Here is a 57671-nt window from a genome sequence, read left to right on the forward strand (position 1 = left end):
TGCCCGCATCGCCCCCTGCCTTGTCGTGCTGATCGTGATCCTGTCGCTGCTCGACCTGACGCGGGTGCCGGATTACGTGATCGTGCATGCCGGCCAGTCCCTGCCGCGCGCCATCCTGTCCGCGCTGGGGATGCATCTGAACTGGTATGAAGGGCGGACGGGGTACCTGCCGGGCGGCTGGGACGTGCTGTGGTCGCTTTCGGTCGAGGAGGCCTTCTATCTCGGCTTTCCCCTGGCCTGCCTGCTGGTCGGGCGGCACGCGGGCGTCAGGGCGGTTTTCTTCGGTGTCCTGGCGCTGTCGCTGCCGCTGGCATTGAATGCGCTATCCGATGCGCCGGAGGTCTGGCGGGAAAAGGCCTATCTGCCGGGCATGGCGGCGATCGCCATGGGCGTGTGCGCGGCCCTGTTCGCCGCGACCGTCCGTGCCCCGCGCAAGGGCCTGACCGCGCTGTCCGGGGCGTGCGGCGCGATACTCCTTTTCTCAATTTTGCTGGACGAGCCATTTTTCCTGCGGCTGATGGGCAACGCCACGATGTTGATCCTGACGGGAAGTGTCGCGCTGCTGCTGCTGGCGTTTCACTGGGGCTGGGGACGACGTCGTGCCGCGCGGGGCACGGCGTGGCTGCGCTCCTGCGGGGTGATGAGCTACGAAATCTATCTGACCCACATGTTCGTGGTCTTCCCGCTGGTCGGTCTGTTTCATTGGAGCGGCAGCGCTCTGCGGTTCGGGTGGCTATGGTTTACCCCCGCCCTTTGCCTGTCCTGGGGCCTGGGATGGGTGGTCGACCGGGTGCTGTCCAGTCCGGCCGACCGGTGGGTCAGGGCGCGCCTGAAGGCGGCCGCGCCTGTCCCTGCCTGACGATGGGTGTCAACGTCCCTCCCATCGGGCGGGGGTGCCGGTTCCGAAGGCTGCGACGCCGCGATGGAAATCTTCGCTGCCGTAGCAGCGCCGGATCAGGTCGGAAATTTCGGGCGTCGCCTCGGCGCCCAACCGGCGCAGCGTTTCGCGCGTGACGTCGATGGTGATCGGCGCATGTTCGCGCGCGCGCCGGCAGAGTTTGGCAATGCTGCCATCCAGGTCCTCGGGGGGGACGATGGCGTGGAAGTAGCCGGTGCCGGCCAGGTCCTCGGCCGTCGGCAGTTCGGCCAGCAGCGTCATGCGCTTGACCCAGCTGACCCCCAGCGTGCGTTCCAGCCGACCGAGGTTTGCGGCCGACAGGCAGTTCCCCAGGGTCCGGGCGATGGGCACGCCGAAGCGCGCGCCCGTCGCCGCGATGCGAAAATCGCAGGTATTGGCGATGGCCAGGCCGCCGCCGACCGCCCAGCCCTCGACCACCGCGAGGGTAGGGACTTTGATCCGATCCAGGCGGGCGATGCACTTGTCGATTCCGTGTTCGTATTCGACCCCGTCCTCGCCCGAATGGAAATCGCGGAACTGCGCGATATCGGTGCCGGCGACGAAGGCCTGGCCTCCGGCGCCGCGCAGGACCGCGATCCGGACGGTCGGGGTGGCGTCGATCCGTTCGATCGCGGCCCCGAGGTCGCGATACATCTGCCAGGTCATGGCGTTGCGGGCCTGTGGCCGGTCGAAGACGATGAAGGCCACGTCACCGTCGATCGCCAGGCGCACCTGTCCGGCGGCGGTATCCTGCTGTGATGACGGGGTGCTCATGACGCGAACGCTCCGTCGGCCGCGAGACCGGCGATCGCATCGTCGGACAGGCCGCGCTCGGCCAGGATCTCGTGGGTGTGTTCGCCCAGCAGCGGCGGCGGGCGGCGCACCGTCTGCGGCGTGCCGCGCAGTTTGACCGGGAAACCGATATTGGGGATCGTGCCTTCGACCGGATGGGGAATATCCATCTTCATCTCGCGGAATTTGCCGTGATCGCTTTCGAACGCCTCGGGGTAGGTGTTCATGCGCCCGGCGGGTATGCCTTTGGCCAGCAGGGTCTCCACCCATTCCTCGGACGGGCGGGTCATGAAAGTCTTTTCCAGTTCCTCGATCAGGACGATCCGGTTGGCCAGCCGGTCGGAAATCGTGGCGAATCGCGGGTCGTTCAGCAGGTCGTGCCGGTCCAGTTCGGTGCAGAGCAGGATCCATAATTTCTGGTTCGTCGCCCCCATCACGAAATAGCCGTCGGACGAGCGGACCGCCTGGTAGGGCGCGCTCATGCGGTTGGCGGTTCCAAGCGGTTCGGGGATTGTGCCCTTTCCCCAATATTCCGAGATGTCCCATATGGAAAACGCCATCGCCGAGTCGAACAGCGACGCGTCGATGAACTGGCCGTGTCCGCTCTTTTCGCAGCCGATATAGGCGGCCAGGATCGCATAGGTCGCGAACAGCGCGCAGCCGATATCCGCCACCGGTACGCCGGCCTTCACCGGCGGGCCGCCGGGATGTCCGGTCACGCTCATCACGCCCGACATGGCCTGCGCCATCAGGTCGAATCCCGGTCGCGCGGCCCACGGTCCGGTCTGGCCGAACCCCGATATGCTGGCATAAACCAGGCGCGGGTTGATCCGCGACAGGGTCTCGTAATCGATGCCCAGCTTGCGCACTACGCCGGGACGGTAATTTTCCACGACGATATCGGCGGTTTTCACAAGGTCGAGAAAGATCTGCCGACCCGCCGGGTTCTTGAGGTTCAGCGCAATGCTTCGCTTGTTCCTGTTCATGTTCAGGAACCCCATGCTGTCATCGCCCTTCATGCGAAAGCCCATGGCTCCGCGCGTCTGGTCGCCGGTGCCTGGCGGTTCGATCTTGATGATGTCGGCGCCAAGATCGCCCAGCAGCATGGTGCAGACCGGACCGGCCATGACCTGCGTGACGTCCAGCACCCGGATACCGGCCAGCGGCAGCGGGCGGGCGGCGGCCGGGGTGGGCCGCGTCCCGTCGTCCTTCACCCGGTCTTTTTTATCGTGAGGAACAGATGTGTTGTCGGACTGGAGCATGCTGTCCATTGTCGCGAACCCTCCGTGTTCATCCCGTCTTCGTGATTGAACGGGTATCGGTATTTTGCATTCATAATTCATAATGCCGGTGTGCTACAAGCATTCCGACAGGGTCGGAGAGAAAGTACTCCGTTCTGTGAGAGGCCAGGAACCGCCGCGTCGGTCATGCTCCCAGTCGGGACCGACGACGGCGAACTCAAAAAAAACAAGAAATGAGGCCGACAATGTTCCAAGGCAAAACGATGACGCCGACCGCCTATCTTCGTCACACCTTTACCACCGCGCCGGGCCGGATCTTCGGCCTGGTCTGCGTGATGTATTTCATCACCTACGTCGATCGCGTGAACATCTCGACTCTGGCGCCGCTGATGGCGCACGATCTTCATTTGTCGAACGTACAATTGGGGCTGGCGCTGTCGGCCTTCGGCTACCCCTACGCGCTGTTGCAGATCGCGGGCGGCAGCCTGGCCGACAGCCTGGGCCCCCGCCGGACGCTGGTGATCAGCGGCATCATCTGGGGGGCGGCCACCATCCTTACCGGCCTGGTGGGGGGCCTGTTCTCGCTGATCGCGATCCGGGTCCTGCTGGGCATCGGCGAGGGCGCGACCTTTCCCGCCGCCACGCGCGCGGTCGCCGCGTGGGTGCCGTCCACCCGGCGCGGCTATGCCCAGGGCATGATGCATTCGTCGTCGCGCCTGGCGAACGCCCTGACGCCGCCCCTGACCGTGATGATCGCCCTGTGGCTGGGCTGGCGGGGGGCCTTCATGGTGCTGGGCTGCGTCAGCCTGGGCTGGACGCTGGCCTGGGCGTTCATGTTCCGCGACCGTCCCGCCGAACACCCGGCCATTACCGCGGGCGAACTGGCCGAGCTTCCGGTCATCGATTCGTCCCGGACAGGCGGGCGGGGGGGCGACATACCGTGGCGTGCGCTGGTGCGTGCAATGATGCCGGCGACGCTGATCTATTTCTGCTACAACTGGACGTTGTGGCTGTATATCACGTGGCTTCCCACCTTCTTCGTGCAGGCGTACGGGCTGAACCTGAAGCATACCGCCGTTTTTTCATTCGGTGTGTTCGCCGCCGGCGTGGTCGGCGACACCTGTGGCGGGTTGTTCACCGACTATCTGTATCGCCGTCACGGCAACCTGCCCCAGGCGCGGCGGCAGGTCATCATCACCAGCATGATCGGTTCCATGTTCTGTCTGCTACCCGCGCTGTTCGTCCATAATCTGACGGCCATCGGCATTGCGCTGGCGTCGGCCTTCTTCTTCCTGGAATTGACTGTGGGGCCGATCTGGGCGATCCCGATGGACATGGCTCCCCGATATGCAGGTACCAGCAGCGGAATCATGAATACGGGCTCGGCGATCGCCGGCATCCTGTCGCCGTTCGCCTTCGGCCTGATCATCGAACTGTCGCATAGCTACAGCCTGCCGTTCTATGGCCCGGTCGTCCTGCTGCTGCTGGGGGCCGCGCTGGCGTTCCATTACCTGCCTTCGGGACCGGACGCGGCCCCCGGGTCGTCGAACCCTGGGTCGCCCCTGCCTGTGCATACGATCGGCAATGCCCATGGTCGCTGATATCCCCGGCGCGGCACGTCCGCGCCGCCCCCTGACCGGCCGGAGGACCTGCACGTCATGACTGCACCGACGATCGTCCCGCGCCTGAATCTTCATGACACGGTCATCACCGCGTTGCGCGGCATGATTCTCGACGGTGTGCTGACGCCGGGCGAAAAGATTGCCGAGCGCGCCCTGTGCGAACGGTTCGGCATTTCGCGGACCCCGTTGCGCGAGGCGCTGAAGGTCCTGGCGTCCGAAGGGCTGATCGAGTTGCTGCCGCGGCGCGGCGCGATCGTCGCGCAGATTACCGAGGCCGATATCCGGGACCTGTTCCCGATCATGGGCGCGCTGGAAGGCCTGGCCGGCGAACTGGCCTGCGCGCGGGTCGATGCGCGCGACATCACGCACCTGCACGAGCTGCACGACCAGATGATGGACAGCTACGCACGGCGTGACGAGCATCGCTACCTGCGCCAGAACAGGAAGATCCACGAGACCATCTTCGCGCTGGCCCGCAATCCGGCCTTGTCCGAGATGTACCAGCAGGTCCTGACGCGCATCCATGCCTGCCGTTTCATCCTGAAGAAGTGCGACCGCGATTGGGCCGCCGCGGTCGCGGAACATGCCGAAATCATGGACGCCCTGACCCGGCGCGACGGGGCGCGCCTGTCACAACTGATGCGCGATCACATCGCCGGGACCAGCGCACGGATCGCGCTGGCCTCGCTGGACGAGAAGGAGGAACGAGATGCTGTTTGAATTCGACGGCCGGACACCCGATCTGTCGGCCGAAACCGGCTATGTGGCGCCGAACGCCACCCTGATCGGCGCGATCACCCTGGGGGCGGAAGCCAGCGTCTGGTTCGGCGCCGTTCTGCGCGGCGATTCCGAACGCATCGCCATCGGCGCCGGCAGCAATGTGCAGGACAATTCCGTCCTGCATACCGACCCGGGATTTCCCCTGGAGGTCGCCGAGAATGTGACCATCGGGCACATGGTGGTCCTGCATGGCTGCCGGATCGGTGCCGGATCGCTGATCGGCATGGGATCGGTCATCATGAACGGCGCACAGATCGGTCGGAATTGCCTGGTCGCCGCGGGCAGCCTGATCCCGGAAGGCAAGATATTTCCGGACGGGTCGGTGATACGCGGCCGCCCGGGCACGATCGTCGGGCCCGTCACCCCGGAGCACGAGGCCATGATGCAGCGCGCCAGCCTGTCCTATCGGGATCGCGCGCGCCGCTATCGGGATGCGCTGCACCCGGCATGAGTCCGGGCGTTGCCTCGTTCCTCAATCGGGAGCGAGGCCGCGGCCGCTGCGGTCGCGATATATTTGAAAGATCATTTCTAATTAATGAAGCTTGCTGAATCAGATCAATCGGCAGGAGAGAACGGCGAAAACGTAATAGATCTTGGCTCGGCGTTCGCATCGGGTAGAGAGAGAAAAAAACCGCAAGAACAGACGCGCATTCTCATTGCGGCGCGTTTTTTCTTCGCCTCGAAATAATAATTTAAAAAACTCTCCAGAATCACCAGAAACATGGTGAATACATCACGGGCATCTATAAGAACAGGAAAACTGTCGTGTCCATTTCATCCCTTCTTTCCCGTATCGGGAAGAGGAAGACGTCCCTCGTCGTCGCGAGTCTCTTCCTTTTTCTATGTCAGAACCCCGGCGTGGCTGCCCCGTCGTCGCCATACACGGGCCTGTCTTCCCCCAGCGGTCCATCCTCTTTTCTGGATAGCCCGGCATCTTATGACAACACGCCTTTCACGCCCAATACCGAACATGCGTTCGGAACCTGGAATGGCCTGCTGCCCGCATTGGCAAAGAAGGGAATAGGTCTGGGGGTGGATTATGTCGGTGAAAGCGGCATCATCCTGAATGGCGGCCGGACCGATGTGACCGGTTCGGCGGGCTATGCGCATCAGGTCGCCGTGCAGGTTAATCTGAACTGGCAAAAACTTATTGGCTGGAAAGGATTTATGACGCACACCGCCTTCGTCAATCGTGCCGGCCACAATCTTTCGACGGATGCCGGTGACCGCTCGGTAACAAATGTCCAGGAAATCTACGGCGGTGGGGGGAATGTCGTCGTTCACCTGGTCTATACGTACGGCACGCAGGATTTCATGAACCAACGCATGCAACTGGCCTTCGGTTACATGCCGGTCAATATCGATTTCTCGACATCTCCCCTGTATTGCACGTTCATGAATAATTCCATGTGCGGAAACCCAAAAACGGAAACCAAGGGCTCCGCAGGCTATTCCAATACCCCCAATGCCGTCTACGCGGCCCGGCTGCGTGTATGGCCTCTTCATGGATTATATCTGCAAAGCGGCGTGTACGGCGTCAATCGCGGCATAGGGCAGCCGAAATATACCCGGACCGGCTTTGAATTCAATACCAATACCTATACCGGCGTCTATATTCCCTTTGAAATCGGCTTGATTCCCGTCTTTGGACCACATGCGCTGATTGGCCATTACAAGATGGCTGCGGCCTACGATTCGTCACCGTACCCCTATTATTACGAGGATATCCACGGCAATCCGCTGCCGCTGACCGGATTGCCCGCGCGAACAGGCCGCGGCAAGATCCAGGTATGGGCCACGATGGACCAGATGATATTTCGGCATGGACGTGGTCTCTATGACGGGCTGTATCTCATGGCGGGATACGTGCATAACACGCCGCACAACTCGCCTTACGAACATCAGTATTATCTGGGCCTGTCCGACCGTGGCATGATTCCCGGCCGGCCGGGTGACGTTTTTGGCGTCGTGGTCAACCATGTCGTCGCCAGTTCGGCGCTCGTCGCGACACAGAAGCTCTATTACCAGCGCGGAAAGAGCCTTCCTGCAAACGCGCTTTCTCCACAAAGTTCCGCGACGGTCGTCGAGGGAACGTATAACTTTCATGTCTATCAGGGCGTATGGATACAGCCGGATTTTCAATACATCATTAATCCGAACCTGGAAAAGAAAGTCAAAAATCTCAGCGTATTTGGACTGCGGCTTCGCGTTATATTTTAAGATGGATCTGCGGCCCTTGAGACGATGCGAAACTCAATCGCAGTCTGCCCGTTTTGCGCCGCCAACAGGCTCTGACGTGTTCCTTGTACCAGGGTGTTGCGGGTCCTGGTCCGAACCCCGATATATCCCCCGATTTCGGAATAGACCATGGAACCTGACGCAGCCGCGTCCCTTACCGTCATGCCCGAGGGAGAGCGCCGATGAGCCCGTCCGACCCTGCTGATGCCCCCAAGTCGCCGCCGGCCGCGCCACCCGTGCCCGATCGGGTGCCGCCCGGCGTCGATCCGCACAAGCCGGCAGGGCCATCACCGCCCCCGCACGAGCACGAACCCCCGCTGGAGCCCGACCCCTACACCCGGACGGAGGTGCGTCCGGAACGGGGCGGATAGGATCAGGCGCCTGTCGATTTTCTCCGCCCGCCCCCTACCAACGGGCCGGATATTCTCCATGTGCCTGAAAGGGGAGGGTGTCATGAGAGCAGGCAAGAAGAAGGATCTGTCGGCCGGGGAGTCCAGGAACATCCATCGGCGGGCGGCGCACAAGACGGGCGGCCATCGCGCCGATGACCATCCCGCCCGGGACCCGAAGGAGCCACCGCTGCCCGACCAGCCGCCGCGCTGGAACGGCGGTCGCACCAAGTAGCGAAGCACTGGCAGGAGCGAGACGCGATGCCGTACGTCCCGGCGTTTCAAGGTGGCCCCCGTCCCGAACCTCCGGTGCCGGTGCCGCCTTGGCCCGTGCCGCCCCCGGGCGACATGCCCAGCCCACGTCCGGACGAGGAGGAGGAGGACGAAGAAGACGAAGAAGACGACGAAGAAGACGAGACCCGGCCCGGGCCGCTGAACCCGTAGCGGCAGGGGCGATTGCAGCAGGAAGGCATGCCTGGGTGGTGGCGTGATCTGACATGCGTGCGACCACTGACCGCCGGTGAACTGACGGTTGATGTTTCCTCGTATGACAGGGCCGTACGCCTTTTCTAAGGATGGATCTGCAAATATCCATCTGGGAGGAGGGCTGCGTCGTGCCGGTGAACTTCATAGGCTATATCGGTTTCAACAATAGGTCGGAAATCCATGCAGGCGTTCGCGGGCGTTCGCTGGACCGCGATTATGTGAACGAGGCGCTTCGGGTCCAGGAAGAGGGCGGGTTCGACCGCGTGCTGATTCCGTTCGGCTCCAATTCGCCGGAGAGCCAGATTGTCGCGGCGTATGGCGCGGCCCGTACAAGCCGGCTCGGCTTTCTGGTGGCGCACCGGCCCGGCTTTACGCAACCCACGCTGGCGGCCCGCCAGTTTGCGACGCTGGACCAGCTTTCGCAGGGGCGTGTCGCGGTGCATATCATCACCGGCGGCGCCGACGAGGAGATGGCGCGTGACGGCGATGTCGGCACGACGAAGGCCGAGCGCTATGCGCGGAGCGACGAATATCTGGGCATTCTTCGCCAGGAATGGTCGGCGACGAAGCCGTTCGATCACGACGGCGCATTCTATCATATCCGCCAGGCCACCAGCGACGTGCGGCCCGACAATTTGCCGGTGTTTTTCGGAGGGACCTCGGCCGAGGCGATCGACGTGGCGGGGCGGCATGCCGATGTCTACGCGACCTGGGGCGAGACGCTGGATGCGACGCGGGAGATCATTTCGCGCGCCCGTGCCTCGGCAGCGCGCCATGGCCGTACCATCGGTTTTTCCCTGTCCCTGCGCCCCGTCATCGCCGACACCGAGGGCGCGGCGTGGAAGCGCGCGGACGAGATCGTGGAGCAGGTTCGGGCCAACCGGGAGAAGGCGGGACTGCCGACGAGCGGGCACCGGCCGCCCAATGACGGGTCGCGACGTCTTCTGGACACCGCCTCGGCCCTGCGGCGGGATGCGCGGCTGTGGACGGGCGTCGCCCAGTTGACCGGGGCGGCGGGCAATTCCACCGGCCTGGTCGGTACCCCCGAGCAGGTCGCAGATGCCCTGGTGGAATATTACAAGCTGGGAATAGGAAATTTCCTCATCCGGGGTTTCGATCCGCTGGCTGACGCCGAAGTGTACGGCCGCGACCTGATCCCGCTGGTGCGCGAACGCGTTGCCGCCCTGGACGCGCAACGGCCGGCGGTGGCCGGGTAAGGCGGCGACGCGTCCGGATATTTCTCGCCCGGCGCAAGCCGGGCGGGGCTGATCAGGCCGGCGCGGCAGGGTCGGGCAGGCCCAGATTCTCGCGGAGGGTCCGCCCGGTATAATCGGTGCGCAGCAGGTCGCGGCGCTGCAGTTCGGGAACCACCAGATCCACGAAATCGCGTATGCCGCCGGGTGACGACGTGAACATGATGTTGAACCCATCGGCCGCCCCGGTGCGAAACCAATCCTCGATGTCGTCGACGATGGCGCGCGGGGTTCCTACCACGATCCTGTGCCCGCCGCGCGTAAACCGGCGCAGCACGTCGCGTACGAACGGCCGTTCGCGGCGGATCCAGTTGACGATGAGCGACTGGCGGCTCTTGTGGCTGTTCGTCTCCGCGATCGGGCCAAGGTCGATCGGACGGTCTTCGGGCCACGCGGACAGATCGACGCCCAGGCTGGCATAGGAGGAAAAGCCGCGCAGGCACTCGTCTTTGTCGAGGTAGCGCTGATAGGTTTCGAACTTCTCGCGGGCCTCGGCCTCGCTGCGCCCCACGAACGGGGCCAGGCCGGGAAGGATGCGCAGATGATCGGCGGTGCGGCCGTACCGGGCCGCGCGCGCCAGCACCTCGGCGCGATAATCCCGGCCCGCCGCCTGGTCGTACTCGGCGGTATAGATCACCTCGCCGATCCGCGCGGCCAGTTCCTTGCCTGCCCCGGATGCGCCGGCCTGGGCCAGAACGGGCCGTGCCTGCACCGTGGGCGGCGCGTTCAGCGGGCCGGCCACCTGGTAGAAGCGGCCCTGATGGTTCAGGGGACGGACTTTCGCGGGGTCGAGCCAGCGGCCGGTTTCGCGGTCGCGCAGGTAGGCGCCGGGGGCGATGCTGTCCCACAGGCCGGTGACCACATCGACGAATTCATGGGCGCGGGCGTACCGCTCGGCATGGTCGGTGTGCGCGGCGAGGTTGAAATTCTCGCCACCCCCGGTCGCCGTGACCACGTTCCATCCCGCGCGGCCGCCGCTGAGGCGGTCCAGCGAGGCGACGCGGCGCGCGATGTTGTAGGGTTCGTTGAACGTGGTGCTGGCGGTGCCGATCAGGCCGATATGGCGCGACGTGACGGCCAGGGCCGCGAGCAGCGTGAACGTATCCCAGCGCGGCAGGGCCGGCGTGTCCGCCACGGCGGCCGGGTCGGGGACGGGCAGCACGTTGTCGTAGAAAAAGACGCTGTCGAAGCGCCCCCGTTCCAGAAGCTGGACGTAGTCGCGATAGCGCCCGAAATCGATATCGGCGTCGATATCCTCGCCCGGCGCGCGCCATGCGTCGCCGTTTGTGGCCGATCCGGTCAGGTAGGCGCCAAGTGCGATATGCTGGCGGCCGGGTGTGCTCATGACGCTGCCCTTCGGGTCAGAACGTGAAACGGGTATCCATCACGGCCGTGGCCGCGAGGCGGCGAGGGATCATGCGGGTGTCGAACATGAAGTCGGAGACAGCCTGCTGCTTGCGCACGACGTCCGGCCCCAGCGGCACGACCGTGCCCTGCGTCGCGCGGACGACGTCCTTCGCGACGGCCAGCGGCAACCCGACATCCGCAGCCCATACGGCGGCGTACTCGTCCAGATGCGTGTGCATCCAGTCGTGGCCGGCGCGCAGCCTGCGCACGTAGTCGGCCACGGCGTCCCTGCGGGTGCGCAGGGCGCTTTCCGTCGCCACCACGTAGCTCAGTCCGCTCATCAACCGGCCGCCGTTGACGATCTCGCGCGCGCCGTCGGCGACCTTCGCATCCGAAATATACGGCCCCCAGGTGGCCCAGGCGTCCACCGCGCCCGTTTGCAGGGCCAGCTTGGCCGAGACCGGGGGAATGAAGACGAAATGGACGTCATCGTCATGCAGCCCGGCCTCGCGCAACGCCGCCAGGGCCAGGTAATGGCCGGTCTGGGCACGCAGGGTGGCGACCGAGCGCCCCTTGAGGTCCCGGACGCTGCGGATGGGGCTGTCGTGCCGCACCACGATGGCGGTCATGGTGCCATCGGTCTGGATGCCCGCCACCGCACGGATCGTATCGGCGCCGTCCTGCGCGAAGACCAGCGGCGCGTCGCCGATGACCCCGGTGTCGATCGCATCGGCCGCCAGCGCCTGGATCAGCATCGGCGCCCCCGCGAACAGGCTCCATTGCAGGGGGTAGTCCGGCACATGGTCCTGTCCCGCCGCCGCCAGAAGCGAGCGCGCGCCGCCTTTCTGGTCGCCCACGCGCAGGGGCACGGGCGCGGCAAGGGCAGGCCCGGCCGCAGCCAGCGTGCCGCCGGCGAGTAGGCCCCGTACCAGCCCGCGCCGGGTCAGCGACGCCGTGTTACCAACTCCAGGCGATCTTGCCATAATAATATCCCCCTTCCGCGCCATAGATGGAGGCGGAACTGTAGTTCGGGTTGACCTGAAGCAGCGACGCGGCGCTTTGGGCCAGCGGGCTGAGCGTCTGCGGCCGATGGTTGAAGATGTTGTTGCCGCCGACCGACAGCCGGATGCGATTGGGGAAGGTGTAGGTCACGTCGAGGTCGAACAGCCATGCGGGCGCGACCGTCTCGTCGTAGGCCGGGCCGCGGTCGTTGAGCAGCTTGGTCTGGGAATAGCGCGACACGCGCAGCGTGGTTGCCCAGGCATCCTTGCGCCATGTGGCGGTCATGCGCAGCGTGTTGCGCGGATAGAGCGTGGTGATGTTGCCGATCTGGCTGCGGAACAGCGCGGTGATGCCGGGGCCGAGATTCACGCTCAGCGGATTGACCCGTGCGATCTGATGCTGCTGCTGGTTCATCATCACGCCCCACGTCACGTTTCCGGCACGGCCGAAATCCGTCAGGTAGTGCGCCTGCACATCAAGGCCCATGGTTCGGGTGTGGGCGGCGTTCCGTTCGTAAGTGAAGCCGTAATACCGCCCGTCGTTCGGCACCACGCCGGCGTCATGGAGCAGTTGCAGCACGCGGGCACCCGCGACGCCGGAGCCCGCGACGGAAATGGGCACGATCTGGTTGAAGATGTCGATGCGGTAGGCATCGACCGAGATATCCAGCCGCCGCAAGGGCGTCAGGACGAAGCCGGCGCTGAAATTATGGGACGTTTCCGGCTTCAGCGGCGTAGCGCCCAGAACCCGGGCGCCCGCGTTGTCGACCGAGGCGTAGTTGGTATAGGACTGCACGAGCTGGTTGGTGCTGGGCAGGATCGAGTAATAGAGCGCCGTGCTCTGGAAATATTCCTGCTGCAGGGTCGGCGCATGAAAGCCGTTGCTGGCCGAACCGCGCAGCGCCAGCCACGGCGTCACCTGGTAACGGACGGACGCCTTGCCGCTGAGCGTATTGCCGAAATCGCTGTACTGCTCATCACGGCCGGACAGGGCGACGGTCAGGTCTTTCGTGATTTTCTGAGTGAGATCGAGATAGAACGCGCCGTTCATGCGCGAATGCAGCCCCGCCTGTGCAGGTGACGTGGCCCCCAGGCCCGATGCGCCGGGCAGGGCGGGGCTTGCCGTGGGAAAGACATAGCTGGGCGGGAAGATGTAGCCCCCATCCTGCCACGAGGCGTCGTCGCCGGCCGCGACGTCATATGCGTTGTAGCGATATTCCACACCGGCCGCGACCTGCAGCGGCTCGCGCAGCAGGCCGGTGTGAACGGCCCTGTGGATATCGAAATCGGCGGTCAGTTCCGAATTGGTCAGGGTCTGAAGATGGAAATTGTGCGGGCTGGACGGGCCAAGCGAGTTGTTGAGTGTGTTCTCGATGCCGACGCTGCTGGAATCCCGCCCGTAGTTGACGCTGGCGTCCCAGAACCAGCCCAGGAAATCGCGCCCCCGAAAACCGCTGGTGAACTGGAAATCGTGATCCTCGGTCGTATCGGTCGGAAGGTAGCCGTCCGGATAGACGCTCATGATGTTCTGCTGGGAATTCGACGGCCGGTACCAGGCCGAGGCGGCGATGGTGCGGTGGCTGTACGTCGCGAAGGAATAGAAGCGGGTACCGCCGGACAGCGGGAGTTCCAGATTATAGGCGATGCTTTGCCGCTCGTTTTCGGGCAGGCCGGAAATCTGCCGATAGCGGTCGCCGTTCTCGCGCGGGTCCTGTTGGCCGTTGGCCAGAAGGGGATAGAGAAGGACGGGCTTGCCGCCCTGGGTACGCGGCGCGTAGCCCGCGTTGTTGGTCGCCTGGTTGCCGGTGAATTCGGCCGTCAGGTTCAGGAAGCCGCCATTGCCGATCCTGAAGCCCTGATTGTAATTCAGGTTTCCGCCCCGCCCGTAATCGCCCAGGGGGCCGACCGTCCAGCCGTACTGGTTATACCCCAGTTCGGCCGTGCCGCCGTGATCGGCCGATTTGAGGATGATGTTGATGACGCCGGCGATGGCGTCGGAGCCATATTGGGCCGCCGCCCCGTCTTTCAGGATTTCGACATGGTCGACGGCCTCGAACGGAATGAGGTCGAGATCGACGGGGGACTGCCCCTGCATGGCGCCGCCGTAGAACACCGACGACATGGTATGGCGGCGTTTGCCATTGACGAGGACAAGCGTTTCGTTGGCCGGCAGGCCGCGCAGCGACATCGTCTTCGTCGTGAAGCCGAGCTGCCCCGGATAGCCCGGCGTGTTGTTGACGGAAGGATCGAGCGCCACCAGCGCGTTGCGCAGGCTGGTCTGCCCGGTGCGCCGCAGGTCCGCGGACGTGAAGATGGCGACAGGCGCCATGCTTTTCGACGCATGGACCGAGGTGCGTGTGCCTGTGACGATGACGGCTTCCGTGCCTGCGGCCGTATCCGCCTTGCCGGCATCCCGAGTGCCCGCGGCAAGGGCGTGCGGCGCGGACGACAGGGCGCAGACGGCCGCGACGGCGCCATGCCATCGGGAGCGAAATCTGGGCGGAGGCTGAAATGCTGTTTTGGGCATGATGTCTTTGTAACGGGATGTTGCGTTCATCGACCGGGATAAAAGGAAAAATAACGTATGGAAAACGAGTTATAAAAAAATGCGTCATGAGAATGTGGAATGTATTGACGCTTGCGGCGGGCTGCCCCTATCGCACGCTCAGGGGCAGCGCGTTCTCCCGTCGCGATCACCAGTCCTCGCTGTGCCCCAGCCGGACCAGGATCTCGCGGCGCAGGGCAAGCAGGCGCGGATCGTCACGATGGCGGTGATAGGGCAGGTCGATCGAAACGTCCGAGATCACGCGGGCGGGGCGCGTGCTGAACGTGACCACGCGGGTGGCGAGCAGCAGCGCTTCCTCGACGTCATGCGTGACCATGATGACGGTAAAGCCACGCTTCTGCCACAGGCGCAGCAGTTCGGTCTGCATCGTCAGCCGCGTCAGGCTGTCCAGCTTGCCCAGTGGCTCGTCCAGGATCAGCAGCCGCGGTTCGTTGACCAGGGCGCGGGCAAGGGCCGCGCGCTGCGCCATGCCGCCCGAAAGCTGGTGCGGCCAGGCGCGTTCGAAACCTTTCAGTCCCACCATGGCAATCGCGGCATCGACGGCCGCGTCGTCGCGCCGGCCCGCGATGTCCCGGCTGAGGGCCACGTTGGCGCGCACGGTGCGCCAGGGATAGAGCGTGGGGTCCTGAAACATCACGATGCGGTCGGGGCCGGGGCCCGAGACCGGCACGCCGCCGGCCAGAACCTGCCCGGCATGCGGCGGCTCCAGCCCCGCGACCAGGCGCAGCAGGGTCGATTTGCCGCAGCCTGACGGGCCGAGCAGCGCCACGAACTCGCCCGGGGCGATATCCAGGCTGACATCTTCGATCACCGGCGTGAAGGTGCCGCCGATCGGGTAACCGTGGTGAATGCCGCGAAGCTGGATATCCATCGGGGCCGGATGCGTCACCATTTCAGCCCGTCCTTCTGCCAGCCGAGAATGCGGTCCCGCACCTTGAACAGGATCGTGATCAGGCCGGTGCACATCAGCGACATGACCAGAAGGGCGGCATACATGTTGGGATAGGCCGCCCATCCCTGCGCCCATTGCATGTAAAAGCCGAGGCCGGATTTCACGCCCAGCATTTCGGCGATCACCAGCATCACGAAGGACATGCCCAGCCCCATGAACAGCCCGACGAAGATCTGCGGCATGGCGGCGGGCAGCGCGACGCGCAGGACGAGGAAACGGTCCCGCGCGCCCATGGTGCGGGCGACGTCATAATAGGCCGGGTCGACCGCGGCGACGCCCGACCAGGTGAGGATGGTGACGGGAAAGCCGGAGCCCAGTGCCATCAGTGCCTCGCTGGCCAGCCAGTTGGAGGGAATGAGCACCATGGCCAGGGGCAGCAGGGACACCGGGGGCAGCGGGCCGATCAGGCGGACGATCGGCAGCGCCCAGTAGCGGAAGCGCTGCGACCGGCCGAGGCCGACGCCGGTTGCGATGCCCAGGATGGACCCGGCCGTGTAGCCCACCACCAGCAGGCCGAGCGAATGCAGCAGGCTGTCGCCCAGCCTTTTCCAGTCGGTCAGGAAAACATCCAGAAGGTCCTGCGGCGTTCCGAAGAACGGGCGCGGCAGCAGCAGCAGCTTGGCCTGCACGAGTTCCCATGCGGCGAAGCCGAGGCCGAGCGCGATCATCCACGGCGCGCGCGCCGACAGCCGGCGCAGCGCCGCCGCCGACAGCAGGGCGACGCCGATACCGGCAAACAGGCCGGCTAGAGTGGTCGTGTCCGGAAAATCGTCGGCGTCCGGCCAGCGCCACGTGACGAGGGCCGCGACGAACCACGCCGGCCCGGCCGCCCAGGGCAGCAGGGCGCGCAGCGGCGGCCGCGACCGCGCGCGCGTCTGCGGCGTCCCGACGGGCGCGATCGCCTGTGTCGTCCCCACGCCGCTCATGCGGTGAACAGGTCCTGCGTGACGCGCGTGGCGTAACGGGCGGTGTCGAACGACGGACGGAACACGCCGATGTCCTTCAAGGCGCGGGCGTAGAGCGCGATCTCGTCGCGGAACGTCCCGCCCCGCGTCTGGTGATGGTGGCCCTGGATACGGATCATGGTGGCGATGTCCTCGGCCGAGGCCTTGGGCGCGTAGGGCTTGAAGATGCGGCCGGCTTCGTCCGGATTGCAGGCCAGCCACGCGCCGGCATCGAGGATGGCGCGCGTGACCGCGATGGCGACCTGCGGCTCGTTGCGGATCAGGCTGCCGCGCAGGCCGATCACGCAACAGGCGATGTGCGCCCAGTCGCCGTGCATGTTGCTGTCGATCTCGACCAGGCCGAACTGGCGTTTCTGCAGATAGCTGAACGGATCGCCATCCGTGATCGCCTGCACGTCGCCGCGCTGCAGCGCGATGGGCAGCAGGTCGGGGGGATATTGCCGCCACTGCACTTCGGTTTCCGGGTCGATGCCGATTTCCTTGAGGCGAATCCCGAAGAAATTGCGGTCGGGACCGCCCATATCGGTGACGCCGACCGTCTTGCCGCGCAGGTCGGACAACTGCGTGATGCTGCTTTTGGGCGGGGCGAGCAGATACATGCAGCCCGCGTGAAGGCCCGCGACCAGCTTCACGTCGAACCCCTGTTGCAGCGGCTTGAGCCAGCGCAGCGCCATGCCGGGGGCGCCGTCGGCCTTGCCGGTCGACAGCGCTTCGAGCAACTGGTCGGTGGCGCCGGCGAAATTCACATAGTCGATGTCGAGATTGTGCCGCGCAAAGAACCCCTTTTCCTTCGCGACCGGTACCGCCGCGGTGCAGACCGCGGTCTCGTTCCATGCGATGGTGAGCTTGCGCGGCGGCCCGGGCAGCGGGGTGACGGCGCCGGCCGCAGTACCCGTGCAACTCGTCTCGCCGCCCATGCCGGCCATGCCGTCGGCCGCGCCGGCGCGCCCCGCGCCGATGAACGGAAGGGCGAGGCCGGCGGTGGCCAGCGCCGCGCGACGGGAAAGACGGCGAGAGTCGGACATGATGCTACCCTGACGGATCTAGCTGCGCCCCGGACCGGCCGGAAGCTGGTGAAAGCGGCGGTCGAACCACGCCAGCCCGGTCCCGCCCGCAGGATGGATGCGGATGGACTGGACCGCGCAGAACAGCACGTCGTGGCTGCCCGCGGCATGGATGGCGCCGATGGTGCAATCGAGCGTGGCCAGCGCGTCGTCGAACAAGGGCGCGCCGGTTACGTCCGTGCGCCATGTGCCGGCCGCGAATTTTTCCTCGGTGCTGCGCCGGCTGCTGGCGAAACCGGTCGCGAAATCTTCATGACCGCCCGACAGAAGGCTGATGCCCAGCACGCCGTTGCCCAGAAAGGCCGCGTGCGAGCGGTTCGTCCGGTTGAGGCAGACCAGAACCGTCGGCGGCGCGTCGCTGACGCTGGTGACGGCGGAGGCCGTCAGCCCGTGACGCCCCGCAGCCCCGTCGGTCGTGACCAGCGTGACGGGCGCGCCCAGCCGGCTCATCGCGTCGCGAAACAGCTCGGCCGCGACCTGCGGCGGCCGTAGGTCCAGCAGGGTATCAGGCGGCATGGTGCCGTTCCTTCGCGGATGCGGCGTGGGAGGCGGAATCGAGCGCGGCCAGGATGGCGGGCGTTTCCGTGCGGTCCATCCAGTCCGGCGAGATATCGGCAAAACGCACGACGCGGCCAGGGCCGATCACGATGACCGACGGCTTGGGCAGTTCCCACGACGCGGTGCCGTTCAGGGCCTCGCTCGTCCCGCCCTTCGCCTCGGCGGCGTCGCGCGAGGGCGCGTCGAAGATATAGGTCAGCCCCAGTGCCCGCGACAGCGCCAGATCTGTGTCGGACAGCACGGGAAACGGCAGGTGGTGCCGCGTCGCGATTTCGCCCAATGCGGCGATGGGTTGCGGTGAAATGGCGACCAGCGGAATTTGCGCATCTTTCAGGGCAGGCCACAAGGTGTCGCGATAGTACGGCAGCGCGATGTTGCAGGCGGGACAGTTCGCGAAGCGGAAGAAGACCAGCACGGCCGGACCGTTGGCGACAAGCGCGTCGAGTGCTGCCGGCTGCCCGTCGGTGCGCGTGAGCGTGGCGGCGGGCAGCACGTCTCCGACGCCGACATGCGGCTGGTTGCCATGCTCGCGCACCAGTTGCGCGCGCTGGTTGGCGTTGATGGCCAGGGCATCCGGCGCCCACGAGCGTCTGCGTTCGTCTTCCAGTGCCTGGAAGCGCGCGCGCAGGGACGGGCCGGTGACGTTCTGTTCTGTACTCATGCTTGGGGGTCCCCGAAAAGGTCGAGGCCTCGATTATGGGAGAGAAGTCCCTGTTTCGACTAAGGAGTTTCGCTCAAGCATGACCTTGGCGTTGCTCATTGACCGTCGGCGGCCTGCGCCAGAAGATCGCCCAGATCCTGCGCGACATCCGACAATCCGTTGCGCCGCACGAGGATTGTTTCGATTTCCGGAACCGTGGGCAGGGCGCCCTGGGCGATGATCGGCAGGCCTTCCGCCACGGCGAAGCGCCGCGTGCGGCAACTGACGCCAAGCCCGCCCCGGACCCCCGCGCGCATGGCGGGCAGGTTCGGGGTTTCCAGCACGATGCGGTATTCGCGCCGGTCCTGGCCCAGCACCCGCAGGGCGGCGTCGCGAAAGCGGCAGGGTGGTTCGAGAAGAACCAGAGGCAGTTCGCTGCGTTCGGTGTTCGCCGGGTCGCCCAGCCAGGCCATCCGATCCGCGCCCACCACCTTCCATGTCGCATCGGCCCTGTCGCCGTGCTGGCCCAGGCAGAGGACCAGGTCGAGGCGCGCGCGGTCGAACATGTCGAGCAGTTCGGCCGAACCGCCGACGCGCACGATCAGCCGCGCACGCGGATGTTCCAGCCTGAAGCGCCCGAGCACATCGGGCAGGATGGTATCGGCGAAGTCCTGGACCATGCCCACGGTGATGGGGTCGTGATCCTGGTCCTGGCCCAGGTTCTGGACGATCCGGTCGTTCAGGGCGAGCAACTGCCGGGCGTAGGCGACCAGTTCCTCGCCCGCCGCGCTGAGCAGAAGCCGCCGGCCGTCGCGGCGGAACAGTTTCTGCTGAAGCACGTCTTCCAGCCGCTTCATCTGCAGGCTGAGGGCCGACTGGGTGAGGAAGATGGTTTCGGTGGCCTGCGCCATGGAGCCGGCCTCGACGATCGCCACGAAGGAACGCAGCAGTTCCGTCGGCACGTTCCGGGCCATTCTCTGCGGGAGGCCGGGGGAGAGCGTTTGTGACACGACGGCAGGGCTCCGGACCAATGAGGACTCCAAAAGTCCATATTAACGAACTTAAATCGTTATATGATTATTTTTGTCTTGTTCTCACGGGATGCGCAAGTGTTAAATTGTCGAATTGACGCTAACGTATCGTTAAATATAGATCGGAGGATAAGGGATGTCCGTGGAATTCATCGGCTTTATCGGCAGCCGCAATCAATCCGAGACCATCCCGCCCTCGGGTCCGGTCATCGACCTCGGCCATATCGAGGCGTCGGCGAAGATCCATGAGAACGGCGGCTTCGACCGGACGTTGATCGCCTTTCATTCCAATTCGCCCGAAAGTATCCTGCTGGCCCAGCACGCAGCGTCCGTGACCCGCGACCTCGGCCTGCTGATCGCCCATCGGCCGGGCTTCAACGCGCCCACCATCGCGGCGCGCCAGCTTGCGACGCTCGATCACCTCACGCGCGGGCGGGTGGCCGTGCACATCATCACCGGCGGCAGCGACGTCGAACTTCAGGCCGACGGCGACCACACCACCAAGGCCGAGCGCTATGCGCGGACGAGCGAGTATCTGGACATCGTGCGGAACGAATGGGCCAGCCCGGCGCCCTTCGATTACACCGGGCGGTTCTATGACGTGCGGGGCGCCCATTCGCTGGTCCATCCCTACCGCGAGGCCGGGATTCCGGTCTATTTCGGCGGGTCGTCGGAGGACGCCATCGCCGTGGCGGGCCGGCATGCCGATGTCTACGCCCTGTGGGGCGAAACCTACGAGCAGGTGAGCGAGACGGTGACGCGGGTGCGCGCGGCCGCCGCGCGGCACGGGCGCACGCCGCGCTTCTCGCTTTCGCTCCGCCCCATCCTGGCCGACACCGAGGAGGCGGCCTGGGCGAAGGCCGACCGCATCCTCGAGACCGCCCGTGCGCTGCAGGACAGGACCGGCTTCGTCCGCCCCGCCACGGTCCCGAACGAGGGATCGCGCCGCCTGCTGGCCGCGGCCGACAAGGGGGCGCGGCTGGACAAGCGGCTGTGGACCGGGATCGCGGCGCTGACCGGCGCGCAGGGCAATTCGACCTCGCTGGTCGGCACGCCCGACCAGGTGGCCGAGGCCCTGCTGGATTATTACCGGCTCGGCATCACCACCTTCCTGATCCGCGGCTTCGACCCGCTGCCCGATGCCTATGGCTACGGCCGTGACCTGATCCCGCGCGTGCGCGCCCTGGTCGCGGCCGAGGAGGCCCGCGCGCGCACCGCGGCGGCCTGAGCGCGGAGGTGGTTGGACATCATGCGCCCGCTTGTCGTCGTCAATCAGCTTGGGGCCGGGCTGAATCCGGTGCTGGCTCCGTTCGGCGATCGCGTCCGCGTCCTTGATGGCGACCGCGAGGGCGACCTGCCCTGGGCTGTGGGCGGGGCCGATATTCTGCTGACCGGCCCGTCGCGCACCTGGAAGGCCGCCCCCGACCGCCCGCCGGCGGAATGGGGCGCGGGGCCGCGCTGGGTGCAGGTCGCCTCGGCCGGGGTGGACGGGTTTCCGGCATGGCTGCTGCAGGGCCGCGCCGTGACGTGCGGGCGCGGCGACGCGGCGGTGCCGATCGCGGAATATGTGCTGGCGGCGCTGCTGCTGCGGGAAAAGCGGCTGGATACGGTGCGCCCCGACGGCCCCGAGGCTTGGCTGCGGGAAGCGGCGGTGCTGAAGGGCGCATCGCCGCTGGGCGGGCTGGCGGGGCGTGTCGTCGGGCTGGCGGGCTATGGCGCGATCGGCCAGGCGGTCGCGGCGCGGGCGCGGGCGTTCGGCATGCGCGTGCTGGCGTGGCGGCGCGGCGCCTGGACCGGGACCGAACAGGATGTCGAGCCGGTCGCCAGCCTGGCGGACCTGATCGAACAGGTCGACCATCTGGTGCTTGCCTTGCCGCTGACGCGCGAGACCGAAGGCTGCGTGAATGCCGGCCTGCTGGCCCGCGCGAAGCCGGGCCTGCATCTGGTCAATGTCGCGCGGGGGCAACTGGTGGACCAGGACGCGCTGGGTGCGGCGCTCGACTCCGGGCGGGTCGGCTTTGCCACGCTGGACGTGACCAGCCCGGAACCGCTGCCGGCGGGGCATCCGTTCTACACCCACCCGGCCATCCGCCTGACCCCGCATGTCTCATGGTCGGGCCCGGGCGTCGGGCAGAACCTGCACCGGCGGATTGCCGCGAATCTCGAGCGTTTTCTGGAAGGACGTCCGCTGCAGGACGTGGTGGATGCCGCGCGCGGCTACTGATTTTTAAAGAAAGGGGACCATCAGCATGAATGCCATTACGCCGCCCGTCGCGCCGGCACAGGTTTCGGCACAGGCGCGCGAGCGCCGGCTGACGCCGCGCCCGCCGGCCGCATCGTTCGAGGGGGAGCGGCTGCATCGCAAGCAGCGCCTCGCCGCGACGTTCCGGCTGTTCGCGCGCTATGGGTTCGACCAGGGGCTGGCCGGGCACGTCACCGTGCGCGATCCGGAATTTCCCGACCGGTACTGGATCAATCCCCTGGCCGTCCATTTCTCGCAGATCAGGGTGTCCGACCTGCAACTGGTCGACCATGGCGGCACGATCCTGATCGGCGATCGGCCGATCAACACGGCGGGCTTCACCATCCATTCGGCCCTGCACCGCGCACGCCCCGATGTCGTGGCCGCGGCCCACACCCATTCGACCTACGGCAAGGCGTTCTCGGCCCTGGGTACCGAACTGCTGCCGATCACACAGGATTCGTGCGCCTTCTACGAGGACCATGTGGTCTTCGACCCGTTCAGCGGCGTCGTGCTGGACGACAGCGAGGGCGAGCGGCTGGCGGCGACGCTGGGCCCGCACAAGGCGGCGATCCTGCAGAATCACGGGCTGCTGACGGTGGGGCCGACGATCGAGGCCGCCGCGTGGTGGTTCATTGCCATGGACAACGCGGCCCACGCCCAGCTTCTGGCGCAGGGGGCCGGCCCGCTGAAACCGATCGCGCCCGACGTCGCGCGCCTGACCGCAAGCCAGATCGGCACCCATCAGGGCGGCTATTTCTCGTTCCAGCCGCTGTGGGACTGGATCGTGGCCCAGGAACCCGATCTTCTGGATTGAATGACATGACATCGATTGCACCGCTTCGGGACTTCGTGGCCCGCTTCACCAGACTGTACGAACGCGGGCTGGCGCCCGACGCCATCCAGCAGGAAGGGGCCGTGCTGCTGCGCGACCTCGTCTCGCGCGATGACTGGCTGCCCGAGCCCTTCACCCGGCCGAATCCGGAACGCTACAGCCAGTATCTGCTGCATTGCGATCCGCTGGAGCGTTTCTCGGTCGTGAGCTTCGTCTGGGGGCCGGGACAGAAGACGCCGTTGCACGACCATCGCGTCTGGGGCCTGATCGGCATGCTGCGCGGGCGCGAGAGCGAAACGCAATTCGTGCGCGGCGCGGACGGAAAATTTCATGCCGGCGAGACCAGCGTTCTGAAGCCCGGCGAAGTGGTGGCCCTGGCCCCCGGCGTGAACGACTATCACCTGGTCGCCAACGCGCTGGCCGACCAGGCCTCGATTTCGATCCATGTCTACGGCGACAATATCGGCGGCGTGTCGCGCGCCACCTACGACCCGGAAACGGGGGCCGAGAAATCGTTCATTTCGGGCTATTCCAGCGAGGACGTGCCGAATCTCTGGGACCGCTCGAAGCGGGTGGAGGCGGCATGAACGCGGTCATGGCACGGCCCGTCGCCGTCACATCCCCGCAGGACGTGCGGCGCCTGCTGCGGGCAGGGGACGAAATCGCGCTGCTGGACCTGCGCGAGGAAGGGCCGTTCGCTGCGGCCCATCCGCTGTTTGCCGTCAACCTGCCCCTCGGGCGGATCGAAGAGCGGATCGGCTTCCTGGTCCCGCGCCGCGACGCGCCGATCGTGCTCTATGACGACGGCGAGGGCCGGGTGGCGTGCGCGCTGCCGGTCTTCGCGGCACTCGGCTACAGCAATGTCAGCGTGCTGGAGGGCGGACTGGCCGGCTGGCGGGCGTCGGGCGGCGAGATCTTCATCGACGTGAACGTGCCGTCGAAGGCGTTCGGCGAACTGGTCGAGCATGTGCGGCATACGCCCTCGCTGCCCGCGGCGGAACTCCAGGCGCGGATCGCGCGCGGCGACGATCTGGTGATTCTCGATGCGCGGCGCTTCAGCGAATATCACGTCATGTCCATTCCCGGCGGCCGGTCCGTGCCGGGTGGAGAACTGGCGTTGCGGGTGCGCGACATCGCGCCCTCGCCCGAGACGGTGGTGGTGGTGAACTGCGCCGGCCGAACCCGTTCGATCATCGGTACGCAATCGCTGGTCAATGCGGGCATCCCCAACCCCGTCTTCGCGCTGCGCAACGGGACCATCGGCTGGACGCTGGCCGGCCTGGAACTGGACCACGGCGCGGCGCGGACGGGGGGCGAACCCACCGGCACGAATGTGGCGCGCGCCCGCGAGGCGGCGGCCGCACTGGCGGAGCGGACCGGAGTGCGGGCGATCGGGCAGGGGACGCTGGCGGTGCTCCAGTCCGACCCGGCCCGGACGGTCTATCGCCTGGATGTGCGGTCGCCCGAGGAATACGCGGCGTCGCATCTGGAAGGGTTCCGCTCGGCGCCGGGCGGCCAGCTTGTGCAGGCGACCGACGAGTGGATCGGGGTGCGTCACGGCACGATCGTGCTGACCGACGATGACGGCGTCCGCGCCCGCATGACCGGCCATTGGCTGCGGCAGCTGGGCTGGCGCGAGGTCTATGTGCTGGACGACTGGGCCGGCCTGTTGCGCGCGACCGGTCCCGAGCCCGTCGTGCCGGCGGCGTCCCTGTCGGAGGTGGAGGGCGTGTCCGTCGCCGGTCTGGTCGCGGAACGCGCGGGGGGCGGCCCGCTGGTGATCGACCTGGCCGCCAGCCCGGCCTTCCGCAAGGGGCATCTGCCGGGTGCGGTGTTCGCCATCCGTCCCGATCTGGCGGGGCATCCGCGCCTGGCGGACGCGCGGGATGTGGTGCTGACTTCGCCCGACGGGGTTGCCGCGCGTCTGGCCGCGCCCGAACTGGCGCGCGCGGGCCTGCGGGTGCGGGTATTGGACGGAGGCACGACCGCATGGCGCGAGGCCGGGCAGCCGCTTGAAACCGGCCTGGACGAGGCGCGCGCGCTCTCGCGTCCGGACGATGTCTACAAGCGCCCTTATGAGGGCACGGACAATGCCGCCGCCGCCATGCAGGCGTATCTGGACTGGGAATTCGGCCTTGTCGCCCAACTGGAGCGCGACGGAACGCACGGCTTTTCCGTTCTGGAATGATGCGAAGACACGGCTGAAAAAAGGAAAAACGGCATCATGCCCATCGAATTCATCGGCTATGTCACCGGCCGTCATCAGAGCGAGACCATCCCACCGGTCGGGCCGGCCGTCGACCCCGGCTATATCGCGACGACCGCCGCGATCCACGAGAATGCCGGGTTCGACCGGGTGCTGGTGGCCTTTCATTCCAATTCGCCCGACAGCCTGCTGATCGCGCATCATGCGGCGGCGGCGACGCGGCGGCTGGGGCTGCTGATCGCCCATCGGCCGGGGTTTGCGGCGCCGACGCTGGCGGCGCGGCAACTGGCCACCCTCGACCAACTGACGCGCGGCCGGGTGGCGGTGCACATCATCGCGGGCGGCAACGACAGCGAACTGGAAGCGGACGGCGACCATACGACCAAGGCGGTGCGCTACGCCCGGGCCAGCGAGTATCTGGACGTGCTGCGCCGCGAATGGTCGGCCGGGGCCGCCTTCGATCACGAAGGGGCGTTCTATCGCGTGGCGGGCGCGCGTTCGGACGTCGGGCCCTATCGGCCGGGCGGAATCCCGATCTATTTCGGCGGTGCCTCGGAGGATGCCGTCCAGGTGGCCGGCCGCCATGCGGACGCCTATGCCCTGTGGGGCGAAACCTATGACGAGGTCGCGGCCATGATCGCGCGGGTCAGCGCCGCCGCCGCGGCCAACGGCCGGCCCGCGCCGCGCTTTTCCCTCTCGTTCCGGCCCATCGTGGCGGACAGCGAGACGCAGGCATGGGAGCGGGCGGATCAGGTCCGCGCGCGGATCGATGCGTTGCAGCATGGGGCCGGCGTGCAGGCGGGGGCCATCGCGCTGGACGTGGCCGGGGCGTCCCCGGCGGCCGGGACACTGTCGACCAATGAGGGGTCGCGCCGCCTGCGTGCCCTTGCAGCGCGTGGCGAGCGCCTGGACAAGCGGCTGTGGACCGGCGTTGCGGCGGCGACCGGTGGCCGATGGAACTCGACCGCGCTGGTGGGCGACCCCGACCAGGTGGCCGAGGCTCTGCTGGATTACTACCGGCTGGGCGTGACGACGTTCCTGATTCGGGGATTCGACCCGCTGGCCGACGCGCTGGTCTATGGCCGCGATCTCATCCCGCGCGTTCGCGCCCTGGTGGCGCAGGAGGACGCCAGGCGGGGCATTGCGGCCGCCTGACGGTCCGGGCCCAAGGCCCTGGAGGTTATCCCGCCAGGGCCGCCTTGCCGGCGAACGCCAGCGCGCTGTCGCCCTGAGGCGTGTGGATGCGCCCGCAGTGCACGTCCCGGTAATGGCGCTCCAGCGGGTTGTCCTGGCTGAGGCCGGGGTTGCCGATCGCCGCGACGGCCTTGCCCACGGCTGTAATCGCGTTCTCGGTGACGATCTGCTTGACCAGGCCCGCGTCCGCGTTGGCATGTTCGCCGGCTTCCTCGCGCCGTAGCGCATGGTCGATCAGCGCGGTGTTGGCCAGCAACAGCGCGTCGATCTTGCCCAGCAGGACGTGGAAGCGCGGCAGCGTGGACAGCGCCGCGCCCAGGTTGGACGGGACGCGGGCATGGAGGAAGCCGACTAGCCAGTTCCGCGCGGCGCGGGCGATGCCGTCATACAGCGCGCCGACCGCGATGGCGTGCCAGTTTGCCAGGGCCACGGCTTCTTCCTGCCTGCCGTCCGGCCGGATCAGATTGACCAGATAGCGTTCGGGGATCGCGACATCCTCGAAAACGATGGTGTGGCTGCCGGTGGCGCGCATGCCCATCTGGTGCCAGCTCTTCTCGATCCGGATCCCCGGCAGGCCGAGCGGTACCAGAACCTGGCCGACGCGCGGCGCGTCCTCGTCCGTACGCGACCAGACCACGCCCCAGTGCAACGCGGTCGAACCGGTCGAGAAGATCTTCCGCCCGTTCAGGCGCCAGATTGCGCCGTCACGCCGCACGCTGGTGGCGGGCAGGCCGCCGCGCGCGGGGGTGCCCAGTTCCGGTTCCACGCGCAGGGCGTTGATCAGTGCGCCGTCGCGGACGATGCTGGAAAACACCTCCGCCTTCACCGCGTCGCTCCAGACCGGGGAACGGGCGATCGCGCCCGACTGGAGGTATTGCATGGCCAGGATCAGCGCCGTGGACGGGTCGCCTTGCGCGATGCGGCTCACGATCTCCACGATGCGCCGCAACCCGAGGCCCTGGCCGCCGAAAACGGGCGGCACGGTCAGGGTCAGTAGCCCGGCCGCGCGCAGGTCGGCGAGGTTATCCAGCGCGATGTCGCCCGAGCGGTCGTAATCCGCCGCCCGGTCCGCGAAGCGCGCGACGAGGCGGTCCAGCGTTTCAGCCGATATATCGACAGGCGCGTGCGCCCCGATCGGTGATCCATCCATGACCGGTGACTCCCCAGTGGTCTTTGTGCGTGTGGTCTTTATGCGCCCCGGGCGCGGCGGAAGACGTCTTCCATGCGCCAGTGCTGGTTGCGCAGCGCCTCGTCTTCGGCCCATTCGTCCCAACCCGACGCCCGCCGATATTCGCCCAGCAGGCCGGACGCCTCGATCGCCGCCGCGTCCTGCGGCTGGGCGCGGCCGGCGTCGGGATGCACATACAGCGCGTCCTCCCGGCAATAGAGTTCGCACAGGAAGCAGGTCTGGCAGTCGGCCTGCCGCGCGATGCGGGGCGGGCCGTCCGGCGCGGGGTCGAACACGTCGCGGGGGCAGGCGGCCACGCAGTCGTTGCAGCCGGTGCAGCGCGCGGCGAGGACGAGTTCGATCATGCCTGTTCTCCCGCCGGGACGATTTCCGTCCAGATCGTCTCCACGCCGCCGGCAATGATGTGTGCAGGCAGCGTGGCGGCGGCGATTGCATCCGCGCGCCGGTGCAGGCCCAGGCTGTCGTGGCGCGCCAGCGCGCTGGCCGTGCTCCAGCGGGCGGTGGCGGTCAGGGCGGCAAGCTCCCTGCGACGGGCTCGGGCGTGTGGGGTCCCGGCAAGGCCGGCGTGGGGCAGGGCACTCCAGCCGCTGTCCAGACGGTCGCGCGCCGCTGACAGCGTCGCTTCCGTCCGGAAATATTGCTTCATGGGCGACAGCATCTCGGCCTGCACCATGCGCTCGATTTCGGCCGCGTCGGCTGTGCCGCGCGTCTGCGCCAGGCCGGCACCGCCCGTGCCCTCGGCGGGCGTGTCGGCGCGCCGGCCCTGGCGGCGCACGCGGGCCAGCGCGGCCTCCGCCGCGATACAGCCCGAGGACAGGGCCCAGGCCGCGTTCACGGCGCCGCCCCCGCTGATGGCCCCGGTGACCGGCTCGCGCGAGGCGACGTCTCCGACCACGAACAGCCCCTCCACCCCCGCGCCGGCATCCGCGTCGGCGACGCGCACGCCGCCCACGCCCCGGATCGTACCCTCGCCCACCAGCGAGACGGGGAAGCGGTCCTGGAAAGGGTCGATTCCCAGACGGCGGAAGGTCAGGGTCACGTTGGGGGAAATCTGCGGCAACTGTCGCCGTACGTCCTCGGGCGTGGCGGAGAGATCGCAGAACACCGGTCCGCGCGCCAGGGCCTCGGCCAGGAACGCGGTGTCGTGCGGGCCTTGCGGACGGTCCAGCAGGCGGCCCTGCCCGTCGTAATAGCGCGCGAAACTGTAGATCATGGTGCGCGCCATGGTGGTGCCGGCCGGTACCACCGTGAAGAAGGCGGAAAATTCCATGCCGGACAGCACGGCCCCGGCCTCGACCGCCATCAGCAGCCCGTCGCCCGTGTTGTTCGCCCCGCCCAGCAGGTGCGAGCGGAAGCCGCAGCCGCCGGTGGCCAGGATCGTAGCCCCGGCGCGGACCACCCAGTCGCCGCCCGCCCCCTGGCGGCTGACGCCGCGCGCGCCGGCGATGCTGCCATCGGCATGGCGCAGCAGTTCCAGCGCGGGGCTGTGGTCCAGGACGATCGCGCCGGCCGCCAGGGCCTTTTCGCGCAGGGCGCGCAGATATTCCGGCCCGCGCAGCGCGTGGTGGCGGATCCTGCCTTCGTCGTCGGGCACATACCGGTAGTGGCTGGCGATGCCGGGCAGCGTGCGGAAGGTGCGGTCGATGATCCGCGCCATCCATGGGGCGTCGCCCAGGCCTTGCGCCGCGGCCATGCGGCGGGCGATCGCGTCCTCGCGCCGGCCGGCCTCGGGGGGCACCCACCAATGGCCGGGCCCGGCCGCCGCCGCCACGCCCGAGGTGCCGCAGCGGCCCTTTTCCGCGACGATCACGCGCGCGCCGCCCTGCGCCGCGGTGATGGCGGCCCAGCACCCCGCCAGGCCGCCGCCGATGACCAGCACGTCGGCGTCATGGTGGACGAGTCGGGTCGTCATGGCAGGGTGAAGCTCCGGTCGAAGGCGGTCTCGAACGGGTCGACCGAGGACAGGAAGCCGGCCGCGCGGTAGGCGTCCAGCGTGACCTGCTCGGCCTTCACGACGCCGTCGCCGACGGCGGCGGGGGTAGCGATGAGCTTCTGCGCGACGGCATCGGCGACGGTCTGCGGCAGGCCGGTCTGGCGCGCCAGCAGGGCGGCATAGTCTCGCTGGTGCAGCGCGCCCCAGGCATAGGCCCTGGCCACGCGGCGATAGAAATCGGCCAGTTGGGCGTGCTTGTGCGCCAGCGCGGCATCGGTTGCGACAAAGAAGCTGTTGTTGGGCATGACCCCGGCGCCGTCGGCCAGGATGGCCCCGTGGTTCTGGATCGTTTCCAGCGAGACGTACGGCTCCCACGTCGACCAGGCGTCGATGCCGCCGCTGTCGAGCGCCGCCTTGGCCTGGGCCGGGGCGAGGAACACGATATGTGGCGCGGGGGCCGGGATCGCGCCGGTCTGGATCAGGCGCAGCAGAAGCAGATGGCCGATGGAGCCACGGCCGGTCGCCACCCGCTTGCCCGAAAGGCCCGACAAGGCGTGGATCGGCGAGCCGGACGGCACGACGACCGCCGTGGCGCGACCGCCCCCGCGCGGTGGAATCAGCAGGGCGGCCCTGACCGGCAGGCCCGCGCCCCAGGCGAACAGAAACGGACCGTCGCCCGCGATCCCGGTATCGACCGCCCCGGCCCCCAGCGCCTGCAGAAGGGGGGCGGCGGCCTCGAACTCGGTCCAGCGAATGCGGTAGGGCAGACCCTGGTCGGCGCCTGCAGCTTCCAGCAGCGCCTTCTGCTGCCCTTTCTGGTCGGCCACCACCAGGTCGTCGTCCGCCCGTGCGCCCGGCGCGGCGTGAAGCAGGCACAGCAGGGCGAGGGCGCCCAGAAGGCGGCAGGGCATGAGGCGGGCGGCACGATGCATGGCGAAGCGATCTTCGGACGGCTGTCAGGGAGCGGCAGCGTGCCCGCGAGGAGCGCGGGATACAATCAAATCACGCTGAATTGTGGTATGAATAATATTTACCTGACAAGCAGGATGAATCAGGCGAAGCTGCGGCGCATACCCATCGAAGTCCCATTGAAGGAAGGAACGGCGGACATGTCAGGAACTCTCATCCGGACCGTATCCCCGGTGGCGGCCCGGGCAGCCCCGCGATCGGCCTGGCGGCCCAGGCTGGGCGTCCTCACGCGCTATGCCTCGCCCTTCTTTCTGGTGCTGCTGTGGCAGGCGGCGTGTTCGACGGGGCTTCTGTCCACGCGGCTGGTGGCGTCTCCGGCCCAGATCGTCGCGACCGGCTGGTCGCTGACGCGGGACGGCAGCTTGCAGACCAATCTGGCGGTGTCGCTGGCGCGCGCCGGCTCGGGCCTGGCGATCGCCTTCGTGGCGGGGGTGAGCCTGGCGCTGATTTCGGGCCTGTCGCGTCTGGGTGAGGACATCGTGGACGCGCCGTTGCAGATTCTGCGCACCCTGCCGGCGCTGGCGCTGGTGCCGCTGTTCATTCTGTGGTTCGGCATCGGCGAGACGCCGAAGATCGCGCTTGTGGCGCTGGGGTCGAGCTTCCCGATCTATCTCAACCTGCACAAGGGCATCCGTTCCATCGACCCGAAGCTGCTGGAAATGGCCCGCACGCTCGGCCTGTCGCGGGCACGCACCATCCGTGACGTGATCCTGCCCGGGGCGCTGCCGGATCTTCTGGTGGGGCTGCGGTTTGCCGTGGGCATCTCGTGGCTGATGCTGGTGGTGGCCGAGCAGGTGAACGCCGACAGCGGAATCGGCCACATGATGATGGATGCCGAGGATTTCCTGCGCACCGACATCATTCTCGTCGGTCTGGTGATCTATGGGCTGCTCGGCCTGGCGTCCGACCAGATCGTGCGTTTTCTGGAGACGACGCTGCTGTCCTGGCGGCCGTCGCATCGTATCGCGAGGTCGGCATGAACGCGGTTGCCCAGGTGACGCAGGGGGCGGGCGTACCATCACGCGATGACGCGGCCGTTCTGGTGCATGGTCTGACACGCCGCTTCGGCGACGGCCCGGCGGTGCTCGATCGTCTCGATCTGGCCATTGCGCCGGGCGAGTTCGTGGCGCTGCTCGGGCACAGCGGGTCGGGGAAATCGACCCTGCTGCGCACGCTTGCGGGCCTCGACCCGGTGACCGAGGGATCGGTCGCGCGCCCGCGCGAGGTCTCCGTCGTCTTTCAGGAAAGCCGCCTGCTGCCGTGGAAACGGGTCTGGCAGAATACCGTGCTGGGCCAGGATGGGGCGGATCGTCGCGATCGCGCCGTGGCCGTGCTGGAGGAGGTCGGGCTTGGTCACCGGATCGACGCCTGGCCGCTGACGCTGTCGGGCGGCGAGGCGCAACGCGCGGCGCTGGCCCGCGCGCTGGTCCGCGAGCCTGCGTTCCTGATGCTGGACGAGCCTTTTGCCGCGCTGGACGCGCTGACGCGCCTGAAAATGCAGCAACTGGTTTCGGATCTGTGGACCCGTCACCGGTGCTCGGTCCTGCTGGTGACGCATGACGTCGACGAGGCGCTGCTGCTGGCGGATCGAGCCGTGGTGCTGGAGCGCGGCCGCATCCGTACGGATGTGCTGATCCCGATGGATCGCCCCCGCCGCCACGCCGATCCGCGGTTCGAGCATCTGCGGGGCGTGTTGCTTGAATCGCTTGGCGTGCACGACGGGTAACGCAAACCCAGCTTTCTGCTGGCTGATTGAGATGCAGGCCTCAGGGCGCTGCCCTGAAACCCGCCCAAGGGCATCGCCCTTTGGAAACCCGGTCGTTGATCCAGGATCGGGGCCCCGGGCTTCAGGCCCGATCTTTCTTGCGGCGTGCGGTGTAGCGGTTGGTCGGATAAGGCAATCTCAGATTCTCGCGGAACGTCGCGTGCTCATAATCACGGTGGAACAGGCCGCGGTCCTGAAGAATTGGGACCACGTGATGGACGAACAGATCGAACTGGCCAGGAAGGGTTTCGAAGATCACGAACCCGTCCGCCCCTTCGTTCTCGAACCAGGTCTGGAGCGCGTCGGCGACCTTTTCCGGCGTGCCCACGAAATCGCCCCGCGGCGTCGCGATCCGTTCCGCGATCTGGCGGAGCGTGAGATGGCCTTGCCGGACCTGCTCCAGGATGCGGAGCGAGGCGCTCTGGTTGCTGTTGTGGCCGATGGCTTCGACGTCCGGGAACGGGCCGTCCAGATCGTACTGGTGAAATCATGGTCATTGAAGGCGCGCGACAGGAATCCCAGCCCGGTATCCAGCGAGCCGAGCGACGCCAGTTCCCGATAGCGCGCTTCGGCGTCGGCCTCGGTCAGGCCGATGACCGGCCCGATGCCGGGCAGGATAAAGGGCGCATCCGCGTCGCGTCCGAAGGCCCGGGCACGGGATTTCACGTCGCGATAATAGCCCTGGGCTTCGGCAAGGTTCTGCGGGCCGCAGAAGACGACTTCCGCGCGTCTGGCGGCGAAATCGCGTCCGCTTTCCGACGCGCCGGCCTGGAAGATGACGGGTTGTCCCTGGGCCGAGCGCCCGATGTTCAGCGGCCCGCGCACCTGGAAGAACTCGCCCTGGTGGTCGAGCCGGTGCAGTTTCTCCCGGTCCACGAAGACGCCGCGCGCCTTGTCGCCAACCAGCGCGTCGTCCTCCCAGCTATCCCATAATCCCTGGACGACATCGAGATATTCAGCGGCGATCCGGTAGCGCTGGTGGTGCTCGGGATGTGACTCCCTGCTGAAATTGGCCGCCGTGTCGCCCAGCCAGGAGGTAACGACATTCCATGCCGCGCGGCCGTTGCTGATATGGTCGAGCGAGGCGAACTGACGGGCGACGTTGAAGGGTTCCGAGTAGCTGACCGTCAGCGTGCCGACCAGGCCGATGCGGCTGGTGGCCCCGGCCAGCGCCGAAAGGATGGTGATCGGCTCGAACCGGTTGAGATAATGCGGGCTGGATTTTTCGTTGATCGAGAGGCTGTCGGCCACGAACACGAAATCGAACTTTCCCTTCTCGGCCAGCCGGGTCTGATGCAGGTAGAAGGGGAAGCTGGTGCTTGCCCGCACATCGCGGTCGGGATGCCGCCAGTCGTCCCACGTGCGGCCGACGCCATGAAGGATGAAGCCGAGTTTGAGTCTGCGCGGAGCGGGCATGGCGGACATCTTTCTGCTGGTTGGGCTGCCGGTTGGGCTATGCGGGAAGAAGGGGTGTCAGGGCCGGGGAAAAGACGGCCCCGATATTCGTGCCGGGCGGCAGGACGCCCGCCGTGACGAAGGTGTCGGCCACGGATTGCGCGCCGGTTATGTCGCCCTGCCGCCAGGCGCGCGGGGCGTAGGGGCGGTTCTGGGTCTGGAGGTAGGCCAGAACCAGGGGTTCGGGCACCTTGATGACCGGGGCGACGGCGCGTGCCCAGCGCGGCTTGTCCGTGCCGAGGGTGGCGTAGGCCTTGCCGAGGCGGCGGATATAATCGGCGGCGGCGGCGCGGAAGTCCGGGTTGTCCAGTCCGCGCGGGTTGGCGCCGACGAAATAATGTCCCGACAGGATATCGGCGGCGCTTTGCAGGATACGCGCGGTGCCGTCCGCCTCCAGCGTCTGGATGGCATAGCCGTAGGTCGCCCAGGCATCGAGGCTGCCCGCCTTCATGGCCGTCAACCCGTCGCTCATGCCCAGTGCGATCGGGTGGATGTCGGCGAAGCTCATGCCATGCTGCGCCAGCATGCGCAGCAGGAAGTAATGCGCGGTCGTGGCCTTGATGTAGCCGACCCGCTTGCCCCGCAGGTCCGTGACCGATCGCGCCGGCGAGCCCGCCGGCACCAGTAGGGCCTGATCGGTCGTGGGGCCTTCCATGGTGGCGACGACGGCGATCCGCGCCCCGGCACTGGCGGCGAAAACCATCGGGATCTCGCTCCACATCCCCAGGTCGACCGCATCGGCGTTGATCGCCTGGGCGATCAGATTGCCGGAATTGAATTCGCTGAACGCCACCCGATAGGGAAAGTCGTCCAGCCCCGTAGCGGCCAGCAGGGTCTGGTCCATGCCGCGAAACGCGGCCACGCGCAGCGTCGCATGCGCCAGGTCCGCGGCCGCGGCGCGACGGAGCGGCGCCGTGGCGGCAGACAGGCCAAGACCCGCCGCAAGGCCGAGGGCATGCCGTCGTGTCACGATCATGGGGGCGTCCCGCATCAGGCGTCGAAGCCGGGCGAGAGGCGCGCTGCCTTGCGCAACGAGGCCTCCCAGATCAGGTCGTGAATGTCCCGGCCACCTTCGACCGGCTTGCGCTTGCGCCCGACCTGGCGGCGCACCGCGTCCTGTGCCTCGGCCGGCGCGATCAGGACGTTTTCGCGGCCGATCGACAGGGTGCGGACCTGTGCGGTGCAGGCGCTTTCCAGCTGATAGATCCGCCCCCAGGCCGTGCCTGCCGTCCTGCCGAGCGCCAGCGTGCCGTGATTGCGCAGCAGCATGAAGTTGGTATCGCCAAGATCGGCGATCAGCCGTTCGCGTTCATCCAGTTCGAGGGCGATACCTTCGTAATCGTGATAGCTGAGCGACGGGATGACCGTCAGCGCACGCTGATTGAGCGGCAGCAGCCCTTCGGCGTGCGCGGAAACCGCCATGCCGTCAGGGGAATGGAAATGGGCGATGAACAGGGCGTCCGGCCGCGCCGCGTGAATGGCGGAGTGGATGACGAAGCCGGCATAGTTGATCCCGTATGCGTTTTCGCCGACGATTTTGCCGTCCAGATCGACCTTGACCAGACTCGACGCCGTGACTTCCTCGAACATCAGCCCGAAGGGATTTATCAGGAAATGGTGCGCGGGCCCCGGCACGCGCGCCGAGATATGGGTCGCGATCAGGTCGTCCCATCCATACAGCGCGGCGAGCCGGTAGAACGCCGCCAGATCGACGCGGACGGCCCATTCCTCGGCGGACATGGCGGGTGACGCCTGGCGAAGTGGCGGATGTGCGAGGACTGTCATGGCAGCGCTCCGGGCGGAGGTGGTCTGGTCGTTCGGCCCGGAGTGTACGGGCGATCCGGCCGGCCCCCGAATGAGAAATGATAAAGCATCGTTCAAAGACGCCTTGATCGTGGGCGCGCCCGGCGCGCCTGCCAGGTCAGGCGTTCACAGATCGAAGCGCATGCTCAGGGTCACGGTGCGGGGCGCGCCGGGAAAGAGCTGCAGCGCGCCCCTGCTGACCCAGTAGCGCTCGTTGCCGATGTTCTCCACCGCCGCCCGGAACGTCAGCCGGTGGCGGTGGACGCGCGTGACATACTGCGCGCCGACAGTGCCGATGATGTACGATTGCAGCCGGAACGTATTGGACGGATTCAGCCACCCGGCGGAAACCCAGTTCAGCCCGCCGTTGACGCTGAGGCCCTTTACCGCCGGGATCACATAATTCGCCGAGAAATTGGCTTCGAAGGGCGAGGTCGATTCGGCCCGTTTGCCTTCATAGGGCGTGCCCGCGCCATAGCGCGCGTCCAGATACGTCAGGCTTCCGGTCAGTTGCAGGTCGCGTGTGGCCTGTACCGCGCCCCCGACCTCGACACCCTGATATCGCACCAGGCCGCCCTGCTGCTGCACATTGTTGGAATCGACATAGGCTGCGATCGTATCGAGCCGGTAGAGCGCCAGCGTGCCGCTCCAGCGGGATTTCTGCACTTTCACGCCCAGTTCGTATTCCTGGCTGCGCATGGGGGCGAAGACCTGATAGGCGTTCTGGGCGGTCGCGGCCGCCTGCGTGCCGGACTGCATGGCTTCGACGTAACTGAAATAGGCGTTGATGTCGGGCGCGGGCTTGTACGAGAGCGAGACGACAGGAGTGACCGGGTTGTTGTGGCGCGCGGCCGTCTGGCGGCCGCTTCCGTTGGTGGCGTAGTCGTCCTCGAAATAATCCGTGTAGCGTGCGCCGGCCAGCAGGGACCATTTGTGCCAGCTTATCGTGTCGCTCCAGAACGGGGCGATCTGCGTGTAATCGATGTAGTTGTAGAGCCTGGGGTTATAGAAATGCGCATTGGTTTCGGTCGGGCGTGAGACGAAAATATTTCCGTACTGGTACGGCTGGTAATATTGCGCGTTCGCGTCGGCATCGAACTTCTGGTACAGCCACATGATGCCGGCCACCACGTTGTGCCGCAGGGGGCCGGTCTGGAAGGTACCCTCGGTCGTTTCCTGCACCTGATGGTAGGTGAAGACGCGGGTCATCTGGAATGGCCGGTTCAGGTAGTCTCCCCGATCGTTGAGAAACGTGATGGCGTTCGAGGGAAATCGCTCGTCGAGATGGGTGTATCCGTAGACGAGTTTCGTATTCCAGTGTGGCGCGAAATCCCAGTCGAAGCCGGTATTGAAATGCTTGAGGTCGTTGGCCTTCCAGGAATCCCTGGCCCCAAGCTCCGCACGGCCGCTGATCGGGGTCAGCGAGGTCAGGCCACTGACCACGGTCACACCATTGACCATGCCTTTCTGCAGCGTATTGAGATAGAAAGAATCGAAATGCCAAGCGAGCGCATCGGTGATTCGCACGCGGGTCGCGGCCGACACCGAGGTCGAACGGATAAAACTGCCGTTGTACTGGTTGCCGACTTCGTTGCCGACGGAAAAACGGTATGTCACGCGGCCGGATTTTCCAATCGGACCGCCGGCGTCGAGACTCTGCCGGAAGGCGGCGTCCGACCGGTAGCCGGCCTCTATGGACAGACGCGGGTCATCGACCGGCTTCTTGAGCTGAAAATCCAGCACCGCCCCAGGCGAGCCGAAGCCATAGAGAAACGCGGATGCTCCTTTCGTCAGCTGGAACTGTCCGAAATTCGCCATCGGCAGGTCGATGAACCAATAGGGAATGGCGAACCCGTCGATCTTGTAGCCGTTGGTCCAGTCCAGATCGAGGCCGCGCACGCGGAAGCTGGCGCCCGAGGCGGTCGAGCCGCCGTTGGAGTTCTCCTGGACGCCGGGCTCGGCACGAAAGATATCATTGATGTCGGCTGCCTGCATCTGCTCGACCTTGGCCGCTGAAACGATGCTGAGCGAGAAGGGGGTGTCGAATTCGGACCGCGATCCCAGGGCGCCCATGGCCGCGTGGGAGGCCAGGCGAGGCCGATGGGCATTGGCGCTGACGGTAATGGCTTCCGGCGACGCGGCTTGTATTGCCGCGGGTGCGGCGGCCGGTTTTGAACGGACGACGGATTTCGTATGTGCCGGGGCCTCGGCATGGGCTGAAACAGGTGCGATCGTCACCAGACCGGAAACGATAATCGTCCTTCTGGTGAAGGATCCAGCCGATTTCATTTTATACCCTTCCGTCCGAAAGAAACCATGCGCCGTTCTGCGCAACATCGCGGATGCAGGGACGTGTCTAGGGTAGGGTTCCGGAGAGTAATATTGAATTGTGTAAAACTTATATATTTCGCTGCGTCATCCGGCGGCCCGATGGCACCTGCTGAATTCGTGTGCAATGTCCGTGCAAGATCTGGCGTGACCCGCCTTGCACACGACGCCTTCGCCCTGTATCCGGCCGGCCCAGGCGTATGGGACAATGTCTGCGGATACCGTCGACCGAGGATTGGGCGGACCGTTCGTGTCACGCTCGATCGGTCGTCGGGCCTGGTCCAGCCTGCATGGCGTTGAGGCAGGCCCGGGAGGGGCAGGCGTATCCGCACGTTTCCGGTGCCGTCGGGTAAAAGCGCGGACTGGAAGAAGCCTGGCGTGGATGGCAGGTCAAGCCCGCCGGAGCGGGATCGAAACTCGGCCGGACGCCGAGTCCGCCATGGATGGAAGGCGCGCGGGCCTTGCGGCAGGCACTGGCCGCCACTGGCGCGGCTGGGAGCGGGCGAGCCGGAGGCCGCCGTCATACGCCGGAGCGCGCGTCAGGCCGGCATGACCTGCAAGCCTGGGCGCGCGTCCGGTGGAAATCAGCTCTGCTCGGGCGCCGGAGCCGAGTTCAGGTGGATGTAGCGTTCAATCCCGACCAGCTTGATCAGGTCGAACTGACGGTCGAGGAAGTCCTCGTGCTCTTCTTCATTCTCGAGGATTTTCAGCAGCAGATCGCGTGACACGTAGTCACGTACGCTCTCGCAATAGGCGATGCCTTCGCGCAGGTCGACCAGCGCCTTTTCTTCGAGCTTGAGATCGCATTCCAGGATCTCCTGAACGTTCTGGCCCACCAGGATGGTGTTCAGCCGCTGCACGTTCGGCAGGCCGCCCAGATACAGGATGCGCTCGATCAGCCAGTCGGCGTGGCGCATCTCCTCGATCGATTCCTCGTATTCCTTCTTGCCCAGCAGGGTCACGCCCCAGTGGTTCAGCGTGCGGGCATGCAGGAAATATTGGTTGATCGCCGTCAGTTCGTTGGTGAGCTGGATGTTCAGGTGCTCGATGACCTGCGGGTCCTTGATCGGCATGGGACTGCTTTCTTCATTTCATGAGGAGGATGTTATCCTGCATGTATCGCACAACCCGACGCCCTGCAAATAAAAAACGTATATATATCAATATGATAATGGATATGATTATCACTCTCAATCCTTGTCCCGGTCGTCCGGCTCATCCACGCCCGACGAAGGAGGGCATGCCCACCGGCAGCACGGTCATGGATTGCACGACCGCTTCCGGCGGCAGGGAGGCCATGCAGCGGATGGCGGAGACGACGCAGGCCAGATCGAGCATCGGCTCGGGGCGGGTGGAGAGGTCGGCCTGCAGGGTGCCCTGCTGCATGGCGGTTGCCATGCTGGTCTGCGCGTTGCCGATATCGATCTGCCCGCAACCGATCCGATATTTGCGCCCGTCGAGCGCGGTCGCCTTGGTCATGCCCGCCACCGCATGCTTGGCGGCGGTGTAGGCGATGGAATTCGGGCGCGGCGTAGTGGCGGAAATCGAGCCGTTGTTGATGATGCGTCCGCCCTGCGGCGCCTGCGCCTTCATGATCCGGAAGGCGGCCTGGGTGCAGTAGAACAGGCCGTTCACGTTGATGTCCAGTACACGCAGCCAGTCGGCAGGCGACATATCCTCCAGCAGGCAGGGCGGCCCGGAGACGCCGGCATTGTTGAACAGCAGGTCCAGCCGTCCGAAATCCCGCGCGACGGTGTCGAACAGCGCGTCGACCTCCTCGGGCTGGGTCAGGTCGCAGGCGAATGGCGTTATCTGCGTGGGGACCTCGGCGGCCACCTCCTGAAGCAATGCAAGGCGGCGTCCCGCGATCACGACCCGGTACCCGTCCTGGGCAAGCCCCAGCGCCACCGCCCGCCCGATGCCCGAGCCGCCACCGGTCACGATTGCGATAGGTCCTGACACGGTCATGCTGCCTCCCCGGGGAATCCACATTCATGCGTGTTGAGAAAGAGGGCGTAGAGCGATGTGTGCGCCGTAATGTAAAGCCGGTTCCGCTTCGGGCCGCCGAACGCCATGTTCGAGACGGTCTCGGGCAGCAGGATGCGCCCCAGCAGTGTGCCGTCGGGCGCGAGCGCGCGCACGGAGTCCGCGCTCGACGTCCAGATATTGCCGTGCCAGTCCACCCGAAATCCATCATACAGCCCGCACGGGGATTCCGACAGCAGCCTGCGCTCGGCAAGCGTGTGCCCGCCGTCATGCACCGGGTAGGCATAAAGCGCGGATCGCATGGAAGGCCGGTGGGTCGCGCCCGTATCGGAGATATACAGCGTGGATTCATCCGGCGAGAAGGCGAGGCCGTTCGGCTGGACCAGGTCGCGCGCGACGATCTGCGTCGTGCCCCGCGCGGGGTCGTGGCGATAGACATAGGACCCGCCGATCTCGGCGCGTGCCATATGTCCTTCGTAATGGCTGTCGATGCCGTAGGTCGGGTCGGAGAACCAGATCGTGCCATCCGATTTTACGATGACATCGTTGGGCGAGTTCAGGCGCGCGCCCTCGAACCGTTCGACGACGGCACGCCAGACGCCATCGTGGTCGAGGCGGGCGATGCGCCGGCCGCCATGTTCGCACGCGACCACCCGCCCCTGGCGGTCCAGCGTGTGGCCGTTCTGGTAGCCGCACGCGCTTTCGAACACGCCGACGTGGCCGTCCATCTCGTTGAAACGCAGCACGCGGTCGTTGGGAATGTCCGACCACAGCAGATATCTGCCGGCGGGGACATAGACCGGTCCTTCCGCCCAGCGGCTGCCGCTCCACAGCTTTTCCAGTTTGGCATGACCGATGATCAGCGCGCCGAAGCGCGCATCCAGCACATCGTAATCGCTCATTCCGGGGAACCTTTCCTTGCAAATCACGCGGGGTTCGGCTGGCCGCTCCCTAGTGCCTTGTCGGGATCGAACGGGTTCCGCGGGGCCCGATCACCTCATATGGGAAGGTCGGAATCCACGTCCCCGCGGGGCCGCGTTCTGCATATGACGGTGCGGGGCATTGCGGGCGACCTCGGTCTCGATCGCGCGACGTAATGAAAGAGATGAAAGATCCAGGCAGGCAGGGACATAGGGTCGACATCAATACACGGCGGTCTGGACGCCGCGTCCGGTCTTTTCCAGGCGTTGGTGTACGATGGCGTCGTTGACGACCGGGCTGAAAACCACGTGGAATTCTGACGGAATGTACATCACACCCGTAATATTATCTTCTTAATCCTACCCCTGGCGTCGCCGGATCGCACGCCTGATCTGCCAACGGTCCGGTAAACTGTTCTTGCAGTGCCCCAATTGCCGCGCCTGACGGGGGCGATGAAACTGAAGGGTGTCCAGCATGGCGGGGCCGTGAAGACGATGCGCAGCGGCAAGGCTGGACTCATCCATCGGCGGACCGTGGTGCTCTGTCGAGGATGTCGAACTACCCTCGACTGGGTCCCTCATTCCAGCCGAGGCAAAAGAAATTTCCATCCCGATAATCAAAATATTGTGACGGCAGCGTGATTCAACCGGTTTCGACTGTGGGAAACCCACAGCGGTTCAGTCGCAGCGCTTCCGGCATCTGCGGAAAGAACGCCTGGATAACGGCATGAAAATCATGCTGAATATGATCGGATGCGATCCGCACTCGTCCCCTGCTGGAAGAATTGGGAAGAACTCTTTATATAAAAGTCCCCTCGGACGCATAATGCATTTATGTCATCTCGTCTAGCCCCATATGGGGTATTCTTTTATTTGATTCGTCCGTTTATTACTATATGAGTCAGATGTCATTGCGGGGGCGATGCAAAAAAGGGGATACGTTCGCGACATATAGCCGAGGTGTGCAGCGGTGGTCCCAGGATGGGGGCGCCGTCGGACATGCAACTTGTATTGCGCCCGGACGACCTGGGGCGTGGCCCCGTCGTCGACGGGCGCAAAGTGGTTTGTGTGACGTTCTTGAAGCCGAACTACCGGGCGGTCCCATGTGGGTGCGGCAGGCTGGGCGCGGATAACGAACGGCGCATTCATGTGGGGACGAGGGGCCGCCCGTCAGGGATGTCTCCTGACGGGTTCGGAACGAGCGACTGCCATGCGTAACATACGTAATGTGAATATGGAAAACATGCTTGCGAAGTCGGAGATCTTCCTCAGGTCTCCGTTCGTTTCCCTGCTTGTTGCGGGCTTCGGCGTGGGCATGATGCTTGTCGTGGGGGGCGTGGAGCTGACGCCGTATCAGCAGGGGTTGCTGTCCGTTGGGACGATCAGCCTGATGCTGGTCGTCAATCGCAGGAAAGGGCGTGCCGCGAGTTGCTTCCTGATGGCGCTGTCGCTGCTGGTGTCCATGCGCTACATGGCCTGGCGGCTGAACACGACGATCGTGCTGGGGAATTGGCTCCAGTCGATCCTGTCAATCATGCTGCTGCTGGCTGAAATATACGCCCTGCTGATGTTGTGCCTCAGCTACTTCCAGATGGTGTGGCCCTTGCGGCGTCTTTCGTATCCGTTGCCGGCCGACCAGGCCAACTGGCCCACGATTGATGTCTATATCCCGACCTATGAAGAAGACCTGACGCTGGTACGTTCCACGGTACTGGCGTCGCTGGACCTTGACTGGCCTGCCGACAAGCTGAATGTCTATATCCTGGACGATGGCCGGCGCCGCGAATTTCGCGATTTCGCGCTGGAAGTCGGCGTGGGCTACATCACCCGTGCCGACAACAGGCATGCCAAGGCCGGCAACCTGAACCACGCCGTCAGTGTCACCCACGGCGAGATGATGGTCATTTTCGATTGCGACCATATACCGACTCGCGGCTTCCTGAAGAAAACGGTGGGATGGCTGGTCGCCGAGCCCAAGATGGCGATGCTGCAGACGCCGCATCATTTTTACTCCTCCGATCCGTTCAAGCGGAACCTGACGGCGGCCGAGGAAGTGCCCCCTGAAGGAAACATGTTCTATGGGCTGATCCAGGACGGCAACGATTTCTGGGATGCAACCTTCTTCTGCGGATCCTGTGCGGTGATCCGGCGCAGCGCAATTCTGGGGATCGGTGGTTTCGCTACCGAAACCGTGACCGAGGATGCGCACACGGCGCTCAAGATGCAGCGCCAGGGCTGGAGCACCGCCTACCTGCGCGAGCCGCTGGCCGGCGGGCTTGCGACCGAACGCCTGATCTTCCACATCGGGCAGCGCATGCGCTGGGCGCGCGGCATGCTGCAGATCATGCGCCTGGACAACCCGTTGACGGGACATGGCCTCCGCTGGGAGCAGCGGCTGTGCTATTTATCCGCGACATTGCATTTTCTGTTTGCGATTCCACGGGTCATTTTCCTGCTTTCGCCCCTGGCCTTTCTGGTGTTGGGCCAGAACATTTTCGCCGCGTCGCCACTGGCGATCATGGTCTATGCGATGCCGCATATCGTACATTCGCTCATGACCCTGTCCCGGATCGAAGGGCGCTGGCGCTACACCTTCTGGAGCGAGATCTACGAGACCTCTCTTGCCCTGTTTCTGGTCCGCCTGACGGTCATAACCCTGCTGCTGCCACGGCGCGGGCGCTTCAACGTCACGGCCAAGGGAACATTGCTGGACAAGGAGTTTCTGGATTTCGACGCGGTCTATCCGAACGTCATCCTTTCGGTCGTTCTGGGCCTGGCAATGGTTCGCGGCGTGGTGGACGCGCTCTGGCAGCATCTGGACCGCCTGTCCTTCCAGTCCCTGCTGCTGAATATGGTGTGGGCCGGGCTAAGCCTGTTCACCGTGCTGGCGTCCATTTCGGTGGGTCGTGAAACGCGGCAGACCCGCCTGCAGCATCGTGTGAAAGCGAACCTGCCGATTACGGTCACCGCCGCGTCGGGACAGGTGTGGTCCACCCGGACCACCGACATCTCGCTGGGCGGTTTTGGCATGCAATCCCCCTGGACCGCACCGCTGGCCGGGCCGATGCAGGTGACTATCGGGTATCACAATGAACAGGACGGCATTGAGGTGTCGGTGCCCGCGCGGATCCTGCGTCAGCGTGACGGCTTGCTGCACGCGCAGTGGGTTATCGATGGTCTGCACGATGAACGGCAGGTGGTGGCCATGGTATTCGGTCGTCACGATGCCTGGGCGGACTGGGCGAATTACGCCCCGGACCGCCCGATCCGAAGCTTTTACATCATTCTGAAAAGCGTAATCGGCCTGTTCAAGCCCAGTGCGAAATATGAGGGACGTACGATCCCTACTACGGCCAAGGCGGCCGTCGCCATCATTGCCAAGGAAGAAAAATTGGAAAAGAGAAGCTTGGTGCTGCAACCCGCGCGGCGTGTCGCCCGAAGCGGGGTGGTCGCCTCTTTCATGATGGCATCTGGAATTGCCGCGATGGGAATGACCGTCGCCGTGGCGCAGACAACCCTGCCGCTGACGGCCCCCGCGGCGCAAGCGGGCCTGCCGATCGGCGATCCCAATGCGGGGGACGCAGCACCCGTGGCGCCCCCTGCGATGGACCAGACCGCGGCCGACCGAGTGTCGGATGTCGAGGTGACCAATACCCTGTCGTTCCGCGATCTGGGCGCGGTGAACGGGCCGTTGACGTTGCGGGGATATAGTCCGCTCCAGGGCCTGACCATCGCCGTGCCGTTCAACCGTGTGGTGACCCATGCGCAACTGACATTGTCCGGTGCGCTGTCGCCGTCGCTGTTGCCCGAGGCCAGTGCCGTCACCGTCACGCTCAACGAACAATATATCGGGACGATCAAGGTCGATCCCCAGCATCCCGAATTCGGACCGCTGACGTTCGATGTCAATCCGTTGTATTTTGCTGGCAAGAACACGCTGAATTTTCATTTTGCCGGCGAATATCGGCGGGACTGCAACGATCTGTACAACGAGGTCCTGTGGGCGCGGATTTCCGACCTGTCCCGGATCACGCTGACCACGGTGCGGATTGCGCCTGAACGGACGCTGGCCCACCTGCCGTCCCCGTTCTTCGATCCGAACCTGCGGTCGGCCCTGCGTATCCCGATCGTGCTGCCATCGACCTCGACCGGCAGCTTGCGAGCCGGCGGCGTGATCGCGTCGTGGTTCGGGAAGCTGGCGGATTTCCGGGAAGTGTCCTTCCCGGTGATGGCGGATATCCCGGCGGCGGGCAATGCGATCGAGATCGGCGAGAATCTGCCGGTCGGTCCGGATGGCAAGCCGCCCGCGGGGCCGACGCTTGCGGAAATTCCCAACCCCCACGATCGCTGGGGCACCGTGCTGCTGGTCACCGGGCGCGACGCGCGGGAGGTCGAGATCGCGGCACGCACGATGGTCCTGTCGCCGGATACGCTGGGGGCGGTCGGCTCCAAGGTCGTGACGGACGTCACGATGACGCCGCGCAAGCCCTATGATGCCCCTGCCTTCATCCCCACCGACCGGCCGGTGCGCCTGGGCGAACTGGTGCCGTCCAGCACGCTTCACGCCGTTGGCTTCGTGCCCACCGAACTGACGGTGCCGTTCCATCTGCCGCCTGACCTTTATACCTGGCATCACCGTCCCTTCATGATGGACCTGTGGGTTCGCGCGCCCGGCAGCCCGATCATGGACCTCGAGACGTCGCGCCTGGATGTCCGCGTCAACGACAATTACCTGCAAAGCTATTCCCTGGTCCCCCCCAGCACATGGGAAAGATGGTCGCGGCGGCTGATGGATCCACATGCCGGTGCTATCGGCCACCGGGTCGCGCTGCCGGCGTGGCTGGTCTTCGGGCAGAATCAGTTGCAGTTCGATTTCGACGCGCGTCCGATCGACCGTGGCGCCTGCCGGCGCGTGCCTGCCGATATCCGCATGAGCGTCGATTCCGATTCCACCTTCGATTTCCGTCGGGCACACCATTTCACCACCCTGCCGAACTTGTCTTATTTCGCTGGGGCGGCCTTTCCCTTCTCGCGGATGGCCGATCTGTCCGAAACGACCGTCGTCATGCCGCGTAATCCGGATATCGGGACGGCGTCGGCCTATTTCGACCTGATGGGTTTCTTCGGTGCGTCGACGTGGTTCCCGGCGACCGGGGTCCATATTGCCTATGCCGACGAGACGGCCAGCCATCCGCCGTCGGGCGATATCATCCTGCTGTCGCCGGCCGACCGCCTGCATGGCGCCGAACCGCTGCTGTCGCGTTCGTCGTACGTCATCGCCGACAGGCGGGTTACGGTTGGCCAGCATATCGGGCTGCAGAACATATGGTACCTGTTCCAGGATCGTGATCACACCGGCCTGCGGAACGGGGTTTCGGCGAACCTGAACGCGCCGATCGCGGGGGCGGGGCTGCTGCTCGGGGCGCAATCTCCCTACGCCGCCGACCGCTCGGTCGTCGCGATCCTGGGCGATACGCCGCAGCGCCTGCAGGATGTTGTCCTGGCGTTGCGTGACCGGCACGCCGCCCCGCTGATCCAGGGCGACCTGATGCTCAAGAACGGCGACCAGGTCACCAGCTATCGCACGGCTCCGCTTTACACCGTCGGTTCACTGCCGTTCTGGATGTGGCCGGACTGGTATTTCGGCGGTAATCCCGTCTTGCTTTATATTGTCGGGCTGGTCGGGGCCGGGCTGCTGGCGCTGGTAGTGTGGCGCTGGCTGCGGGCCCGGGCGCGTAGCAGGGTGGGTCGCACCGACCTGACCGGGGATCCATGATGCCATGCCCTTCCGCCTGGACAGGCGGAAGGGCATGTTGAATGCCGGTGAATGCGGTTCGCCGGACATATGTAAATCAGGAGAGTTAAGTATGAGTGCCCTTCTTGCGGGTCTGACGTTGCTGATCATCGGCGACAGCCATGTGACGTTCAAGGACTCGCTTCTATCCATCCTGCCGGACGAATTGACCCGGCAGGGCGCCAAGGTCGTGGCCTACGGCGTCTGTTCGTCGCAGGCGGCCGACTGGGTCGTGCCCAATCCCAACAACGGCTGCGGCGCTGCCCAGCGAATTGATGACGAACCGCTGGGCCCGCCGAACATGCAGCCCGCGTCCCCGCCGCCGATCGCCTCGCTGATCGACAAATGGCATCCGAATGTCGTGATGGTGGTGCTGGGCGACACGATGGCGTCGTACGGACAGGATTCATTTTCCAAGGAGTGGGTCGACCAGCAGGTCAAGACCCTGACCTATACGATCGGCAAGACCGCATGCATCTGGGTCGGTCCGACCTGGGGCCAGTACAGCCCGCGCTACGGCAAGACGGACGCCCGCGCGACCGAGATGGCGAATTTCCTGAAGGGCGAGGTCGCGCCCTGCACCTATATCGACGGCACCGCCCTGATGAAGCCCGGAACGGTCCAGACCATCGACGGCATTCACGCGACGCCGGCCAGCTACAAGACCTGGGGGGACCAGATCATTCAGGCGACCGTCCCGCTGCTGCAAAAGGTGAAGGACAGTGGAACGCTGACGCCGTAAGGGATCGCGGGTCGTCCGCCCCCGGGCAGGACCGGGCGACCCATCGCCGCCTTGTCGTTTCTCCCCTGATATCGCTACTGACGGAACACCGGTATGCTTGAGCGTTATATGGCCCCCCCTGCGAAGACGTCCTGGACGCAGCTTCTGCAGCGTGAATTCTTCCCCACGGATCGTCGACGCGATATCGACGGGCTGCGGGGGCTGGCCGTTCTCATGGTCGTGCTGTTTCATGCCGGATGGTTGCGCGGCGGCTTTGTCGGCGTCGACATCTTCGTCGTGATATCAGGCTATTTCATGGGCCGGTCGGCGCTCATGCAGCATCCCTTCAAGCCGGTGAATTTCGTCTGCCGTCGCCTCTATCGCCTGTTGCCCGCGCTGCTGTGCATGATCGCGCTGGTGTCGGCCGGCATGCTGTGGTGGCTCCTGCCGAGCGATCGTGCCGATGTCGCCCTCAACGGCGCCTATGCGCTGGTCTACCTGTCGAATATCTGGGCATCAGGGCACGTCGGCTATTTCGAGGGGCAGAGCATCGCCTATCCGTTTCTGCACACATGGTCGCTGTCCCTGGAAATGCAGTTCTATACCATCATTTTCATGATGGCGCTTTTCCTGCCCTTCCTCCGGCACCGCAAATGGGCGATCTCAGCCATCTGCCTGCTGTCGTTCGCCTTCAGCATGGTCAGTCACCTGCACGGCGACACGCAGGGATATTACAATATCTTCGACCGGATGTGGCAGTTTTCGCTGGGGACGATGATCTGGATCCTGCCGCCGCTGCGCCTGTCCAGGGGGGCGGCCACGCTTGTCTTCGCCGCCGCCTATGCCATGCTGATCGGGGCCGCGCTGTTCTACCGGCTGGACTTCGCCTGCCCGTCCTACATGTCCGCCCTCCCGTGCCTGGCCGTCGTTGCGCTGATCATGCTGCCGCAGACGGGGGCCGCGCGGATCGGGCTGGTGCCCCTGTCGCCGGTGGGCGTGATCTCCTATTCGATCTATCTCTGGCATTGGCCGGGAATCGTTGTTGCGAACTACCTGATGGCGTTCCAGGTCCACGGCTGGACGATGGCCGCCGTACTGGGCATCGTCATGGTCGTCAGCCTGTTCAGTTACCTGTTCGTCGAGCGGGTGGGGCTGGAGTACGAGAAGACGGCCCGCCAGGACGTGCGGGTGCGTGGGGCCGGTTTCCTGGTGGGGGCCTGCACAATTCTGGCGCTGGTCCTATTCTCCGTCTCGGCCACGTACCGTGTTCATTAGGCGTCATCGTGGTCCATGTCAGGGCGGGTGGCCCAAGGCTGTCTTGGGGGCGTCGGCCGGTGGCGGCTCGCGGGCGCAGGCATGCGGTGCGACGATCCTGGGCGGGCTGCTCCGCGGGGGGATGGTGCTGGGCGGCCTGGCCCTGGGTACGCCCGCGCTGGCCCAGGACGCGCCGGTGCCGGCTGGTGGCGGCCCGGCCGATGGGGCGGCGGTTGGAAGTCCGCATATCGGATCATCGTCCGACGCGGCGCGGCGCACGCATGCGGAATCCGTGCTGAATCTGGTCCTGGAAGAAGGACATTACTGGATCGACGCACGCCAGCCCGACAGGGCGCTGGGCAGCATCCAGAGGGCGCTCGCCATACAGCCCGACAATGGGGACGCGCTGGCGATGTTGGGGAGCGTCCAGGTCGATAAGGGAGACCTGACCGGCGCCCGCACCACGTTGGACCGCCTGGTCAAGGCGGGCGGCAGTGCGGAGCAGGTGGGGCGCCTGCGCGCAACGCTGCAGTTCGGTCCGGTCGACCCCAAGGGGCTGGAGGAAGCGCGCCGCCTTGCCGGGTCGGGCAATATGCTGGCGGCGATGTTCCGCTACCGGGCCCTGTTTCGCAACGGCGATCCCCCGCCCGGGCTGGCGCTGGAATATTACCGTGTCCTGGGGGGGACCATCCTGGGATATAACGAGGCCCGCACGAAGCTGACGGCACTGGTCGCCAGCAGTCCGCATGATCTGGACGCGCGCCTGGTGCTGGCCCAGATCCTGACCTATCGTGACGTCACGCGCGCGGCCGGACTGGCGCAACTTCGCCAGCTGGCGCTGGGCGATGCCCCGCCGGTCATTCGTGGGCTGGCGGTACAGGCGTGGCGGGATAGTCTGGCGTGGCTGCCGATCATCGGCGCCAGCATCCCGCTGTACATGGAGTGGCTGGCGCTGCACCCCGATGACGCCATGGTCGTCAGCCGGCTGGAGAAGGCGCGGGCAACCAAGGCGACCATCGACGAAGGGAACGATCGGACCGAGGGATATGTCCTGCTGACCCATGGGCGGCTGGACGCGGCCAGCGCGGCGTTCCAGCGCGCCCTGGCCGTCAACCCGCGGGACGCGGACGTGCTGGGCGGGCTGGGCCTGGTGGCACAGCAGCGCCGGCAGCCGGCAGTGGCGCGCGGCTATTTCCGCCGGGCGCTCGCGGCCGATGCGGCGCGCGCCTCGCACTGGCGCGCGGCGATCAAGAGCCTGGACGCGGTCGGCGGAAACGATCCGGAGATCGTCCGGATCACCCATCTGATGGCCGAAGGCCGGTATGACGCGGCGCGTGCCGCCCTGGCCCGTCTGGCGCACCGCCCCCAGACGAGGTTGTCCGTCCTGATGATAGAGGGCGGCCTGGACCGGCGACAGGGGCGCCCCGCCGAGGCCGAGCGGATCTATCGCGAAGTGCTGCGTCGCCGTCCGCATGACGCCGACGCCATGTTCAACCTGGCCGACCTGCTGTTCCAGCGAGGGCAGGAGGACGAGGCCAGGGTCCTGATGGCCCGCCTGGCGACGGAGCGGCCGGCGTTGCTGCCGCGGCTGGAGGCCGCCAACGACCTGGATCGCGCCGCCCATGCCAGGAGCGACGCCGAGCGGATCGGCTTCCTGCGCCAGGCGCGGGACCGGGTGCCGGGCGATCCATGGCTGAGCCTGAACCTGGCGCAGGCCCTGTACCGTGACGGCCGGACGCAAGAGGCCCGGGACATGATGGACGGCCTGACGGGGGACATCCATGCGCCGGCGGCCAATCTTCAGGCCGGGATCATCTTTGCCATGTTCGGTCATGACATCGACCGGGCGGAACAGTTGATCGCCCGTCTGCCGCCCGCGGCGGGCAATGCCGATATGGCGCGAATTATGCGGCAGATCGCCCTGTACCGGCAGATTCGGGCCCTGCCGCCGAACGACATACGTTCGATCCTCGTGCTGGCGGACCAGCCCGACCCCACGGGCGATCGCGCGGCGGTCCTGGTGAACGCGCTGCTGGACAGGCATGAGGTGGGCAGCGCGCGATGGGTCGTGACGCATGAGGCCGCGATTACCCCATCGCCCCAGCCGAATCAGCGGCTGGTCTATGCCGGCTTGTCCCTGCGGCTGCAATCGGTCGGCGACACGCAGCGGTTTCTGGACGAGTACGACCGCCTGGCGCGGGCGCAGGCAACTCCGCCCACGGCGGATGAGGCCCAGGCGCGCGAGGATGTCGCGGTCGGCCTTGCGGTGCTGAAGACCGATCGCCTGATCGGCCACAAACAGCCGGACCAGGCGTACGGCGTCATCGCGCCCGTGGTCGCGGCGCATCCCGATGCCGCGCGGGCATGGCTGGCGCTGGGACGGGTCTACCGGGCGCAGGGCAAATCCGACCTGGCGCTGCGCACCGATCAGGACGCCCTGCGCAGGCGGCCGGACAGCGTGGAGGCGATGGCCGCCGTCGCGCTGGATGCGCTGGCCCTGAACGATCGCCCCCTGGCCCGGGCTATGGCACAGCAACTGACGGCGCGTGCCCCCGACAACCCCGTCACATGGCAGGTGCGCGCCGAAAACAACCGGGTCGAGGGTCGTGACACGCAGCGGCTTGCGGACCTGGAACAGGCGCGCCACCTGCAATGCCGCGCCCCGGCCGACACCGATTGCAGCGCGGAGGCGATCCGGCAGCCGGATTATCGCTGGCCCGATATCGACACCGAGTACGACCCCCAGCGGGGTGCACCCCTGCCGGCGAGCTCTCATTATCTGCCGCAGGACGACCAGACGGCGTCGGTGAACCGGCAGATCGTCTATGTGCGTGACTCGCTCTCGCCGCAGATCGACGCCAATGCCTATGTCAGAAGCCGCCTGGGCACCGGCGGGCTGGGGCAGTTGACCGAACTGGCCTTCCCGATGACGGGAACGTTCCCTTTTTCGGCCTGGCTGCACCGCGTGAGCTTCTCGGTGACGCCCGTCGCGCTGTTCACCGGCGACCCGCTGCGGAACGCCGATACGGCGCGGCAGTTCGGCACCGTTCTGGTCAACGGCGCGCCGGCCTCGGCGTATCATCATGAAGATGTCCAGGGAGTCGGGCTGGACCTTCGCTACGTCAATAACTGGTTCTCGGCCGATGTCGGATCGACCCCGCTGGGTTTCCCGATCGCCAATGTCCTGGGCGGGGTCGAATTTGCGCCGCATCTGACACCCAACCTGACCCTGCGGCTCACCGGGGGCCGCCGCATGGTGACGGACAGCGAATTGTCCTATGCCGGCATGCGGGACCCGGGGACGGGGCGGATCTGGGGCGGGGTGACGCGGCTGAACGGTCATGGCGAGCTGGAGTGGGCAACCCCGGTCTGGAGCCTGTATGCCGGCGGCGGTTTCGCCTATCTCAGCGGAACCCATGTCGCCGACAATACCGAAGTCGAGGCCGGCCTGGGCGGCAGCGCGACGGTCTGGCAGATGGATCAGCGCCAGCGTCTGCGGGTGGGCGTCAACCTGACGTATTTCGGCTACAAGCGGAACAGCTATGACTTTACCTGGGGGCAGGGCGGATATTTCTCGCCGCAATCCTATTATGCTATCATGCCGACGGCCGAATATTCCGGCCATATCGACAGATGGACGTGGTTCCTGCGGGGGGAGGCCGGGTATCAGAATTACCACGATGCCTCCGCGCCGTACTATCCGTTGAACGACGGTCTGCAACAGGCATCCACGACGACGCCGCCCAACAGCTTCGGCAAGCAGGGCGCAAGCGGCGTGGCCGGCACCGGTCGGGCACGGGTGGCCTACCAGGTGAATCCCGAGCTGAGATTGGGCCTGGAAGGCGGATATACCCGCGCCGGAAGCTGGTCGGAGGCCAGCGGCATGCTGCTGCTGCATTATGTGTTCGACGGCCAGTGAAGGAAGACCCCAGTATGTCACTCCCGAAATCCCGTGCGGGGAACAAGGTCGGTCGGCGACAGGCACGGGCCGGCACCGTCGCCCTGCATGCCGCCCTGGCTTGCCTGTCCGTCGCCGGAAGCGGGGCGGCGTACGCGGCGGCGCCGACGTGCCCGCCGGAGGGCGGGCCGCGATCCGGGATTTGCATTCCCGCCGGCGACGCGGCGGCGACCAGCCTCGATCGTGCCCCGACGGTGCGGGACGACGCCGGCGCCGGCTATGTCGAGGGCGATCTGTGGCAGGCACGTGGGCAGGTCTGGCGGGCCGCGTCGGCTCAGGTGGGGGCCGCCCGGTGGGTGGCGCTGAAGACCGGGCGTCCGGGGGATGCCTTCGGTGCGCATACGGTGTTCGCCGGCGGGCCGACGCAGATGGTCACCGGATATTCCGGGCCGGCGCTCGACCTTGCCATCGTGGTCTCCGGCCAGCGGCGCGCGCGCACCATCGCCATTCGTCCGGACGGCACGTTCGACAGCGGCGCGCTCGATGCGGCCCTGGCGGAGAAGGACCCCGGCACGGATGCGACCGTCATGCGGATCTACGACCAGTCCGGTCACGGCAACCACCTGACGGCTGTTTCCGGGCGGGAGGTCGTGCATATCGGCGTCATCCGGATCGCCGGGCGCGAGGCGATTTCGTGGGGCGAGGGAAACGGTCCGGGCGGCTTCGTGATTCCCGGCAGCCTGAAGGTCCCCGCGAACGGTTTCTTCTTCGGCACCACGGGGGTCTATGCCTCGTCCAACACCGCGTCCGGGGCCTTTCCGGTGCCCGTGATGCTGGGGGGGCAGAATGGCGGGCCGGAGTTCAAGATTTTCACCGGCAGCTATACGCTCGACGGGTTCGTACATCTGGCCGATCGGAACAGCCCGGACCAGAAGACCGGCCTGGTTGTGACCAACAGCCCGGCGGCCTTCGGCGTGGCCGCCGGGCCGGGCGGGTATGATCTGATGTCGGGAAACGCCGTCAGTGCCTACCGGGCGGCCGTGCCGTCAGGCGCGCTGGCGGGTGGCTATGTCGGCTATAATGCTGATGGTGGAAGCTGGTATTCGCAGGGGCGCAATACCGGCCAGTGGACGGGCATCGTTATCGCGGACGGCGGTATATCCGACAGCGCCCTGCGCGACTTTCACGCTTCGGCGGCGGCGTCAGGCAATTTCATGCCTCAGCTCAAATCCGTCCTGGTCGCCATCGGCGACAGCCGCACCGAAGGGTATCAGGTCCAGGATGGCATCAACTGGCCCCTGCTGATGCAGCGGAAAGCCCGCTATCAGAGCTACAATTTTGCCGTGGCGGGCGCCACGACCCGCCAGATGCGCGCGGCCCTGCCGGCCGCCGCCGCGGTGGCGCGGGGGGCGGCGGCGCGCGTGGCGGTCGTCTTCGGCGGCTTCAACGATCATCTCGAGACGAATCACATCCCGATGGCCGAGACGATCGCGAATCTCGGAACGATCGTGAAAAGTCTCAAGACATACGGCTTTACCGTCGCGCTGGTGGATGAAACGAACACGGACGGCGCGCTGCGGCAGCCCATCAAGGACGCCGTCCGGAATGGCGCGATTCCCGCGGATATGGAACTGGACCCGTTCGCGGCCGACCAGCCCCTGTACAGCGTGATGAACCGCATGTACTGGCAGGGCGACTATACCCATCCCACCGCCCAGGGGCAGGCGCTGCTGGCGGATGCGATATGGGCGAAGGTCGGGCCGCTGCTGGCAGCCGCGCCGAACGGGAAATGAGGCCGGGACAAGCGGGGTCATGACGGAATTCCTTCCGCTTATGGCCCGCATATCATGGCTTCGGGCACTATTGCGAAAATGAACTGAAATAGCCGTCTGTTTTACATGAAATATACAACGGGCGCCGCGAGGCGCCATTGGCGCGACATCGCCCGGCAGGTGCCCAACGGGTGGGACATAAAAACGATGTCTGAATCCCCCAACGAGTTACCCGACCTGACGTCGCACGATGCCGTCCTTCTGGCGGACGTCGTGGATGATATTCTTATCGTGGCGATGACCGATGCCGATGGTGTGATCACGTATGTGAATGACCGGTTTTGCGATATCAGCAAATACAGCAGGCACGAACTTCTGGGCGCCACGCATGCCATTGTCAATTCGGGCTACCACGATCCCGAATTTTTCCACGACATGTACAAGACCCTTCGGTCAGGACGGACATGGCGCGGCAATATCCGAAACCGGGCGAAGGACGGGTCCTGTTATTGGGTCGCCACGACGATCGTTGCCAGGAGAGGCGGGGATGGCCGGATCGTGGGCTATATCGCGACGCGATTCGATATAACGGAACTGATGCTGACCCGCATGCGGCTTGGAAGCCTCGCCGTGACCGATTCGCTGACCGGCCTTGTGAACCGGGCCGGATTTCACGACAGGATGACCGACGCCCTGCGTCGCGCGGCGATGGGGGACAGTGCCGGGGCATGCCTTGTCATGTTCGACCTGGATGGATTCAAGCATGTCAACGACAACCACGGTCACGATGCCGGCGACAGGGTGCTGCGGACGATCGCGACGCGCCTGACCGGTCTGATCGACCCGGCCGACACGATATGCCGCCTGGGCGGCGACGAATTCGCGCTGATACTTGAAAAAACGGTGCAATCGACAGCACGGGACCTGGTGATGGAGCAGATCCTCGCGACGATCGAACAGCCGGTCGAACTGGGGGCGGGGGCCGTCATGCTGTCGGGTAGCCTGGGTGTCCTGCCGCTGGCCGGATATGACTCGGTCGATGAGGCCCAGAAACATGCAGATCTTGCCTTGTATGCCGCCAAGCGCGCGGGCGGCAGGCAGGTTCGGCTGTTCGGGCCGGACCTGCGCCGGGCCATTGTCACGCGGTCGCAAACGCTGTCCGACGCCAAGCATGGCGTCGCGGCCGACGAGTTCGAAACGTATTTCCAGCCGATTCTGACCTGCAGCACCGGGCAGATCAATGAAGTCGAGGCCCTGCTGCGCTGGCACCATCCTCAGCGGGGCCTGCTGCCCGCATCGTCCTTTGACGACGTCCTGGCGGATTCCCAGTTCATGTCGGCCATTGTCGCACGCACGATGCGATCGCTGGTGTCGGCGCTGCAATGTTTCCGGGAACATGGGATGCCGGTGCATCTGCTGGGAATCAATCTGTCGCGTTTCGATCTTCTGGGGACCGAACTGCAGAAAAGACTTCTTGCCGAGATCGACACGCATGGCCTCGCCACCGGCGATTTCGTCCTAGAAATCTCTTCATGGTCGGTATTTGGCCGCCGTGCCAATCGTGCGACCGATCGCATTCACGAACTGGCGGCGGCAGGGTTCCAGATTGCGATAGACGGTTTCGGTGATGGGCCGACGGATTTTCGGCTGCTGCGTAATCTTCCCGTCTCGCAGATCAAGGTGGCCCAGTGCTTCGCGCGCGGCCTGGCGGACCGGCCCGAGGCGCGTGAGGTGCTCAAGAGCCTGATTGACCTTGGACATGCCTGCGGGATGACAGTCTGCGTCATGGGCATAGAGACCGAGCAGGAGGCTGAAATCGCCATCGACCTCGGCGCGGACCGGCTCCAGGGTTTTCTGGTCTCCTATCCGCTCAGTATTGATGACGCGATTGCCCTGGTGAATGCCTGGCCTGCCCCCGACCGGGGTGCGCCCGGTAAGGAGGGATGGCGGGGTCTCGGAGACTGATTTGACATACGGTCTGTCGAACGAGAGCGCGGGAAACGTGCGTCGGAATTGCCAAGGGGGGCGTATTTCGAATCAGCCGCTCGAACGGATTCCTATCCCCCCAGGTGACGCAGGACCTCCACAAGACCGAAGAGGCCGGCCCACAGGAACAGCGAGAGGACGAAGCCGATACAGATCCCGCGGATCACAGCGTCCCTGGGCGGCTGGCGAGACGCGGGCGGTGGGCCTTCGCGAAGGCCCGGTTCGGCGTCCTGGACGTCCAGAACCGGACGTCGTGTCAGGACCGGGGTCAGTTCCATCAGGTGTCATGTGCTCCGGAAAGTGTCGCCGATGTGACGCGCCCGCGCAGGCAACCGGAAGAATAGTCTGTGGAACTATCGCTCTCAAGTCCGGCGGCACGAACCAGGCCCATGGCAGGTTAGGGGTGCCAGAGGATGCTTCGGATCGGAAAATAATAACGAAGAAAGAATTATATAACGATAGGGAAACGAACGGATAAACGGTAAATTCTTATTTATGGCTCAGACATGCTTTGTCGGGATGGGACGATCTTCCCTGAGATAGGCTTTGTCGCTTGATGGGTGCGGGAATGGTGCCGCAAGCGGGCGATATCCAGGGGTTATGCGGGAATACGGTCTTTTTTCTTCCATTGTCCGACGGGTGTCGGGGGGATTACAGGGCACGCGGCTGGTCATGGCCGCGCTGCTGCCGTTGGCCGGGGGGGGGATCCATCCCGCCGGTGCCTCGTCCCTGCATGAGGCCATTCGTCTGGCCTGGGCCCAGGATCCGTTGCGCCATTCCCTGACGGTCGACAGCCATGCCGCCGGGCGGAACGCGGATGCCGCGCGGTCGTGGTTTCCCGGTGGGCCGGTCGTGTCCGGGCAATATTTCGACGATCATTTCATTGGCAGCAATCAGGGCTATACGACCTATCAGACCGGGGTTTCCGTGCCGTTCTGGCTGCCTGGCCAGGGTACGGCCACCGTCCGGAGCGCCCTGGCCGACCAGGACGTGGCCCGGGCGCATCTGGAAGTGGAACGCATGGCCATCGCCGTTCGGGTGCTGGACCTGGCGACGACCGCCGCGCTGTGCGCCGAGCAGGTCCAGGCACTGGCGGACGAACGGCGGGCACTGGACTCCGTCGAAGGAGTTACGCACCGGCTGCTGTCGGCGGGCGAGGTCTCGGCCGCTGACAGCCACGCCGTCTCGGGCGAGCGGGAGGATGTCGAGAACCAACTGGCGAACGCGCAGGAACAGCTGGCCGACGCGCGCGCCGGGCTGGAGGAACTGACGGGGCGCGACGAGGTTCCGGACCTTTCGGACATTACCGGCCGGACGCTGGTGGCGGCCCATCCGGGCAATCTGGACCTGGCGATCGGGCGCGACCCGCGCCTGCGTCTGGCCCAGGCGCAGGTCGCCGCGGCCCGGGCCAAGGACCGTCTGGTCCAGGCGTCGTTCATGCCCAATCCCGAACTGGGCGTCGATGCGATTCACGAAAAACAATATGGCAGCCCCTGGAACACGCGGGTGGGTGTGCAGGTCAGCGTTCCGCTGCCCAGCGCCGCGCGCAACGTGCCCATGCGGATGCAGGCGGTGCGCGAGATCGCGGCGGCCGAGCG

At 65.9% G+C, this 57671-nt stretch carries 46 protein-coding genes (2 of these 46 only partly in view); 23 read left to right on the forward strand and 23 right to left on the reverse strand.

The genetic code is table 11. The features are described 5' to 3' along the window. Window positions 1-859, forward strand: partial view of an acyltransferase family protein gene (locus tag HLH34_RS03170; RefSeq protein WP_183118156.1) — the 3' portion only. It extends 299 nt beyond the left edge of the window; only the last 859 of its 1158 coding nucleotides appear in the window; its start codon lies off the left edge, out of view; its stop codon occupies window positions 857-859. A gap of 9 nt (window positions 860-868) precedes the next feature. On the opposite strand, the gene HLH34_RS03175 is transcribed toward HLH34_RS03170, so the two are convergent. Continuing rightward, window positions 869-1672, reverse strand: coding sequence for an enoyl-CoA hydratase (locus HLH34_RS03175; protein ID WP_183118157.1), 804 nt, complete (start codon window positions 1670-1672; stop codon window positions 869-871). Further along, the gene (locus HLH34_RS03180; protein WP_183118158.1) at window positions 1669-2961 is read right to left on the reverse strand and encodes a CaiB/BaiF CoA transferase family protein; all 1293 of its coding nucleotides are present in this window, start codon (window positions 2959-2961) and stop codon (window positions 1669-1671) included. Before HLH34_RS03180 ends, HLH34_RS03175 begins: the two co-directional genes overlap by 4 nt. 215 nt (window positions 2962-3176) lie before the next feature. Between HLH34_RS03180 and HLH34_RS03185 the strand changes: the two genes are divergently transcribed. From HLH34_RS03185 to HLH34_RS03215, 7 genes are all read left to right on the forward strand, one after another. After that, complete coding sequence (locus tag HLH34_RS03185) at window positions 3177-4532, forward strand: MFS transporter (protein WP_183118159.1); 1356 nt, start codon at window positions 3177-3179, stop codon at window positions 4530-4532. A 57-nt stretch (window positions 4533-4589) separates the two neighbouring features. Next, window positions 4590-5273, forward strand: coding sequence for a GntR family transcriptional regulator (locus tag HLH34_RS03190; protein WP_183118160.1), 684 nt, complete (start codon window positions 4590-4592; stop codon window positions 5271-5273). Further along, window positions 5263-5784, forward strand: coding sequence for a gamma carbonic anhydrase family protein (locus tag HLH34_RS03195; protein WP_183118161.1), 522 nt, complete (start codon window positions 5263-5265; stop codon window positions 5782-5784). Before HLH34_RS03190 ends, HLH34_RS03195 begins: the two co-directional genes overlap by 11 nt. Window positions 5785-6098: 314 nt before the next feature. Beyond that, the gene (locus HLH34_RS03200) at window positions 6099-7553 is read left to right on the forward strand and encodes a carbohydrate porin (protein ID WP_264784136.1); all 1455 of its coding nucleotides are present in this window, start codon (window positions 6099-6101) and stop codon (window positions 7551-7553) included. Window positions 7554-7753: 200 nt separating this feature from the next. Beyond that, complete coding sequence (locus tag HLH34_RS03205) at window positions 7754-7942, forward strand: hypothetical protein (protein WP_183118162.1); 189 nt, start codon at window positions 7754-7756, stop codon at window positions 7940-7942. Between the two features lie 82 nt (window positions 7943-8024). Further along, the gene (locus HLH34_RS03210; protein WP_183118163.1) at window positions 8025-8195 is read left to right on the forward strand and encodes a hypothetical protein; all 171 of its coding nucleotides are present in this window, start codon (window positions 8025-8027) and stop codon (window positions 8193-8195) included. A 379-nt stretch (window positions 8196-8574) separates the two neighbouring features. Further along, window positions 8575-9663 (forward strand): LLM class flavin-dependent oxidoreductase, encoded by a 1089-nt coding sequence (locus HLH34_RS03215; protein WP_183118164.1) that lies wholly within the window; start codon window positions 8575-8577, stop codon window positions 9661-9663. Window positions 9664-9715: 52 nt separating this feature from the next. Here HLH34_RS03215 and HLH34_RS03220 read toward each other — a convergent pair whose 3' ends face one another. The 9 genes from HLH34_RS03220 to HLH34_RS03260 all read right to left on the reverse strand — a co-directional run bounded on the left by HLH34_RS03220 (window position 9716) and on the right by HLH34_RS03260 (window position 19754). Continuing rightward, complete coding sequence (locus tag HLH34_RS03220; protein WP_183118165.1) at window positions 9716-11044, reverse strand: LLM class flavin-dependent oxidoreductase; 1329 nt, start codon at window positions 11042-11044, stop codon at window positions 9716-9718. Between the two features lie 16 nt (window positions 11045-11060). Further along, window positions 11061-12029 carry an ABC transporter substrate-binding protein gene (locus HLH34_RS03225; protein WP_183118166.1) on the reverse strand — a complete coding sequence of 323 codons (969 nt, stop codon included), beginning with the start codon at window positions 12027-12029 and terminating at the stop codon, window positions 11061-11063. Further along, window positions 12004-14376 carry a TonB-dependent receptor plug domain-containing protein gene (locus tag HLH34_RS03230; RefSeq protein ID WP_244959587.1) on the reverse strand — a complete coding sequence of 791 codons (2373 nt, stop codon included), beginning with the start codon at window positions 14374-14376 and terminating at the stop codon, window positions 12004-12006. The genes HLH34_RS03225 and HLH34_RS03230 overlap by 26 nt, the downstream gene beginning before the upstream one ends. Window positions 14377-14740: 364 nt before the next feature. Beyond that, window positions 14741-15505, reverse strand: a complete 765-nt coding sequence (locus HLH34_RS03235) for an ABC transporter ATP-binding protein (protein WP_183118168.1) — start codon at window positions 15503-15505, stop codon at window positions 14741-14743. Further along, the gene (locus tag HLH34_RS03240) at window positions 15499-16491 is read right to left on the reverse strand and encodes an ABC transporter permease (RefSeq protein ID WP_183118169.1); all 993 of its coding nucleotides are present in this window, start codon (window positions 16489-16491) and stop codon (window positions 15499-15501) included. Before HLH34_RS03240 ends, HLH34_RS03235 begins: the two co-directional genes overlap by 7 nt. Then, complete coding sequence (locus HLH34_RS03245; RefSeq protein ID WP_183118170.1) at window positions 16488-17555, reverse strand: ABC transporter substrate-binding protein; 1068 nt, start codon at window positions 17553-17555, stop codon at window positions 16488-16490. Before HLH34_RS03245 ends, HLH34_RS03240 begins: the two co-directional genes overlap by 4 nt. Window positions 17556-17573: 18 nt before the next feature. Beyond that, window positions 17574-18110, reverse strand: a complete 537-nt coding sequence (locus tag HLH34_RS03250) for a flavin reductase (RefSeq protein WP_183118171.1) — start codon at window positions 18108-18110, stop codon at window positions 17574-17576. Beyond that, the gene (locus tag HLH34_RS03255) at window positions 18100-18813 is read right to left on the reverse strand and encodes a peroxiredoxin-like family protein (RefSeq protein ID WP_183118172.1); all 714 of its coding nucleotides are present in this window, start codon (window positions 18811-18813) and stop codon (window positions 18100-18102) included. The genes HLH34_RS03250 and HLH34_RS03255 overlap by 11 nt, the downstream gene beginning before the upstream one ends. Before the next feature lie 95 nt (window positions 18814-18908). Continuing rightward, window positions 18909-19754, reverse strand: a complete 846-nt coding sequence (locus HLH34_RS03260) for a LysR substrate-binding domain-containing protein (RefSeq protein ID WP_264784135.1) — start codon at window positions 19752-19754, stop codon at window positions 18909-18911. A gap of 205 nt (window positions 19755-19959) precedes the next feature. Between HLH34_RS03260 and HLH34_RS03265 the strand changes: the two genes are divergently transcribed. The 6 genes from HLH34_RS03265 to HLH34_RS03290 are packed head-to-tail and all read left to right on the forward strand — an operon-like array spanning window position 19960 to window position 26261. After that, entirely contained in the window at window positions 19960-21051 is a 1092-nt protein-coding gene (locus HLH34_RS03265) for an LLM class flavin-dependent oxidoreductase (RefSeq protein ID WP_183118173.1), read from the forward strand. A gap of 21 nt (window positions 21052-21072) precedes the next feature. Then, on the forward strand, window positions 21073-22047 hold the full coding sequence (locus HLH34_RS03270) for an NAD(P)-dependent oxidoreductase (protein WP_183118174.1): 975 nt from the start codon (window positions 21073-21075) through the stop codon (window positions 22045-22047). 25 nt (window positions 22048-22072) lie between these two features. Then, window positions 22073-22882 (forward strand): class II aldolase/adducin family protein, encoded by an 810-nt coding sequence (locus HLH34_RS03275; protein ID WP_183118175.1) that lies wholly within the window; start codon window positions 22073-22075, stop codon window positions 22880-22882. Window positions 22883-22887: 5 nt separating this feature from the next. Beyond that, a complete protein-coding gene (locus HLH34_RS03280; RefSeq protein WP_183118176.1) occupies window positions 22888-23487 on the forward strand; it encodes a cysteine dioxygenase family protein in 600 nt (199 codons plus the stop codon). 8 nt (window positions 23488-23495) lie between these two features. Further along, window positions 23496-25088, forward strand: coding sequence for a rhodanese-like domain-containing protein (locus tag HLH34_RS03285; protein ID WP_244959589.1), 1593 nt, complete (start codon window positions 23496-23498; stop codon window positions 25086-25088). A 36-nt stretch (window positions 25089-25124) separates the two neighbouring features. Then, window positions 25125-26261 (forward strand): LLM class flavin-dependent oxidoreductase, encoded by a 1137-nt coding sequence (locus HLH34_RS03290; protein ID WP_183118178.1) that lies wholly within the window; start codon window positions 25125-25127, stop codon window positions 26259-26261. A 25-nt stretch (window positions 26262-26286) separates the two neighbouring features. Here HLH34_RS03290 and HLH34_RS03295 read toward each other — a convergent pair whose 3' ends face one another. Genes HLH34_RS03295 through HLH34_RS03310 form a run of 4 tightly spaced genes read right to left on the reverse strand, consistent with a single transcriptional unit; the run spans window position 26287 to window position 30354 of the window. Further along, window positions 26287-27450 carry an acyl-CoA dehydrogenase family protein gene (locus HLH34_RS03295; protein WP_183118179.1) on the reverse strand — a complete coding sequence of 388 codons (1164 nt, stop codon included), beginning with the start codon at window positions 27448-27450 and terminating at the stop codon, window positions 26287-26289. Between the two features lie 38 nt (window positions 27451-27488). Continuing rightward, entirely contained in the window at window positions 27489-27833 is a 345-nt protein-coding gene (locus HLH34_RS03300; protein ID WP_183118180.1) for a 4Fe-4S dicluster domain-containing protein, read from the reverse strand. Then, window positions 27830-29401, reverse strand: a complete 1572-nt coding sequence (locus HLH34_RS03305; protein ID WP_183118181.1) for an FAD-binding protein — start codon at window positions 29399-29401, stop codon at window positions 27830-27832. Before HLH34_RS03305 ends, HLH34_RS03300 begins: the two co-directional genes overlap by 4 nt. Then, window positions 29398-30354, reverse strand: a complete 957-nt coding sequence (locus HLH34_RS03310) for an ABC transporter substrate-binding protein (RefSeq protein WP_240161576.1) — start codon at window positions 30352-30354, stop codon at window positions 29398-29400. Before HLH34_RS03310 ends, HLH34_RS03305 begins: the two co-directional genes overlap by 4 nt. Before the next feature lie 177 nt (window positions 30355-30531). On the opposite strand from HLH34_RS03310, the gene HLH34_RS03315 reads away from it, so the two are divergent. Then, window positions 30532-31371: an ABC transporter permease gene (locus HLH34_RS03315; RefSeq protein WP_183118182.1), complete on the forward strand. Its 840-nt coding sequence runs from the start codon at window positions 30532-30534 to the stop codon at window positions 31369-31371. After that, the gene (locus tag HLH34_RS03320; RefSeq protein WP_183118183.1) at window positions 31368-32117 is read left to right on the forward strand and encodes an ABC transporter ATP-binding protein; all 750 of its coding nucleotides are present in this window, start codon (window positions 31368-31370) and stop codon (window positions 32115-32117) included. The genes HLH34_RS03315 and HLH34_RS03320 overlap by 4 nt, the downstream gene beginning before the upstream one ends. A 121-nt stretch (window positions 32118-32238) precedes the next feature. Here the strand turns inward: HLH34_RS03320 and HLH34_RS19320 are convergent, their stop codons facing one another. The 8 genes from HLH34_RS19320 to HLH34_RS03355 form a co-directional block, all read right to left on the reverse strand. After that, window positions 32239-32415: a hypothetical protein gene (locus HLH34_RS19320; protein WP_244959591.1), complete on the reverse strand. Its 177-nt coding sequence runs from the start codon at window positions 32413-32415 to the stop codon at window positions 32239-32241. After that, on the reverse strand, window positions 32412-33572 hold the full coding sequence (locus tag HLH34_RS03325; protein ID WP_244959594.1) for an NtaA/DmoA family FMN-dependent monooxygenase: 1161 nt from the start codon (window positions 33570-33572) through the stop codon (window positions 32412-32414). Before HLH34_RS03325 ends, HLH34_RS19320 begins: the two co-directional genes overlap by 4 nt. Before the next feature lie 37 nt (window positions 33573-33609). After that, entirely contained in the window at window positions 33610-34587 is a 978-nt protein-coding gene (locus HLH34_RS03330) for an ABC transporter substrate-binding protein (RefSeq protein WP_244959596.1), read from the reverse strand. 14 nt (window positions 34588-34601) lie between these two features. After that, entirely contained in the window at window positions 34602-35396 is a 795-nt protein-coding gene (locus HLH34_RS03335) for a class II aldolase/adducin family protein (RefSeq protein WP_183118185.1), read from the reverse strand. 144 nt (window positions 35397-35540) lie between these two features. Further along, window positions 35541-37703, reverse strand: coding sequence for a TonB-dependent siderophore receptor (locus HLH34_RS03340; protein WP_183118186.1), 2163 nt, complete (start codon window positions 37701-37703; stop codon window positions 35541-35543). A gap of 623 nt (window positions 37704-38326) precedes the next feature. Then, window positions 38327-38815 carry a bacterioferritin gene (bfr, locus tag HLH34_RS03345; RefSeq protein ID WP_183118187.1) on the reverse strand — a complete coding sequence of 163 codons (489 nt, stop codon included), beginning with the start codon at window positions 38813-38815 and terminating at the stop codon, window positions 38327-38329. Between the two features lie 142 nt (window positions 38816-38957). Next, a complete protein-coding gene (locus HLH34_RS03350) occupies window positions 38958-39710 on the reverse strand; it encodes an SDR family oxidoreductase (protein WP_183118188.1) in 753 nt (250 codons plus the stop codon). Beyond that, complete coding sequence (locus HLH34_RS03355) at window positions 39707-40630, reverse strand: SMP-30/gluconolactonase/LRE family protein (RefSeq protein ID WP_183118189.1); 924 nt, start codon at window positions 40628-40630, stop codon at window positions 39707-39709. Before HLH34_RS03355 ends, HLH34_RS03350 begins: the two co-directional genes overlap by 4 nt. Before the next feature lie 1261 nt (window positions 40631-41891). Between HLH34_RS03355 and bcsA the strand changes: the two genes are divergently transcribed. The 7 genes from bcsA to HLH34_RS03395 form a co-directional block, all read left to right on the forward strand. Further along, window positions 41892-46424, forward strand: a complete 4533-nt coding sequence (gene bcsA, locus HLH34_RS03360; RefSeq protein ID WP_183118190.1) for a UDP-forming cellulose synthase catalytic subunit — start codon at window positions 41892-41894, stop codon at window positions 46422-46424. 91 nt (window positions 46425-46515) lie between these two features. After that, entirely contained in the window at window positions 46516-47184 is a 669-nt protein-coding gene (locus HLH34_RS03365; protein ID WP_183118191.1) for an SGNH/GDSL hydrolase family protein, read from the forward strand. 93 nt (window positions 47185-47277) lie between these two features. Continuing rightward, on the forward strand, window positions 47278-48438 hold the full coding sequence (locus tag HLH34_RS03370) for an acyltransferase family protein (protein ID WP_183118192.1): 1161 nt from the start codon (window positions 47278-47280) through the stop codon (window positions 48436-48438). Window positions 48439-48481: 43 nt separating this feature from the next. Further along, on the forward strand, window positions 48482-52336 hold the full coding sequence (locus HLH34_RS03375) for a cellulose biosynthesis protein BcsC (protein ID WP_183118193.1): 3855 nt from the start codon (window positions 48482-48484) through the stop codon (window positions 52334-52336). A 14-nt stretch (window positions 52337-52350) separates the two neighbouring features. Beyond that, a complete protein-coding gene (locus HLH34_RS03380) occupies window positions 52351-54108 on the forward strand; it encodes an SGNH/GDSL hydrolase family protein (RefSeq protein ID WP_183118194.1) in 1758 nt (585 codons plus the stop codon). Between the two features lie 186 nt (window positions 54109-54294). Next, window positions 54295-56052: a putative bifunctional diguanylate cyclase/phosphodiesterase gene (locus HLH34_RS03385; RefSeq protein ID WP_183118195.1), complete on the forward strand. Its 1758-nt coding sequence runs from the start codon at window positions 54295-54297 to the stop codon at window positions 56050-56052. Between the two features lie 693 nt (window positions 56053-56745). Then, window positions 56746-57671 carry the 5' portion of a TolC family protein gene (locus HLH34_RS03395; RefSeq protein WP_183118197.1) on the forward strand. The gene runs 286 nt beyond the window's last position, so 926 of the gene's 1212 nt are visible here — the first part of the coding sequence; its start codon is at window positions 56746-56748; the stop codon falls past the right edge of the window.

Source organism: Gluconacetobacter azotocaptans (assembly GCF_014174355.1).
Taxonomy (GTDB): Bacteria; Pseudomonadota; Alphaproteobacteria; order Acetobacterales; family Acetobacteraceae; genus Gluconacetobacter; species Gluconacetobacter azotocaptans.

Bases quoted from the DNA above. Each gene is read 5' to 3' on its own strand.
- HLH34_RS03185 (WP_183118159.1), top strand. From the start codon at position 3,177: ATGTTCCAAGGCAAAACGATGACGCCGACCGCCTATCTTCGTCACACC.
- bcsA (WP_183118190.1), top strand. From the start codon at position 41,892: ATGCTTGCGAAGTCGGAGATCTTCCTCAGGTCTCCGTTCGTTTCCCTG.
- HLH34_RS03195 (WP_183118161.1), top strand. From the start codon at position 5,263: ATGCTGTTTGAATTCGACGGCCGGACACCCGATCTGTCGGCCGAAACC.
- HLH34_RS03305 (WP_183118181.1), bottom strand. From the start codon at position 29,401: ATGACGACCCGACTCGTCCACCATGACGCCGACGTGCTGGTCATCGGC.
- HLH34_RS03380 (WP_183118194.1), top strand. From the start codon at position 52,351: ATGTCACTCCCGAAATCCCGTGCGGGGAACAAGGTCGGTCGGCGACAG.
- HLH34_RS03340 (WP_183118186.1), bottom strand. From the start codon at position 37,703: ATGAAATCGGCTGGATCCTTCACCAGAAGGACGATTATCGTTTCCGGT.
- HLH34_RS03370 (WP_183118192.1), top strand. From the start codon at position 47,278: ATGCTTGAGCGTTATATGGCCCCCCCTGCGAAGACGTCCTGGACGCAG.
- HLH34_RS03250 (WP_183118171.1), bottom strand. From the start codon at position 18,110: ATGCCGCCTGATACCCTGCTGGACCTACGGCCGCCGCAGGTCGCGGCC.
- HLH34_RS03225 (WP_183118166.1), bottom strand. From the start codon at position 12,029: ATGGCAAGATCGCCTGGAGTTGGTAACACGGCGTCGCTGACCCGGCGC.
- bfr (WP_183118187.1), bottom strand. From the start codon at position 38,815: ATGCCGATCAAGGACCCGCAGGTCATCGAGCACCTGAACATCCAGCTC.
- HLH34_RS03255 (WP_183118172.1), bottom strand. From the start codon at position 18,813: ATGAGTACAGAACAGAACGTCACCGGCCCGTCCCTGCGCGCGCGCTTC.
- HLH34_RS03190 (WP_183118160.1), top strand. From the start codon at position 4,590: ATGACTGCACCGACGATCGTCCCGCGCCTGAATCTTCATGACACGGTC.
- HLH34_RS03365 (WP_183118191.1), top strand. From the start codon at position 46,516: ATGAGTGCCCTTCTTGCGGGTCTGACGTTGCTGATCATCGGCGACAGC.
- HLH34_RS03350 (WP_183118188.1), bottom strand. From the start codon at position 39,710: ATGACCGTGTCAGGACCTATCGCAATCGTGACCGGTGGCGGCTCGGGC.
- HLH34_RS03220 (WP_183118165.1), bottom strand. From the start codon at position 11,044: ATGAGCACACCCGGCCGCCAGCATATCGCACTTGGCGCCTACCTGACC.
- HLH34_RS03235 (WP_183118168.1), bottom strand. From the start codon at position 15,505: ATGGTGACGCATCCGGCCCCGATGGATATCCAGCTTCGCGGCATTCAC.
- HLH34_RS03355 (WP_183118189.1), bottom strand. From the start codon at position 40,630: ATGAGCGATTACGATGTGCTGGATGCGCGCTTCGGCGCGCTGATCATC.
- HLH34_RS03265 (WP_183118173.1), top strand. From the start codon at position 19,960: ATGTCCGTGGAATTCATCGGCTTTATCGGCAGCCGCAATCAATCCGAG.
- HLH34_RS03290 (WP_183118178.1), top strand. From the start codon at position 25,125: ATGCCCATCGAATTCATCGGCTATGTCACCGGCCGTCATCAGAGCGAG.
- HLH34_RS03310 (WP_240161576.1), bottom strand. From the start codon at position 30,354: ATGCATCGTGCCGCCCGCCTCATGCCCTGCCGCCTTCTGGGCGCCCTC.
- HLH34_RS03335 (WP_183118185.1), bottom strand. From the start codon at position 35,396: ATGACAGTCCTCGCACATCCGCCACTTCGCCAGGCGTCACCCGCCATG.
- HLH34_RS03280 (WP_183118176.1), top strand. From the start codon at position 22,888: ATGACATCGATTGCACCGCTTCGGGACTTCGTGGCCCGCTTCACCAGA.
- HLH34_RS03320 (WP_183118183.1), top strand. From the start codon at position 31,368: ATGAACGCGGTTGCCCAGGTGACGCAGGGGGCGGGCGTACCATCACGC.
- HLH34_RS03175 (WP_183118157.1), bottom strand. From the start codon at position 1,672: ATGAGCACCCCGTCATCACAGCAGGATACCGCCGCCGGACAGGTGCGC.
- HLH34_RS03385 (WP_183118195.1), top strand. From the start codon at position 54,295: ATGTCTGAATCCCCCAACGAGTTACCCGACCTGACGTCGCACGATGCC.
- HLH34_RS03330 (WP_244959596.1), bottom strand. From the start codon at position 34,587: ATGATCGTGACACGACGGCATGCCCTCGGCCTTGCGGCGGGTCTTGGC.
- HLH34_RS03210 (WP_183118163.1), top strand. From the start codon at position 8,025: ATGAGAGCAGGCAAGAAGAAGGATCTGTCGGCCGGGGAGTCCAGGAAC.
- HLH34_RS03270 (WP_183118174.1), top strand. From the start codon at position 21,073: ATGCGCCCGCTTGTCGTCGTCAATCAGCTTGGGGCCGGGCTGAATCCG.
- HLH34_RS03245 (WP_183118170.1), bottom strand. From the start codon at position 17,555: ATGTCCGACTCTCGCCGTCTTTCCCGTCGCGCGGCGCTGGCCACCGCC.
- HLH34_RS03240 (WP_183118169.1), bottom strand. From the start codon at position 16,491: ATGAGCGGCGTGGGGACGACACAGGCGATCGCGCCCGTCGGGACGCCG.
- HLH34_RS03180 (WP_183118158.1), bottom strand. From the start codon at position 2,961: ATGGACAGCATGCTCCAGTCCGACAACACATCTGTTCCTCACGATAAA.
- HLH34_RS03325 (WP_244959594.1), bottom strand. From the start codon at position 33,572: ATGCCCGCTCCGCGCAGACTCAAACTCGGCTTCATCCTTCATGGCGTC.
- HLH34_RS03300 (WP_183118180.1), bottom strand. From the start codon at position 27,833: ATGATCGAACTCGTCCTCGCCGCGCGCTGCACCGGCTGCAACGACTGC.
- HLH34_RS03285 (WP_244959589.1), top strand. From the start codon at position 23,496: ATGGCACGGCCCGTCGCCGTCACATCCCCGCAGGACGTGCGGCGCCTG.
- HLH34_RS03315 (WP_183118182.1), top strand. From the start codon at position 30,532: ATGTCAGGAACTCTCATCCGGACCGTATCCCCGGTGGCGGCCCGGGCA.
- HLH34_RS03205 (WP_183118162.1), top strand. From the start codon at position 7,754: ATGAGCCCGTCCGACCCTGCTGATGCCCCCAAGTCGCCGCCGGCCGCG.
- HLH34_RS03230 (WP_244959587.1), bottom strand. From the start codon at position 14,376: ATGGCGCCTGTCGCCATCTTCACGTCCGCGGACCTGCGGCGCACCGGG.
- HLH34_RS03295 (WP_183118179.1), bottom strand. From the start codon at position 27,450: ATGGATGGATCACCGATCGGGGCGCACGCGCCTGTCGATATATCGGCT.
- HLH34_RS03275 (WP_183118175.1), top strand. From the start codon at position 22,073: ATGAATGCCATTACGCCGCCCGTCGCGCCGGCACAGGTTTCGGCACAG.